Source organism: Massilia sp. S19_KUP03_FR1, assembly GCF_036688685.1.
GTDB lineage: Bacteria > Pseudomonadota > Gammaproteobacteria > Burkholderiales > Burkholderiaceae_D > JALYUM01.
Window position 1 is genome coordinate 1 of record NZ_JAQQPS010000020.1, and the last position, 56,683, is coordinate 56,683.

The window sequence follows — 56,683 nt, forward strand, 5'->3', positions numbered from 1 at the left end:
GGATGTTCACGTGGCGGCGGAAACGATACGCACGTTACGTGAAATGGGCGCACTAAAGAGTTGTGTATAACGAGGTGCCCTTAGCGGCCTTCCCGTTCTGTGCAACCAGTCCTACTCGCCCACTCTAAAGCGTCTTTGCCTGCCGCTTGCGGTGCAGATTTAGTTGGACAAAATAAAACAGACCTGCCAACAATACGAACGCAAATGATTCAATGTACAGAACGAAATTTCCGGTTTCTGCAGCGTTCCAGAACTTCATCGCTGATAGCAATAGCAAAGGGAGGGCAGCTATAAACCGCGCATTTTGCCGGAAAAATTTCACCATTTACAACTTTCGTTTTTAGTTTATTAAGTGGCCGCTTCTGACCCAGGCTGTGTGAAAACGTGAAGAAAATCCGAGAACAAACAAATCGGCCTCTCAAAATGGCCGCTATGCGATTTTCTTGGGGTCGGGAATGGTCACCCCGCCACGGAAATTTCCAGTTTTTGCGTTTTTTTACACCGCCTGGGCCGAAAGCGGAATTGCATCTCGGGCCAGTGTAAAAGCGCAGTTGTATATACTGCAAGTGCTGTTTTGTTCTTCTGGTGAGGGTTTTATTCAGCAACATATAAATTCAGCCTTCACACATGCGTCGTCGTCGGGCCTGGTCCGCGCCTGCCATGCATCGCCTGGGCGCAGGTCGCCATCGACTTCCTGCGTTCTGCCGGGACAGGTTCTACGGCCGGTCGGCCCTGAAATGCTTCTGGATGCCCGCCCAGCATGCCTGGTAATTGCCCTGCAACTGCGGCGAGGCCATTGCCTGCGCCGTCGGGCAAATCACGTGCCGGGTTTCGAACATGAAGGCCATCGTGTCGCTTACCTTGTCCGGCACGCTGGTGTCGGCCGCGCTGGCCTTGTCGAAGGTGGCTGCATCGGGGCCATGGCCGCTCATGCAGTTGTGCAGGCTGGCGCCGCCGGGTACGAAGCCTTCGGCCTTGGCGTCGTAGGCGCCGTGGATCAGTCCCATGAATTCGCTGGCGACATTGCGGTGGAACCAGGGCGGCCGGAAGCTGTGTTCGGCCACCAGCCAGCGCGGCGGGAAAATCACGAAGTCGAGCGTGTCGACCCCGGGCGTGTCGCTGGGCGACTGCAGCACCAGGAAGATCGACGGGTCGGGGTGGTCGTAGCTGATCGAACCGATGGTATTGAAATGACGCAGGTCATATTTATAGGGGGCGTAATTGCCATGCCAGGCGACCACATCAAGCGGCGAGTGGCCGAGCGTGGCACGCCACAGGCGGCCGCAGAACTTGGCCACCAGGGTGAAATCGCCCTCACGGTCCTCATAGCGGGCCACAGGCGTGAGGAAATCGCGTGGATTGGCCAGGCCGTTCGAGCCGATCGGCCCCAGGTCGGGCAGGCGCAGCAGGGCGCCGAAGTTCTCGCACAGGTAGCCGCGCGCTGCGCCATCGGGCAAGCTGACCTGAAAGCGGATGCCGCGCGGGATGACGGCGATCTCCTGGGGCGCCAGGTCGATCACACCGAGTTCGGTGGCAATGCGCAGGCGCCCCTGTTGTGGCACGACCAGCAATTCACCGTCTGCCGAATAGAAAAAACGCTCCACCATGTCGGCGTTGGCCGCATACAGGTGGATGGCGCAGCCGGTTTGCGCCTGCGCCGACCCGGTGCCGGCCATGGTGACCCAGCCGTCGATAAAGTCGGTCGGCTCGGTCGGCATCGGCAGCGGACTCCAGCGCAGCTGGTTCGGTGGCGGCGCGAGGTCGTCGAAACGCGCCACGATACGGCCTGCTTCCATTGGTGTGAAGTTGCCGTGCATCGCGGCGGGACGGATGCGGTACAGCCACGAACGCCGGTTGTGGCTGCGCGGCGCGGTAAAAGCGGTGCCGGATAGCTGCTCGGCGTACAAGCCGTAAGCCACTTTCTGGGGCGAATTGCGCTGCGCGGGCAGGGCGCCCCGCAATGCCTCGGTTGCGAATTCGTTGCCGAATCCGGATTGATAGCGGTGGTCCATCTTGTCTCCTTGTTATTAGCTGCGATAGTAGGTGATCTGTCGCCCGAATACAAACTGCCTGTGTACGCGGCTTAACGGACGGCGCCCGGGCGCCCATCTATGCTTGAGACCAACTTAGACAATCGGGGAGATACCAATGAGCCAACAACACACCGCGGCGGCCGCTTCAGGCGGCAAACCGATGGACCCGGACACCCTCGATTTCCTGCGCCAGATCTTTGGCCTGGTACGCGAAGGCGATAGCGACCGCCTGGCCGGACTGATCGAGCGCGGCATGCCGGTCAACTTCCGTAACGAGAAGGGCGACAGCCTGATCATGCTGGCCAGCTACCACGGCCACCTGGAAACGTCACGCCTGCTGCTTGCGGCCGGCGCCGATCCGAATGTGGCCAACGACCAGGGCCAGACCCCGCTGGCCGGCGTGGCCTACAAGGGCTACGACGCCATCGCGGCCTTGTTGCTCGCGCACGGCGCCAGCGTCGAGGGCAACAGCCCGGACGGCAAGACACCTTTCATGATGGCGGCGATGTTCAACCGCGTGACCATTCTGGCCATGCTCAGCGAACACGGCGCCCGTCGCGACGCCGTCGACAGCCGCGGCATGACCGCGGCATCGCTGGCAGAGACGATGGGCGCGAAGGACGCGGCGGCGTGGCTGGTGCAAACCCAGGCCACGCCGGTTGCGCAAGCATACTGATGCAGCAACAGGGCGCGTGGCGCCCTGTTGCTGCATCAGTATGGCCAACCTTGATCGCTCAGGCCTCGGCCGGTCTCTTGCTGCTGGCCACCGCCACTGCCAGCACTGCCCCTACTGCACCAACCACCCAAGTCGTGGTGTTGCCAGAGAGGCCCAGCGCCGTGTTCACGGCCACCTTGCCCGCTTGCGAGGCCTGCAGCGCGACGCGCCGCCTGCTCATCTGCGCACCAAGTTCACGGAGTATGTATTCCGACAGCTTTTGTTCCGCAATCGGCAGCAGCACCGTTTCTTCATCGGCGACATGGTGGATCACCTCGCGCATCAATTCCAGCAACACGCGGTCGTGGCGCGCGTCGTCGCCCGGGATGGCGCGCAATTCGCGGATCAGGCGCTTCATCTCGCCATGTTCGTGCGGCGCCCGTGCCAGCACAGGGTCATCGGGATCGACGGCGTGCATCGCCGGATAAAAAATCGCTTCTGCCAGCGTCACGTGGATTTCCAGCGCGGTGCAGATGGTATCCGCCAGAGCCTTCCTGACGCTGGGTTGTTTGTCCTGGTTGAACTGGTGGAAGGCAAGGAATACGTACGAGTGGTCGAAACGGATCATGTCCGTGATTGATGGGCTGAGTTTGGCAAGAGAGAACATGGCGCGGACTCCTGGAAGATGGTGACGTGTTGATCTCATCGTAACGGCCTCCGCGCGCCGCTGATTCAGTGCACGGCGCATGGCAACGTCGTCCCGCGCCCCCGCGGTATGTCGACTTTGGATTACAAGATGTCGAGCTGGAACGTAACCGTTGGTCTCACTCTCCCAATATCCGTTGCCAGTAGCCGACATCGACCCATTGCCCGAACTTGCGCCCCACCTCCTTGAAAAGCGCTACTTTTTCGAAGCCGAGTTTTTCGTGCAGCGCCACGCTGGCCGGATTCGGTTGGGCGATCCCGCCGATGGCGAGGTGATAGCCGCGTTCGGTCAGTTGCGCCAGCAACAAGCGGTACAGCGCCGTGCCGGTGCCGCGCGCGTGGGTGCCGGCAGCCAGGTAGACGCTGGTTTCGACCGAGTTGCGGTAGGCGGGACGCACGCGCCACGCTGTGGCGTAGGCGTAGCCGGTCACCTCCCCATGGTCTTCCGCGACCAGATACGGCAAGCCGGCGTCCCCGACACTGGCCATGCGGCGCGCGATCTCGCCGGCGTCAACCGTGGTTTCTTCGAAGGAGATGGAGGTGGTCAGGATGTAGTGGTTGTAAATTGCTGCGATGGCGGCGGCGTCGTCAGGCTGGGCAGGGCGCAGGTGCATGGTGTCGAATTGGCAAAATCACGTTCAAAAAAAACCCCGGACGAATCCGGGGTCATGGAAAGCAGGCGAGTGACTAGTCGCGGATTTCCAGTTTGCGGTTCAGGCTCAGCGCGGCCAGCGAAGCGAGTGCACCGGAGAGCAGGTACAGGCTGACGTAGCCGAGGCCGAAGTTGGCAGACAGGCCCAGCGCAACCAGCGGTGCGAATGCGGCGCCGACCAGCCAGGCCAGGTCCGACGTCAAGGCCGCGCCGGTGTAGCGGTATTTCGGCTGGAAGTTGGCGGTGACGGCGCCGGCAGCCTGGCCGTACGACAGGCCCAGCAGCGAGAAGCCCACCAGGATATAGATGTTCTGGCCGGCCTCGCCGCCGCCCATCAGGGTTGGCACGAAGGCGGAGAACACGGCGATCAGCACGGCCAGGGTGCCCAGCGTGGTGCGGCGGCCGAACTTGTCGGCGATCAGGCCCGACAGCAGCGTACCGATGATGGCAAGGCCCGCGCCCCACATTTGCAGATACAGGAAGTCGGCCGGGGTGCGGGTATCGTACAGCGAGACCCACGACAGCGGGAACACGGTCACCAGGTGGAACAGCGCGTAGCTGGCCAGTGCCGCCAAGGCGCCGATGACAATATTGCTGCCTTGGGTTTTTGACAGCTCGACCACGCCGGTTGGCTCCAGCTCGTTTTCGTCCAGCAGGCGCACATATTCAGGCGTCGAGACCAGGCGCAGGCGGGCGAACAGCGCCACCACGTTGATGGCGAAGGCGACAAAGAACGGATAGCGCCAGCCCCAGACCAGGAAGTCCTCGGAGGTCAGGCTGGTCATCATGAAGGCGAACAGGCCAGCAGCGATCAGGAAGCCCACCGGTGCGCCCAGCTGGCCAAGCATGGCGTACCATCCACGCTTGCCTTCGGGGGCGCTGAGCGCCAGCAGCGACGGTAAGCCATCCCACGAGCCGCCCTGCGCCACGCCCTGGCCGCAGCGCATCACGGCCAGCAGGATGATCGCCACGCTGCCCAATTGGGCGTAGCCCGGGAGGAAGGCGATGACACAGGTCGACAGGCCCATCAGGAACAGGGCGATGGTCAGTTTGGCTTCGCGCGAAAAGCGGCGCTGGATCGCCATGAACACCACGGTCCCGATCGGGCGTGCAATGAAGGCGAGGGCGAACACCGCAAAGGAGTAGAGTGTGCCTTCGAGGCGGTCGGCGAACGGAAAAAACAGCGCCGGGAACACCAGTACCGAGGCGATCGCATACACGAAGAAATCGAAGTATTCCGATGCGCGGCCAATGATCACGCCAACGGCGATTTCGCCGGGATGGATGTCATGCTCGCGCGCGTTGATGTTGCGAATGCCACTGGTAGGAGAGGACAGGGGGGCGACGCCAGGGTCTTTTATCGTATTGCTTTGCATGGTGCACCTATCAAAGTTTGAGTCTTATGGTTCCGCAGCACATCAAACTTCCTGTGGCCATCCTCGTCGTGCAATTGATATGGCACCAGGGTGGGACAATTCGTCCAATGTGCAAACAGCGTCCTATGGCATTACAGTAACATGTTATCAATCCAAAGTAGCGCACAACACCGCATGATTTCTAAGATCGCCCGTCGCGGAATTCCCCTCCTTTCCCTCGCTTCTCTCGCCGGTTGCAACACCGTCGTGTTTAACGCGGGTGGAGATATTGCCGCCCAGCAGGGACAACTCATTATTGTCTCAGTGCTGTTGATGCTGTTGATCGTTGTTCCGGTCATCGTTGCCACCTTGTATTTCGCGTGGCGCTATCGCCAGGGCAACACTACAGCGCCCTATTCACCTGATTGGGACCACTCTACCCGTCTGGAACTGCTGATCTGGGGCGCACCGCTCCTGATCATTATCGCGCTCGGCCTGATCACCTGGATCAGTACCCACCTGCTCGAACCATCGCGTCCGCTGACGCGTCTGTCCGAAGGCCGCCCGATCCCGGCCTCCACCAAGCCGATCATCGTGCAAGTGGTCGCACTCGACTGGAAATGGCTGTTCATCTATCCGGAGCAGGGTATCGCCACGGTCAATGAACTGGTCACGCCAATCGATGTGCCGGTGCGCTTCAAGATTACCGCGTCGACCGTGATGAACTCGTTCTACATTCCGACCCTGGCCGGCCAGATCTACGCCATGCCGGGTATGGAAACGACGATGAATGCGGTGATGAACAAGACCGGCACCTTCCGCGGCTTTTCGGCCAACTACAGCGGCGCGGGTTTCTCGCACATGCGCTTCGATTACAAGGCCACCTCGGCTGCGGACTTCGACGCCTGGGTCGCGAAGACCAAAGCTGGCGGCGGCGCACTGAACCGTACTAACTACGTCGAACTGGCCAAGCCGAGCGAAAAGCACCCGGTCGAGTTTTACGGCGCGATTGATCCTGAGCTCTACAGCAAGATCCTGAACATGTGCGTGGTAGAAGGCACCCCGTGCATGAACAAGACGATGGCTGCGGATGCCCAGCGCGCCAAAGGTGACATGGCAATGAAAGAATTGCCAAAAGAAGAAATTGCCCGTCGCGTGGCTGCTCAGGCAGCTGCCGAGGTTTGCACTACGCCAACCAAAACTGAAAAGAAGTAAAGATGCTAGACCACATTGATCTGACGAAGCTTATCTTCGGTCGGCTGAGCTGGGATGCCATTCCCTTCCATGAGCCGATCCTGCTCGCTACTTTCGCCATGGTTGGCGTCGGTGGCCTGGCCGTCCTCGCACTGTTGACGAAATTCAAGCTGTGGGGCCCGCTGTGGCGCAACTGGTTCACCAGTATCGACCACAAAAAAATCGGCATCATGTACATGATCCTGGGCCTGGTCATGTTCCTGCGCGGCTTTGCCGATGCACTGATGATGCGTGCGCAGCAGGCATTTTCCTTTGGTGACGCGAATGGCTTCCTGCCGCCGCACCACTACGACCAGGTCTTCACCGCCCACGGCGTGATCATGATCTTCTTCGTGGCGATGCCGATGGTAACGGGCCTGATGAACTACGTGGTGCCGCTGCAGATCGGCGCGCGCGACGTCGCCTTCCCGTTCCTGAACAATTTCTCGTTCTGGATGACGGCGTTCGGCGGCGTGCTGGTGATGGCCTCGCTGTTCGTGGGTGAATTTGCCCGCACCGGCTGGCTCGCCTATCCACCGCTGTCCGGCATTCTGGCCAGTCCCGATGTCGGCGTCGACTATTACATCTGGTCGCTGCAGGTGGCCGGGGTCGGTACGCTGCTCTCGGGCGTGAACCTGATCGCCACCATCGTCAAGATGCGCGCACCGGGCATGGACATGATGAAGATGCCTATCTTCGTCTGGACCGCACTGTGCACCAACATCCTGATCGTCGCTGCCTTCCCGGTGCTGACCGCCGTGCTGGCCATGCTGGGCATGGACCGCAGCATGGGTACCCACTTCTTCACCAGCGAACTGGGCGGCAACGCCATGATGTATGTGAACCTGATCTGGATCTGGGGTCACCCTGAGGTCTACATCCTGATTCTGCCAGCGTTTGGTATCTATTCGGAAGTCGTCTCCACCTTCTGCGGCAAGCGCCTGTTCGGCTACAGCTCGATGGTGTACGCAACCCTGGTCATCACGCTGCTGTCCTACCTGGTCTGGCTGCACCACTTCTTCACGATGGGCTCCGGCGCGTCGGTGAACTCGTTCTTCGGCATTACCACGATGATCATCTCGATTCCGACCGGCGCGAAGATCTTCAACTGGCTGTTCACGATGTACCACGGCAAAATTCGCTACGAATTGCCGATGATGTGGACCGTCGCCTTCATGGTGACCTTCACGGTCGGCGGCATGACCGGCGTGATGCTGGCCATTCCATCGGCTGACTTCGTGCTGCACAACTCGCTGTTCCTGATCGCCCACTTCCACAATGTGATCATCGGCGGCGTCCTGTTCGGCATGTTCGCCGGTATCAATTACTGGTTCCCGAAAGCGTTCGGCTACAAGCTTGACGACTTCTGGGGCAAGGTATCGTTCTGGCTGTGGGTGGTCGGTTTCTGGGTCGCGTTCACGCCGCCGTACATCCTGGGCTTCATGGGCGTTACCCGCCGCATGAGTCACTTCGAAGATACCTCGATCCAGTGGCTGTTCCAGATCTCGCTGGTCGGCACCCTGATGATTGCCGCTGGTATCGGCGCGATGTTCATCCAGTTCGGTGTCAGCTTCATGCGTCGCAAGCAATTGCGTGATGTGACGGGTGACCCATGGAATGGTCGTACGCTGGAGTGGGCCACCTCGTCGCCACCGCCGGACTACAACTTCGCCTTCACCCCGCGTGTGCATGACAACGATACCTGGGCCGACATGAAGAAGATGAAGTACACGCGTCCGCTGACCGGTTTCAAGGCGATCCACATGCCGAAGAACACCTGGGCCGGCTTCGTGATCGCTGCCTTGTCCGCCGTGGTGGGTTTCGCGATCATCTGGCACATGTGGCTGCTGGCCGTGGTTGGCATGGTCGCCCTGGTCGGCACCGTGATCGCCCACACCTTCAACTACAAGCGCGATTACTACATCCCTGCGGAAGAAGTCGCTGCAACGGAACTTGCTCACACTCGTTTGCTGGAAAGCCATGTCTGAATTTACTGCATCTAACCAAGCCGAAGCCGGCAATATGGTCGGCGACGCCTCGCGTTACTACGTGACCGAGCACCATCCGGAGAACGGCACCTTGCTGGGCTTCTGGATCTACCTGATGAGCGATTGCCTGATCTTCGCTTGCCTGTTTGCAACTTACGCCGTGCTGGGCCGCAATTATGCGGGCGGCCCGTCCGGCGCCGAGTTGTTCGACCTGCCGCTGGTGGCGATGAACACGGCATTCCTGCTGCTGTCGTCGATCACCTACGGCTTCGCCTTGCTGGCCGCAAATCGCAATGCCAAGTCGACCGCGCTGGTGTGGCTGGCCATCACGGGCGCCTTCGGCCTGTGCTTCCTGGGTGTTGAAATCTGGGAATTCGTGCACCTGATCCATGAAGGCGCAGGTCCGCAGCGCAGTGGTTTCCTGACCTCGTTCTTCGCACTGGTCGGTACCCACGGTCTGCACGTGACCTTTGGCGTGATCTGGCTGGTGACGCTCATGGTCCAGGTTGGCAAGCACGGCCTGACGCCGGAAAACATCCGTCGCCTGACCTGCCTGTCGATGTTCTGGCACTTCCTGGACGTGATCTGGATCGGCGTCTTTACCTTTGTTTACCTGATGGGGACCTTGCCATGAGCGACCATTCCACCCACGACCATGGTCACGGCGACCACGGTCACCACGGCCACGACAGCGGCAGCCACGGCACCATGAAGGATTACACGATCGGCTTCATCCTGTCGGTGATCCTGACCGCGATTCCGTTCTGGCTCGTCATGGCCAAGGTGCTGCCACCAGGCACCACCGGCATCGTGCTGCTGGCGTTTGCCGGCGTGCAAGTTGTCGTGCACATGATTTACTTCCTGCACATGACGTCGAAAGCCGAACATGGCTGGACCCTGATGTCGACCATCTTCACCGTCATCGTTCTGGTGATCATGCTGGCCGGTTCGATCTGGGTCATGTACCACATGAACGCCAACATGATGCCTGGAATGGAAGTCGACGCCGTCCACGGTGCGCACGACATGCCTTGATGTTGGAAAACAGCGCGCTCCCTGCCAATGGTTCAGCTGAACCGCAGCGCCGGCCTGCCAAGGCCCGGCGCCGCATCCTGAGCGGGATCGCGCTGTTGTTGTTATTGCTGTTTGCCGGTCTCGGCACATGGCAGGTTGTAAGATTGCAGTGGAAACTGGCCTTGATCGAACGGGTCGATGCCAGGGTCCACGCAACACCCACCGATGTTCCCCATTCCCAGGCATGGCCAGCAATCAGCGCGGCAAACGACGAATACCGTCATGTGCGCGTGCGCGGCCATTTCCTGTTCGACCTGACCACCCCGGTGCAAGCGGTCACGGTGCGTGGCAGCGGCTTCTGGCTGCTCACCCCCCTGTGCCAGCCTGACGGCACGACCGTGCTGGTTAACCGCGGCTTCATTCCCGGCGCGCTCGGCGGCGCCAGCGGGTACGAAGTCAGTCGCGCCGGCCCCGACGCCTGCGCCGCCGGTGGTGAATCCGTCACCGTGACCGGCCTGCTGCGCCTGACCGAGCCCAAAGGCGGCTTCCTGCGCCTCAACGACGCCGTCACCGGCCGCTGGTATTCGCGCGATGTCGCGGCCATTGCTGCCGCCCGCAACCTGGCGCGCGTCGCCCCATTCTTTATCGACGCCGATGCACGCCAGGCCGGCACTGCCGGTCCGCGCGATGCCGGGCCGCCCGTAGGCGGCCTGACCGTGATCTCGTTTCCAAACAGCCACCTGGTGTATGCACTGACCTGGTTCGCGCTGGCCGCGATGGTCGGCGCCGCCTGGTGGTGGGTGGCCCGGCGCGGCCCGGGCCGGCGCCATGATCACGCGGCCTGACGTGCCATTGCAAAAAGCTGCTCCCGCGATTGCCGTCGCGCGCGTTGAACACGCGGCTGGCCACAGGAACATGCTGCAGCTGATCGAGCTGCGCTGGATCGCCGTGATCGGCCAGATCACCACGATCGCCATCGCCACACTGGTGTACCACATCCGCCTGCCGCTGGTGGAAATGCTCGAAGTGCTGGTGTTCCTGATTTTCTTCAACGTGGCCAGCCACCTGCGCTGGCACGAACACCGCCTGATCACCAACCGGGAACTGTTCTTTGCCTTGCTGGTCGACGTCGGCATTCTCACCATGCAGCTCTACCTGGCCGGCGGCACCACCAATCCGTTCGCCTTCCTCTACCTGCTGCAGGTGATCCTGGCGGCGGTGCTGCTAGATTACTGGTCGACCTGGATCATCGTCGGCATCACGGCGCTGTGCATGGCGGGCCTGGCCATTTTCGCGCACCCGCTTGCGCTGCCATTCGACCACGCGCGCGGCATCGGCAGCCTGTACGTGCAGGGCATGCTGATCTGCTTTGCGCTGGACTTGGCCTTGCCGGTAATTTTCATTTCGCGCATCACGCGCACCTCGCGCCGCAAGGATTTGCAGTTGTCCGACATGCGCGCGCGGGCCACCGAAGAAGAACACATCGTGCGCATCGGTCTGCTGGCGTCGGGCGCCGCCCATGAACTGGGCACGCCGCTGGCCACGCTGTCCGTGATCCTGGGCGACTGGCGCCGCATTCCCGCCATGCGCGACAATCCGGAATTGCTGGAAGAAATCAGCGAAATGCAAACCCAGCTAGCGCGCTGCAAGGCGATCGTCAGCGGGATTTTGTTGTCGGCCGGCGAGACGCGCGGCGAATCGGCGGTGCCGACGACGATCAACAATTTTCTCGACGACCTGGTCGAAGACTGGGAGGCGAGCCGTCCCATGGCCGATTTCCAGTACGATAACCAGATCGACCCCGACGTCCCGATCGTGTTCGACCTGACCCTGAAACAGATGATCGATAACGTCCTCGACAATGCCCGCGAAGCGTCGCCCGACTGGGTCGCGCTGGCCGCCTCGTGCGACGACGGCCAGCTTGACGTGGTCGTGCGCGACCGCGGCCCCGGTTTCGCGCCGGCCATGCTGGCCAATTTTGGCAAGCCCTATAATTCGAGCAAGGGCCGCCCCGGTGGCGGCCTCGGCCTGTTCCTGGCCGTCAACGTGGCGCGCACGCTGGGCGGGTCGGTCACCGCCAGCAACCTGGCCGCGGGCGGCGCCGAAGTACGCCTGACGCTGCCGCTGGCCTCGATCGCCTTGCACAACAGGAGAGCACATGCCCGCTGACGGTTCCGACGAGATCCGGCTGTTGATCATCATCGAGGACGATGAAGCGTTTGCGCGCACGCTGTCGCGCTCGTTCGAGCGGCGCGGCTACCAGGTCATCCACGCCCACAGTCAGGAAGAAGCCGCGGCCCTGCTGAAAACCCATACGCCGGGCTATGCGGTGGTCGACCTGAAACTGAAGGGGACCTCGTCCGGGCTGTCATGCGTGCAAATGCTGCATCACCATGATCCGGACATGCTGATCGTCGTGCTGACCGGGTTCGCCAGCATCGGCACGGCGGTCGAAGCGATCAAGCTGGGCGCGTGCCAGTACCTGGCCAAGCCGTCCAATACCGACGATATCGAAGCCGCGTTCGGCCACGTCGCGGGCAATGCCGACGCCGACGTCACCGACCGCGCCACCACCTCGATCAAGACGCTGGAGTGGGAACGCATCCACGCCATGCTGGCGGAGACGGATTTTAATATTTCCGAGGCGGCGAGACGGCTGGGCATGCATCGCCGGACCCTGGCGCGCAAGCTGGAAAAGCAGCGGGTCAAGTAAACGCTGATCACCCCGAACAACCCGCGCAGAACACCGTCGAATCGTTTCCTGCTGAACAATTCTGCGCGGGGTTTGCGCGCTGTCAGCTATACTCGCCGCTTGACTTATTATTAAGCAGGCAAGCGCGACGTGGACGACCATCAACAGACAGAATCACCGCTGCGCGAGCGCGGCAAGCGGCTCGTCAGCAGCGCCTCGACGCAGGCCCGCGCAGGTTACAGCCGGACCCGGGGCTGGGCCCGCAGCTGGGCAATCGACCACCTGAACAATCGCCCGCCGTATCAGCGTGTGCTGCTGGTCGGCTTGATCGGGATGGCCGCCTTGCTGGCTATCCTGCTGGTCTACATGCTGATCCTGATTCCCCTGACGCCCGGCATTGCCGACCTGAAGCAGGCGAGAAGCGCGCGCGCGTCGATCATCCAGTCGGCCGACGGCAAGGAGCTGGCGACCTTCGACCAGGGCGTCCAGGAACGCGTGAAACTGGCGCAGATTTCGCCGCACGTCATCGCGGCCCTGATCGCCACCGAAGACCGCAGGTTTTATGACCACCACGGCGTCGATTTCAAGCGCATCGGCGGCGCCATGTTCGCCAGCCTGAAGGGCGACGCCCAGGGCGGCTCGACCATCACCCAGCAGCTGGCGCGCAATATGTTCCCGGAAGAAATCGGGCGCTCGCGCAACCTCAATCGCAAGCTCAAGGAACTGATTACGGCGCTGAAGATCGAAAGTACCTTCAGCAAGACCGAGATTCTCGAAGCGTATCTGAATACCGTGCCCTTTCTGTACAACGCGTTCGGCATCGAAATGGCGGCGCGCACCTATTTCGACAAACCGGCGGCGCAACTCGACGTGCTCGAGTCAGCCACACTGGTCGGCATGCTGAAGGGGACCAATTACTACAACCCGGTCAACAATCCCGACCGTTCGCTGCAGCGTCGCAACGTGGTGCTGGGCCAGATGTTCAAGCAGGGCGCGTTTCCCGAAGCGCGCTACCGCCAGCTGCTGAAACGCCCGCTGCGCCTGCACTTTGCGCGCCAGCCGGAACGGGCCGGCACCGACACCCATTTCACGGCCTACGTGCGCAAGTTCCTGATCGACTGGGCCGACGAAAACGATTACAACCTGCGTCTCGACGGCCTGGTGGTGCAGACCACGCTCGACTACGATTTGCAGCAGGATGCCTTGCAAGCGGTCGAGCGCCAGACCAATGCGCTGCAGGCAGTGGCCGACGTCGAATGGAGTGCGGCCAGCCCGCTGGTGACGTCCTCGATCGGCACCTACGCCGCCGTGCACAATTCCGTGAAACCGTTCGATTACCTGTGGCGCTCACGCCCGGAACTGCTCGACACCTTCATCCGCGAGTCGGCCGAGTACCGCAAGGCCGCCGCCGCCAAGGATGCCGAACCGGCCGAGCTGCTCAAGCGCTTCAAGGGTGACCGCGAATTCATGGCGGCGCTGCGGGCCGCCAAGACCCGCCTGGAGGCGGGCTTTGTCGCGCTCGATCCGGCCACGGGTGAAGTCAAGGCCTGGGTCGGCAGCCGCAACTTCCAGCGCGAACAGTTCGACCACGTGGCGCAGGCCGCGCGCCAGCCCGGCTCCACCTTCAAGCCGATTGTATACGGCGCCGCGCTGGAAAAAGGCATTTCTCCCGATCACGCTTACCTGGACGCCGTCACCAGCATCAAGGCCGGCGACGGCAGCACCTGGCGACCGACCGACATGGGCGGCTCGACCGGCCGCATGATGACCATGCGCGATGGCCTGGTGTACTCGAAAAACACCATCACCGCGCAGGTGATGCAGGACGTCGGCATTCCCACCATCGTGCAACTGGCGCAATCGCTCGGCATCAAGCAGAGCAAGCTGGCGGCGGTGCCGTCGCTGGCCTTGGGCACCAGCCCGGTGACGCTGCTGGAAATGGTGACGGCCTACTCGACCATCGCCGCGCAGGGCGCTTATCGCCGCCCGGTGTTCGTGAAACGCATCCTCGACCGCGACGGCAAGGTGCTGGCAACATTCGGCACCGAGCAACCGGCGCGCGGCATGAGTGCACCGTCCGCGATCACCCTGGTCGATATGATGCGCGGTGTGATCAACCGCGGCACGGGTACCGCGATCCGCTACAAATTCGGCATCAACGGCGACGTTGCCGGCAAATCGGGCACCACCCAGAACAATGCCGACGGCTGGTTCATCCTGATGCACCCGAACCTGGTCGGTGGCGCCTGGGTCGGCTTCAACGACACCCGCATCGCCATGCGTTCGAGCTACTGGGGGCAGGGCGGGCACAACGCGGTGCTGCTGGTGGGTGACTTTTTCAAGGCTGCGCTGGACGCGCGCAAGATCGATCCGGCCGCGCTGTTCGCGGGCGGGCGTCCACCGGCACCGGTCATCCGGCGTGAAGAGCCGGTTGAAGAAGAAGTCGAAGAGCCGGGCGACATGCAGCAGGAGGGGGCGCAACCGAACGAGCATCCGCTGGCACAGCCGCCCGAGCCGCAAGAGCAGGAAGACACGGCCCCGCGCTATCTGCCAGCGCCGCCGCAGGGCGAGCCGGGGCAGGGCTAGCTGGCACCATCAACGGCGTGCCAGTCCGATCATCGGGGCGGCCCGATCCTCCAGGCTCACTTGGGCGATATCGCCTTGCCGATCCTGGCCGAAGGTAATGCGCAGCGCTTGCGATGTCGCGACGAAGCTGCCCAACCCGTCCGGCTTGAGCAGCATTGCGCGCGCGCCGTTGAAGCGGGGATTGAGCGTTGGCGTGCGAAATGTGATGACGGCGCTCAGTTGGCCACCGTCTTCCTCGACGGTCAGAATGCGACCGTCCGCCAGCACGTAGCGTCCGACGTAGTCCCCCAACGCGGGTTGAGCAGCGGGCGCCGCAACGGCGGAGCCTGCCAGCAGAATGCCGAACAGCAGGGAGAAGGTCGATTTGCGCATGATGTTGCTCCTGTGAGTGGGTGGCGCCGTCTCTGTCTGGAAGGCGTACATGCACTGTAGGACGCCTTCCGTGTAAAATCGCGCAGGCTGCGACGGATTGCGCAATTCAGGGGATGAGTGGTGTTTACGCGGGAATGGTTGCATGATGCGCGACGTATGCATGTTTAAAGCGGCGCGGCAGATAGTTGCGCAGCGCCACCTGTGGCGTCCAGGCGGTCTCAATGGCTGGCGCGCAGCGCGCGGGAACCCGATTCCGTTACCGTGACCGCTGCGACATTGCCGTTGCGGCGCTGGTCGAATAGCAGTACCAGCTCACCGCCCGGCGAGGCGAAGGTTGCGGGGCCGACTGGCTTGAGCGCAACCAGGTCGCGCCCGTCGAGTTGTCCCGCCAGTGTGCGCTGCCGCTGCGTGACGGTAAGCACGCGACCGTCCTGGAGGACGTATTGGCCGGTAAAATCCTGCAAGGCTGCACTGTCCAGCCGGCGCTCTTCTGCGTGGGCGGACGCGCACGCGGCGCAGCCCAACAGTAATGCAATGATGAAATGACGCATCGTCTTCTCCTGTGAATAGCTTGCCCACGGCAAGCCTGGACTGTAACTTTAGGATATTTTTTTGCAGTGACTGATCTATTTCCGATCAAGGCGCGGCCAGCGCGAATGAACGGCGATTTTCGAGGCACCGACGGCTTGCGTCACGTTCACGTCGCGCCGGCGACATTTCGTCACTCGCCGTTTGCGCGACCTGGTTTGCATGCGATGATGTGCAGCTCTTTCATTCGAGCAAGTCACCATGCCAACTGTCCCGCACATCCTGCTGCTCGCGCCGCTGCTGTCGATCGCCGCGGGCGCATTTGCCCATGCCGCGCCTGAAGAAGGGCCGCTGCAGGTGGTGCAGGTGAAGGCCAGCGCCACGGCCTACGATCCGCGCCGCGACGATACGGCGGCGAAAATCGTGGTCACCCACGACGAGATCGTGAAACAAGGCGATACGAGCATCGGCGACGTGCTCAAGCGGCTGCCGGGCATTACCATCGGTGGTGTTCCGGGCCGCGGCGGCGACATCAAAATGCGCGGCATGGGCAGCGGCTACACGCAGATACTGCTCAACGGCGACCCTGCGCCACCCGGGTTCTCACTCGATGGGCTGGCGCCGGACCTGATCGAACGGATTGAAATCATGCGCGCGGCCAGCGCCGAATACAGCACCCAGGCCATCGCCGGCACCATCAACATCGTTCTCAGGCGCGCGGTGGTGGCGGCCCAGCGCGAACTGAAAACCACGCTCCAGTCGGAGCATGGCCGGCCAGGCGGCAATGCCAATTTCAGCGTGTCCGACAAAGCCGGCAACCTGTCCTACGCCGTCGTCAGCGGCCTGGCCTGGTCAACCCAGGACCGCCCGGCCACGGGTTTTACGACGTTCTCCGACCCGGCCGGCGCGCCACTGGGGCGGCGCGACCAGGCCAGCTTCATGCGCGGCACCTACCAGGGCGTGAACCTGGCGCCACGCGTGAACCTGACGCTGGGGCCGGACGACAGCCTGGCGTGGCAATCGTTCCTGGCCGCGAATGAATACGGCGGACCCGCCACCGAGCGCAGCATCACCACGCTCGGCGCACCGCCGGCGTTCAGCAGCGCTGTGACCAGCCTGGCGCAGCGTACCGTGCTGGCGCGCAGCGACCTGACATGGACCCACAAAATGGCCGACGGCGCCAGGTTCGATGCCAAAGCCGGCGTCAGTACCGGCACGCGCAGGGTCGAACGGGAGGCATTCGAATACGATCGCGCCGCTACCCTGGCGCTCGAGCGGCGCACCACGTCGCGTCCGCGCGACCAGGGTGTATCCGCGAGCGTCAAGTATGCGACGCCGGTGTTTGGCAAGCACGCGCTGACGGCCGGCTGGGACGGCGCCTGGAGCGCGCGCACGGAACACCGGATCGAGCGCGACATCGCCGCCGGCGACCCACCCGCCAACCTGAACCTGGCTTTTGACGCCAGCGTGGTGCGCCTGGCGCTGTTTGCGCAGGACGAATGGACCATCAGCAAACAGTGGTCGGCCTATCTGGGCTTGCGCTGGGAAGGCGTGCGCACGCGTAGCAGCGGCGTTGAGAATACCTCTGCAGTCTGGAGCCCATTGCTGCAAACGCTGTATAAACTGCCCGGTTCAAAACAGGACCAGGTCAGGCTGGCCCTGAGCCGTACCTACAAGGCGCCGTTCACCAACGAGTTGCTCCCGCGCCGCCTCCGCGCCATCGAGAACAGCGCCACCACGCCGGACGAGCAGGGCAACCCGCGCCTCAGACCCGAGCTGGCCTGGGGCCTGGACCTGGCCTTCGAGCATTACCTTCAAGGCGGCGGTTTGCTCAGTGCCAGCGCCTATCTGCGCCGCATCGAGGACAATGCGCGCAACAATATTTTTCTGATCGACGGCTTGTGGGTGTCGATGCCCATCAACACCGGCAAGGCGCAGGCGCACGGCATCGAGCTGGAGGCGAAATTTGCGCTGAAATCCGTGTTCAAGGCGGCGCCGGCGATCGACCTGCGCGCCAACCTCGCGCGCAACTGGTCGCGCCTGGACACGCTGCCCGGCCCGAACAACCGGCTCGTCAGCCAGACGCCGGTGTCGGCCAACCTGGGCGTCGACTACAAGATGGACCGGCTGCCGCTGACGCTGGGCGCCAGCTACAGCTATCAGAACGGCGGGCCAGTGCGTTTCAGCCTGAACGAATTCGACTACAGCACCCCGAAGCGCTTGCTGGACCTGTACGCGCTCGCCAGAATCAGTCCGAAAGTGCAGCTGCGGCTGTCGGTGGCCAATGCCTTGCACCAGTCGTATATGACAGCGCTGACCTGGGTCGACGCCGATGGGGCGCGCGCCGACGCGACGATTACCCCGACGGCGCCCGTGTTGCGCGCGGCGCTGGAACTGAAGCTGTAGCCTGGTCCGAGGCCGTTTTGAGCAAGGTAGGGCGCACCGGCGCCGCAGCCGTTGGGCCGGGCAGCACCTCCGCCGCCATCACCTGCACCGGCTGTGGACGCGGCGCCGTGGAGATGCCGAGGTCGTCCAGCAACTGCATCATCTCCAGGATGATGATTTGCTGCGTGTCCATAAACAGCGTGTAGTTCGGGTCGAGCACGAAATACACCACCTCGTAGCCGATCGATTCCGGCGCCAGCGTTTTCAGGTGGGCGCGGTCGAAGCGGACCTTGTCCTGGCGCTCGATGATGGCGCGCAGGGCGGCCGGGATCTGGCCAGCCAGGGCGGGCGGCGTATCGGGATTGACTTGCAGCGCGAACTGCACGCGGCGCGTGGTCATGCGCTTGAAGTTGCGCAGCGTGTCCTTCAGGATCTGGGCGTTCGAGATGACGATCTGCTCGCCGCTGTCGGCGCGCACGCGGGTGGTCTTCAGGCCCACGTGTTCCACCTTGCCGGAAAAACCCGCCACCGAGATCGAGTCGCCTACCTCGAACGGCTTGTCGACCGCGATCGACAGCGAGGCGAACAGGTCGCCCAGCACGTTCTGGACCGCCAGCGCGACGGCGATACCGCCAATGCCGAGGCTGGCCACCAGCGTGCTGACATTAACGCCCAGGTTGGACAAGGTGGCCAGCAGGAACACCACCCAGACGGCAATCTGCAGGATCCACGTGATGAACGTGTGGGCGACGGTGACTTGTTCGTCCTCGCCGCCGACCGGCGCGCGGCGCCGGAAGTAACGCTGCGCACTGACCGCAATGGCCCGGTGCGCATACAGCGCAAGCTGGATCCCAAGGGTGATGAACCACAAATTGCTGACGCGTCCTTCCCATTTCGGCGGCAGGTCGAGCACGGACAGGCCGATCAACAGCGCCGTGGCGATGACGGCGAGCTTGCTGGTGCGCGCCAGGGTCTGGCGCAGGACTTCGGCAACCGCGCTGTGGGCGCCGCTTTCCGACAAACTGTTGAGGCGCTTGCGGAAGAATGCGACGGCGCCGTGAATAACGATAAAACTGAGGACCGCGGCGCCGATGGCGAACAGGGTATTGGTGAGACTCAGGTCCAGCGAGGTGATGAAGACAGGGATATTCACTAACTCTCCTTGGGTGTCGGCACCAACGCGGTCGGGCGTTCGAAGGTGACGTTGGGGGGAGGAAAAACGGCGCGACAAGCAGGGCAGGCCACGCGCCTGTGCGCCCGCGCGGGAGCGGACGCGGCGAAGGTGCAACGAAGGTACAACAACATCTGCATCGTCAGCATGCCAGTTGCAGGCTTACCGTTCCGTTCGCTGCTGCACCGACGGCGAAATGTTGCCCGAACTATCATGATGGCTCGCCAAGGCGACAGCATATGTTGTACGCTTGGGTCGTCATACAAACCAGGAGACGACATGTTCACACCTTATTCGACCACGCAGCCGGAGCGCAGCGACGTCGACCACTACCAGGGCGCCGTGGCGCTCGATTTCGGCACCAACTGGTGCGGCATCTGCCAGGGCGCCGCCAGCGCAATTGAGGCGGCCATCGCAGCGGCGCCGTCGGTGCGCCACCTGAAGGTTGAGGACGGTCCCGGCCGGCCGCTGGGCCGCTCCTTCAAGGTCAAGCTGTGGCCGACCATCGTTGTGCTGAAAGACGGCCAGGAAGTCGCGCGCGTGGTGCGGCCCGCCAGTGCCCAGGACGTATCGGATGCACTGGCGGTGGCAGCATGACGGTCGCCACGCCCCTGCCGACCGTGACGGTGCCGGTCAACAAGGCTTCGACGGTCCTGTTCGCCAGTCTGATCGGCACGACCATCGAGTTTTTCGATTTCTATATTTACGCGAATGCCGCCGTGCTGGTGTTCCCGCGCCTGTTCTTCCCGAGCGGCGATGCATCGGCCGCGATGCTGCAGTCGCTCGCCACCTTCGCCATCGCCTTCATTGCGCGTCCGATCGGCTCGGCCGTGTTCGGCCACTTCGGCGACCGCATCGGGCGCAAGGCCACGCTGGTCGCGGCGCTGCTGACGATGGGCGTCTCGACGGTGCTGATCGGCTGCCTGCCGACCTACGCCAGCATCGGCACCTGGGCGCCGCTGTTGCTTGCCTTGTGCCGCTTCGGCCAGGGCCTGGGCCTGGGTGGCGAATGGGGCGGGGCGGTGCTGCTGGCAACCGAAAATGCGCCACCGGGCAAGCGCGCCTGGTACGGCATGTTCCCGCAACTGGGCGCACCGATCGGCTTTTTTCTCGCCGGCGGCTCGTTCCTGCTGCTCTCAACCTACCTGTCGGACGCCGAGTTTTTCTCGTACGGCTGGCGCATTCCGTTCCTGGCCTCGACCGTGCTGGTGGCGATCGGCCTGTACATCCGCTTGAAACTGACGGAGACGCCGGCCTTCCAGAACGTCATCGACCGCAACGAGCGCGTCAAGGTGCCGGTCGTCACCGTGCTGCGCGATCATGGCGGCATGCTGTTCATGGGCACCGTGGCGGCGATCGCCACCTTCGCCGTGTTCTATTTGATGACCGTGTTTGCGCTCAGCTGGGGCACCACGGCGCTGCATTACTCGCGCCCGGAATTTTTGAAGCTGCAACTGCTGTCGGTGGTGTTCTTCGGCCTGACCATTCCGCTGTCGGCGCTGCTGGCCGATAAATACGGCCAGCGCGGCACCATGATCGGCATTAACGCGGTCATCGCGCTGTACGGCTTCGCCCTGGCGCCGCTGTTCGGCTCCGGCGATATTGTGCAGGTAGGGCTGTTCATGTGCGTCGGCATGGGGCTGATGGGCATGACCTACGGGCCGCTTGGCACCTTGCTGTCGGAGCTGTTTCCGGCGGCGGTGCGCTACACCGGCGCGTCGCTGACGTTCAACCTGGCCGGCATTCTCGGGGCCTCGGTGGCGCCGCTGATTGCCACCTCGCTGGCCAAATCATACGGTCTGGGGGCGGTGGGGTGGTACTTGAGCGGGGTGTCGCTGCTGTCGCTGGTCGCGCTGATTTTTACGCGCTCGCACAAGGCTGCGTGATGAACCAGGTCATCCCCGCCGCGGCGGGGATGACCTCAGAATGAGTAGACCAGCGTTACCGAGGTCTGCGTATCGGTATTTTTTTTGTCGACCGGGACATTCGTGTCGCTGCGGGCACTGAACGCGGCCTTCATCTGCATGGTGTCGTTGATCTTGGTACTGAGCGACGACTCGGCCATCGAGTGCACATTCGAGGTGCCGCGTTCGACGCTGACGGTCTGCGCGAACTGCGCCGAATCGCTCAACTGCCAGCGCAGTGCGGCAGCGCCGTGCACGGTCACGCCTTTCTCGCCTTCGCCGGCGGCGCGCTGGCCACTGAAGTAGCCCGGCCCGATTTCCACGTCGAGCGCCTTGCCGTCCGCTTTGTACCATTGCGAACTGTGGCCGACGGCCAGCGTGGTGAAGCGCGTGTAGGCGCCGAACTTGTCGTCCACGTGCGAGCCGTAGACGAACAGCTTGCTGCCTTCCTTCATCAGTTTCAGGGCCGAGCGGGCCGACACGGCGTAGCGCTCGGCGGCGCGTTCGCGCTCACGGCTGCCGTCTGCTTGCGTGATTTCGTCTTCCTTGAAGTAGCCGGCGAAGGTGTAGCGGTTGCTCCAGTCTTCCAGTTCCTGCTGGGCGTCGACCCTGCCGGTGATCGAGGTGCCGGCGGTGTTGCCGGAGGTGGAGATGGCGCCCAGTTCGGCGGACGTCGACCAGCTGCCTTCCGGGATTTTTTTCAGTGGACCCGTTGGGACATCGCCGCGCAACCATGCGGATTCGGGGACGGGGGAGAAGTCGTCGGCGCTGGCAGCGCCGTGTGCGCTGGCAAGCACCAGCGCGGACAATGCGAAAAATTTCATGGGCTTTGACGAATAGCGCCAGGTCGGAATTGGCCCCTGGCTGGACCGCCATTGTAACTTACGCCCCAATCCAGGCGAATTTGAACAGGAACAGGGCCGCGATGACCCAGATGATCGGCGCCACCTGGCGCGCGCGCCCGGTCGTGAGTTTCAGCGCCGCGTAGGTGATGAAGCCAAAGGCGATGCCCTCGGCGATCGAATACGTGAACGGGATCACCAGCGCGGTGATGGCGGCGGGGATGCTTTCGGTGCTGTCGTCCCAGTCGATTTCGCCCAGTTCGCGCAGCATCAGGCAGGCCACGAACAGCAGCGCCGGCGCGGTGGCATAGGCCGGCACCACGCTCGCCAGCGGCGCGATGAACAGGCAGGCCAGAAACAGCACGGCGACGGTCACCGCGGTCAAGCCGGTGCGTCCGCCGGCTTGCACGCCGGCGGCGCTTTCGATATACGCGGTGGTGCTCGAGGTGCCCAGCACCGAGCCGGCGACGATGGCGGCGCTGTCGGCCAGCAGTGCGCGATTCAGGCGGTCCATCTTGCCTTCGACCAGCAAGCCGGCGCGGCTGGCCACGCCCATCAGCGTGCCGGTGGCGTCGAACAGTTCAACCAGGAAGAACACCAGCACCACGTTCAGGATGCCAGCGGTGCCGTGGCCAGTGAGCGCGCCGCGCAGATCGAGCTGCAGGAAGGTCGGCGCGAGCGAGGGCGGCAGCGCAAAGATGCCGACGAAATGGTTGCCACCGAAGAAAAAACTCAGGATGGTGACGGCCAGGATGCCGATCAGGATCGCACCGCGCACACGTAGTTTGTCGAGCGTGACAACCAGGATAAAACCGCAGATGGCCATCAGCGCGGGCGGCTGGTGCAAGTCGCCGGCGCTGACCATGGTGTCCTTGTTGGCCACCACCAGGCCTGCGCCCTTGAGCGCAATGAGCGCCAGGAACAGGCCGATGCCCACCGTGATGGCGGTGCGCAGGGAGGCAGGAATGCCATTCACAATCAGTGCACGCAGGCCGCACAGGGTGACGATGATAAACAGGCAGCCGGAAATGAACACGGCGCCGAGCGCCTGCTGCCACGGCACCCCCATGCCCAGCACCACGGCAAAGGCGAAATAGGCGTTCAGGCCCATGCCTGGCGCCATCGCAATCGGGTAGTTGGCGTACAGGCCCATGATGCCGCTGCCGAGCGCGGCGACCAGGCAGGTGGCGACGAACACGGCGTCCTTCGGCATGCCCGCCGCGCCCAGGATGGTTGGATTGACGAACAGGATGTAGGCCATCGTCAGAAAGGTCGTCAGGCCCGCCACCAGTTCGGTGCGGACCGTGGTGCCGTGCTGGGGCAGCTGAAAAAAGTTGGCGAGCATGGCGTTCCACCTGGTTGAGTAGCCGAAGAATACCATTCCAGCGCCACGATTTGTTACCATGGCGACCTAATCCATCACCCGTGCCGCCCATGCCTAAAAGTAAACCGCCCGTCCCGCGCAAATCACACACCGTTGCCGAGCCGGACATCGATGCGCTGGCCCAGGCGCTGGCCGACCTGGCACTGGCTGCCTTGAACGGCGCGACGGCGCCACTCGACGAGATGACCAAGTCGCTGCGCCAGGCGCTGCGCAAGAAGCAGGATGAAGTGCTGTATGGCGCCATCGAGCTGGCGCGCTTCACCGATCCGGATGCCTGCCGCCTGCTGCGCGGTGCCATCGAAGAAGCGGCGGCCACGCTGCAGGTGCGCAAGGAAGGCGCGCCCGAGCGCGAGGTGGACGCCTTCATGGTGCCGCTGTTCGTGCGCAGCCAGGGCGGCCTGGTCGAAAGCGAAGGCTTCCAGGACGATGCCGCATTTGGCGCCCTGATCGACAGTTTTGCCCAGGCCGGGCTGGAGAGCGCGCAAGCCAAAGTGGTGCTGATGCGGCACGCCTACGATCTCGACGAAATCGACCGTATCGCGTTCGGTGACCTGCATGACATGCTGCGCGAAGCGGCCGCGTCGATGCTGGACAAGAAGATCGCGCCCACGCCGGCCCTCGAGCGCAGCATGCATGGCTGGACCGGCCGCACTTTCGCCGCGCAGGACGATGCGATGGAACTGCGCTTCCTGCTGGGCTTTTCGCTGAAGCGCGCGGACGACCCGTTTTATGTGCCGCCGGCGGACGAGGCGGGCGCGGACGATTTCTTTGCCCAGCGCGCGGCGCGCTACCAGGCCTGGACGGCCAGCGCGGCGCCGCTGGTGGCGCGTTGCCTGGCCAGCGCGCCGGACCGTTTGTCACTCGATTTTCTGTACCAGGATCTGTTTTTTGGCGCCAAGGAGCAGGGCGCGGCGGAACTGGCGATGCTCTCGACGCTGAGCGCGATCGATGCCGCGCTGGAAGGCGCCGGGCACGCTGCGGCGAGCGTGTCGGCGGTCACCGCGCCAATCGATGGCGGCGACGCCATCGTGCTGCGGGTGTGCTTGTATGCCGGTACCGGGGCGCCGTTCGCGACCGTCGACAAGGACGTGGACCTGTCGGCCGACCTGAGTGCCGAGATGGACGAGTTGTGCGATGCGCTCGCAGGGTTGGGACTGGCGCACTTGGCGCTGGCCGACGGGTTTGCCGAAGACGGCAGTGCGGTGGGGGCGGTGGCGTTCGAGCCGCCCGCGTAACGCTGTGCAGCGCGGCGGCGCGGCATACCCGCATGGCGCCGCGCCGTCAGCCTATTTTTTACTCGGTTGGCCGCTCATGTTTCCCTGGCCCATGCCGCTCTGCTCGTTGCCATCGTTCTTGTGGCTCATCTTGCCGGCTGCGCGCGCCTCTTGCGAAGTGAATTCGTGCGCGGTGCCGGCGGCGTGCGCGGCGCGGCCACCTTCTGCGGCAATCTCGCGCTGCTTGTCAGGGTCCATCGACGCAAAACCGCGCGCGCTGGTGTCGCTCTGGCTGCTGGCGGCGGGTTTGTCGCCCTGACTGCCGCGCTGATTGCCGCTCTGGTTACCGGGTTGGTTGGCGCTCTGGTTGCTGCCTTGATTGCTGCCCTGGCGCGGGTCCTGATTGCTGCCCTGATTGCCCTTGTTCAGGTCCTGGTTCTTGTCCTGGTTGGTACCCTGCTTCGGTGCCTGTTTATCGTTGCCAGCCATGATGCTCTCCTTGTATCGTTCATGAAATGTCTGCCAGCCGAAACCGGAAGAAGTTCATCCATCTTAGGTCGCGCACAGCCGGTGGGGGATAGGACAAAGTTGAGGGCCAATGTAGGAATAGTCCGTCAAACTTTATTTGCATAAACAGAGAAATCACCATCTATTGCTCAGTAAACTGAGCTTTAGTGCACGCAATCATTGGCCTGATTGTATTTTGTTCAAACAAACTTTGGGTATCGATTTCGCGGTGCGCACAATTGACACCAGGAAGTACCGGGCATACATTGGTCATTTGAAATCGAACTTGTCAGCATGCGCGCCAAATCCCCTGTCAGACAAAGCGTTTCGTGCGGCACCCTGGTGGTCAACCCCGCGCGCGAGCTGCTGATCTGCCACGTCACCCACACCGCGCACTGGGACATCCCGAAAGGCATGCAGGACCCCGGCGAAACGACGCTCGAGGCCGCTATGCGCGAATTGCGCGAAGAGGCCGGTGCTGCGTTTCCGGCCCGCCGCTTCATCGACCTGGGCGGCTTCGAGTACCGCCGCGACAAGCGCTTGCACCTGTACCGCGTCGACGCCGGCCCTGACCTGGTGACGCTCGAGTCGCTGGTCTGCACCAGCTTTTTTCCGCATCACATTACCGGCAAGATGATTCCGGAGACCGACGGCTTTCGCTGGGCCAACCGGGCCGACGTGGCCCGACTGTGCTGGCCGCGCATGGCGGCACTGCTGGGGACGCTGGACTGGTAGCGCACCCGCCGCTCGGCTGACACGCGCAAGCGCGCTCCAGGCACGCTGCGAAGCCGCTAGAATCGCCTGACCGCGTTGCGCAAGGAGATCCGATGCACACCGACTACGACGTTGCCACCATCATGGGTGGCCTGTACGGCGACGGTTTTATTGCCTGCAAGGGCGCGTTCGCGCGCGAGTGGGTCGCGCAGGTCGGTGCCGATATTGCCGTGCTGTTCGACGAAGCGCAGCGCCAGCCGGGCGGGGCGCTGGCACGCGGGCCGGCACGCTACTACGTCGAGATTCACCCCGAACGCCTGCAGGGCTTTGCCGATATCCTGGTTCACCCATGGTTCACGGCGGTGTGCCGCGCCATCCTCGGCCCGCATTACAAGGTGGTCGAAGTCGGCTTCGACGTGCCCGGCCCCGGCGCCATGCTGCAGCCCTGGCACCGCGATTTTGCGGCGCCGCCGGCCACCCTGGTCGGGCGCCGCCTCGATTCGCTGGCGTTCAACCTGACCACCGTCGATGTCACCGACCAGATGGGACCGCTCGAAATTGCCCCCGGCACGCAATGGGACGATTTCGCCGCCATGCAGGCGGGCAGCGACCCGATGTTTCCTGGCCGGTCGGCATGGCCGCGCTACGAAGCACGCAAGCAGCGCAAGATGCCGCAGATGGGGGATTTCTCGGCCCGCTCCGCCCTGACGGTGCACCGCGGCACGGCCAATCTGTCGAGCCAGTCGCGCCCGGTTCTGGTGGTCGGGGTGGATGCGCCAGACGGCGCCAATGCCGCGAAACACGACCTGCAACTGACGCGCGCCTGCCGAGATGCGCTGCCGCACGCGCTGCTGCAGCATCTGCACTACCGCGTGGTCGATCGCTTGGAGCCAATCGTGCAGGCGCACACGATCGAAGGATTGCTGATGGGTGCTTAAATTCCCGTCTGCGTCTTCTCTTCGATGCTCTGCGCCAGCGCCTCTGCCGCTGCCAGGTCGCTCACCTGGCCGACCTTGCGATTGCTGTTGGTTTGCTGGTCGAGGCTGACTTCTTCGGCGATCTCGAAGCGGCCGTCGTCGCCGCTGGTGTCGCCATCGGTCGCAAACAGATTCTCGGAACGGGTTTCCGGCGGCACTGCCGGCGCGCTGGTCTGGTCGATTGTCATGCTGCACTCCTGATGGTTGATGATGGGCCGATTATGGCGTTGCAGCTGTCCGGACGTGCGCACGCTTGGCCATGTAGGCCTGCGCCGACTGTCGCATTGGCACCTGTCCGACGACAATATTTACGGAAGTCAATGGTGTGCACGACGTCAATTATTAGGCGTATGGTGATTGGCATCGCAGTGGTCAGCCCTTTGCCTACGCGACCCCACTATCATTATCAGGAGATCGATCATGCAACACACTCTCGTAGCCGTTTTTGACAACCGTAACGACGCGCAACAGGCCATGGACGAACTGCTGGCATCTAGCTTTACCAGCACCAACGTTCGTCTCTCGCAAGGCGATACCACCGGCGCCATTGGCGACACGACGGCCGCGCCGGTGGCCACCCCTGACGATGATTCGTTCGCCACCAGCATCCGCAATTTTTTCAGCGACATTTTCGGATCCGACGACAGTGTCAATGCCAAGCGCTATGCCAGCGCCGTGACCAGCGGCCAGTACGTGTTGACGGTCGGTCCGGTCAGCGAGCCTGAGGTCGAGCGTGCCGCCGACATCGTTGAGCGCTTCGGCCCGGTCGACATCGATGAAGAAAGCAGCGGCGCCGAATATGGCAGCGTGGCCGGCGGCCTTGGTGCCGACCAGATCATGCGCCGCGACAGCGCCTCCATGCAGGGCGGCCAGTCGCAATCGCTGTCGTTCCAGAGCGACGACCGCGCCCCGTTCCAGCAAGGGAACCTGAACGATCCGGTGCCAATGGGCGGCACCTACCAGGAACCGATGGAGAGCGGTCAGCGCCTGTCGTCGACTGGCGGCATGAGCATGCAAGATGGAACCCAGCAAGGCTCCATGCAGCGTGCCGACCTGAACAGCGGCAGCGGGTTGGCGCCAACCGAAATCAAGCGTCCTGGCGTGCGCGTGTTCGCGCGCGATCCAGGCGACCTGGGCAACACGGGCATTCGCACCAGCGGCGGCATCGGCAGCCTGGGTGCCGATGCGCTGCAGCAGAGCGACAACGACAGCGCCTTCCGCTCGCACTGGAGTAGCAACTACGACACCGCCGGCGGCAGTTACGATGAGTATGCGCCGGCCTACGGCTATGGATCGCAACTGGCTTCCGACGACAAATATCGCGGCCGCTCGTGGGATGACGCCGAGTCCGACATCCGTTCAGATTGGGAAAGCCGGAATGCCGGCACCACCTCGACATGGGACAAAATGAAAGCGGCCGTGCGTCATGGCTGGGAGCGCATGACGGCGTAATCTGGTGCCCCGCAGTCCTCGAAACGCCCGTTCCGACGGGCGTTTTGTGGTTTATGTGGGCATGCTGATCCGGTTGCGTCCCAGGTGCTTGGCGCGGTACAGGGCCGCATCGGCAATCGCGACCAGTTCGCTCGCGCTGTGCTCGTTCGAGACCAGGGCGGTGGCCGCGCCGATGCTGACCGTCACCCTGCGCGAGGGCAACTCTGCTGTACTGGTACCGGCCTGCCGGTGCCGGCCGTAGGCATCCGGCGCCACCGCCGGCACTTGCAATCCTTCCACCCGGCAGCGGATCCGTTCGGCGACGATGGCCGCCCCCTTGAGCGACTGGTTGGGCAGGATCACGGCGAATTCTTCGCCACCGTAGCGCGCCACCAGGTCATTCGCGCGCATTTCCGCAGCCACGGCTTCGGCAATGCGTTTCAGGCACTCGTCGCCGCCCAGATGGCCATTCGCATCGTTGTAGGCTTTGAAATTGTCGACGTCGACCATCAGCAGCGACAAGGGCTGCTTGGCGCGCATGGCGCGGGTCCATTCGGCGTGCAGGGTGTCATCGAAACAGCGCCGGTTGGCCAGGCCGGTCAAGCCGTCGCGCGTGGCCAGTTGCTGCAAGGCGACCTGGGCCTCCTTCTCCTCGGTCAGGTCGCGCAGGGTTTCCACCACCGCTGTCAGGCGGCCATCGTCGTCGAAAATGGGGCTGGCGTCGGCCGCCAGGTAACGCCGTTTGCCGATGCGCGGCATGTCGCACCAGCTTTCGGCGGTCAGGTTGGCACTCGACGGACAGGCCGTGTGGCAGGTGTACAGCTTGTCCAGTTCGCTTGCGCTGTTGGCCAGCATCACGTCCGCCAGGGTAGGTCGCTGCTCTTCGTAAAAACAACGCCAGTGCTCGCTGGTGCCGATCATGTCGTCGGCGCTGACGCCGGTGAGACGTTCGCAAGCCTGGTTCCAGATGATGACGCGGGCGTTGCGGTCGAGTACGAATATCGGGACCGCGAGTGTCGCCATCATCTGGTAGGCGAAGGCGCGGTCGGGACCGCCTTTGACATCGATATGGCGGCTTGGGCTTGTCATTATTATCCTCAAGAGGCGGGCGACCTGCTGCGTGTCAGTCAGCAAGAAATTGATTTGGAACAAGATCAATTTTGCGCCGCGTCAGGAAATGCACGTTTGATCTAGAACAAATGTCTAAGCCCAGCGGTGGAATCTAGGTGGATTGTTGTAACTGCGCAATACATGCGTGCACGGCGTGCATGTGCAGCGTGACGTGGCGCACATCGCCTTCGGTCAGACAGGCTTCGAGGCGCTGCCATTCGTCTGCCAGCAACTGCATGCCCTGGCGCGTGGCGCTGATCTGCGCGGCGCGGGCATCGCGCTCGAACACGACATCCGTTTCAAGCTGTGCCAGCCGGTCTTCGGCCGCCAGTCGGTGGCGCAGCATGGCGTGAAAGCCCCAGCCCAGTCCGGCCAGCCACAGCAGTACCGCAGCCACGCTGGCCGGATGCGCGATGCCGGGCGGCGCGGCCGCCACGGCGCCGGCCGGTGCCGCCAGGATGAACATCAGGATGACGGGGCGGTAGTTGAGGAGGCGCATGGGAATCTCTCCGCGTAAAAAGTTGTTTGCTGTCAGAAACACTAACGCGGCATTTCCTGCTGGAATTGGCAAAACGCAAGCCCTACGATGCTGACCACCGGCTTCTTGTTCCCGAACAAGAAAACTGCGCCCGCGTTGTTGCTGTGATGCTGCGGCCGCACCCACGGTATAATGGAAGGTTGACGAAGAGGCTAGAACGTGACTTACAGCATCAAAGAAATTTTTTATACCTTGCAGGGCGAGGGCGCCCATGCCGGCCGTCCGGCCGTGTTTTGCCGGTTTTCGGGCTGCAATCTGTGGACCGGGCGCGAGCAGGACCGGGCCACAGCCACTTGCCAGTTCTGCGACACCGATTTTGTCGGCACCGACGGCGAGCGGGGCGGCAAGTTCCGCGACGCCGACAGTCTCGCCGCCGAGATCGACAACCTGTGGCCGGCGTCTTACCCGGCCAGTAAATACGTCGTCTTTACCGGCGGCGAGCCGCTGCTGCAACTGGATGCGGCCCTGATCGACGCGATGCATGCGGTCGGCTTCATGATTGCCATCGAAACCAACGGCACCTTGCCGGTGCCGGGCGGGGTCGACTGGATCTGCGTCAGCCCGAAGGTGGGCGCCACGCTGGTGGTGCACAAGGGCGACGAAATCAAGGTGGTCATTCCCCAGGCGGGGCAGGACCTGATCGACTACCAGCAGCTCGACTTCGCCAATTATTTCGTCCAGCCGATGGACGGCCCGCTGGCCGCATTCAACACCCAGCTGGCGATCGACACCTGCAGGCGCAATCCGCAATGGAAGCTGAGCCTGCAAACCCATAAACTTTTACAGATTCCCTGAAGACCGCATGTTGACGATTACCCGCAAGCTCGAGTTCGATGCAGGACACCGCATTCCCGACCACAAAAGCCAGTGCCGCAACTTGCACGGCCACCGCTACACCCTCGAAATAACGTTGCAGGGCGCCGTGATCCAGGCCGAAGGCAATTCCGATAACGGCATGATCATGGATTTTTCCGATATCAAGGCGCTGGCCAAGGAACACCTGGTCGACGTCTGGGATCACGCCTTCATCGTGTATGAACGCGACGACAAGGTGCGCGAATTCCTGGCCTCGCTGCCGGGCCATAAAACCGTTGTCATCGACCGCATTCCCACGGTCGAGAACCTGGCGCAGGTCGCGTTCGATATCCTCAAGGCGGCCTACACCGACCGCTTCGGCACCGGCCTGCATTTGCATAAACTTGTGTTGCACGAAACGCCGAATTGCTGGGCAGAGATCAGCGGTGACTGAGTCGGCCGACGAACGCTATATGGCGCTTGCCCTTGAGCAAGCGCAGCTGGCGTGGGAGCACGGCGAGGTGCCGGTTGGCGCCGTCGTCGTCTGCGATGGTGCAGTCATTGCCACCGGCTTCAATCAGCCGATCGGCATGCACGATCCCACCGCGCACGCGGAAATCGTGGCCCTGCGCGCGGCCGCTGCCAGGGTCGGCAACTACCGCTTGCCGGGCTGCACCTTGTACGTCACGCTGGAACCCTGCGTGATGTGTTCGGGCGCAATGATGCATGCGCGCCTGGCGCGCGTGGTGTACGCGGCCAGCGACCCGAAAACCGGCGCCTGCGGCTCGGTGCTGGACCTGTTCGCGCACGGCCAGTTGAATCACCACGCCGAGGTGGCTGGTGGCGTGCTGGCCGGTGCGGCGAGCAGCATGCTGAAGGCGTTTTTCGCCGAACGGCGCGCCGCAGCGCGCGCCTGACGCGCCGGCGTGACCAGCGCGCCAGCATGATGGTATGCTGGCAGCACTGCCGCCATCACGGCCTCCCGGCCCATTCGCGCACCATGCCTACCCTCAACGCTAACGGAATCCGCATCGCCTTCGAGACAGCCGGCGACGCCAGGGGCGTGCCGTTGCTGCTCATCCACGGCCTCGGCATGCAACTGAGCGCCTGGCCCGACCAACTGGTCGACGGCCTGGCCGAGCAGGGTTTCTATGTGATTCGCTTCGACAACCGCGACAGCGGCCTGTCCACCAAGTTCGACGCTGCCGGCACGCCCAATCTGGCGCTGGCCTGGCTCAAGTCGCGCCTGGGCCTGAAGCTGCGCCCACCGTACACACTGGACGACATGGCCAACGATGCGCTTGGCGTGCTCAGTGCGCTGGGCGTGGCGCGGGCGCACGTGGTGGGCGTATCAATGGGCGGCATGGTGGCCCAGTTGCTGGCCGCACACCATGGTCATCGGGTGCTGAGCCTGACCTCGATCATGTCGAGCAGCGGCCGGCGCAAGCTGCCGGGGCCCACCCGCGCCGTGCGCGCCGCGATGCTGCGCCGGCCGCTTGATCCGCAAAACGTGGACAGCGTACTCGACAATGCCGTCGCGCTGTGGAAGGCGATCGGCAGTCCGGCCTATCCCACCGCCGAACCGGTCCTGCGCCAGCGCGTGTTGCGCGCCCTGCGGCGCAGCAATTGCCCGTCCGGGGTGGCGCGCCAGACGCTGGCCATTCTGGCCGCCCCCGACCGCAGCGCGCTGCTGGCGCAACTGGCGCTGCCGACGCTGGTGATTCACGGCGCCGCCGATCCGCTGGTGCCGTGCGCCTGCGGCGTCGACGTCGCCAGCAAGGTGCCGGGTGCGCAGCTGGAACTGATCGAAGGCATGGGTCACGATTTGCCGGCCCAGCTCATCGAGCGCCTGCTCGCCTTGATCGACCTCCACGCCCACGGTAAGATGGTCCCCGACTCCACCACGCGCCTGTTCGCCAAACAATGATCACTCCTGTACTCGGCGTCGCCATCGTGGCGCCTGGCGGTTATTCGTCCGACACCGCCGCGCTGCCACGCGCCATCGCCATGCTGGAAGCGCGCGGCTGCATCGTCCACAATTATTATGACCACGGCCTGCTGTACCAGCGCTTCGGCGGCAGCGACGACGGCCGCCTGGGGCAGCTGCACGCGGCCATCGCCGACCCCGACGTGCAGGTGATCCTGGCCCTGCGTGGCCAGTACGGCACCACGCGCCTGCTCGAGCGCATCGACTACCGGGCGCTGGCCGACAGCGGCAAGATCGTGGTCGGGTTTTCCGACATTACGGCGCTGCACATGGCGCTGTACGCGAAAACCGGTGCGCGCAGTTATGCCGGGCCGATGGCGGCGGGCGACTTCGGTGCGCCAGAACCGGTGCCGTTTACCCTCGACGACTTCTGGGGCTGCCTGGCCGGCCCCACCCACCTGGTCACGGGCGAGGGCGCGGGCAACCCCGCCGTGGACCTGTGCGGAACGGTCTGGGGCGGCAATCTGGCCATGTTCATGTCGCTGGTCGGCACGCCGTATTTTCCGGCTATCGACGGCGGCATCCTGTTTTTTGAGGATATCGGCGAGCACCCGTACCGGGTCGAGCGCATGCTGCTGCAGCTGATGCAGACCGGCGTGCTGGCGCGCCAGAAGGCCATCGTGCTGGGCGATTTTTCCGGCTACCGGCTGGCGCCGGCGGACAATGGCTATGACTTCGAGGTCATGCTGGCGCACCTGCGCGAAGTGCTGCCGGTGCCGGTGTTGACCGGGCTGGCGTTCGGGCACATCGCGCACCGGGTGACCATTCCGTTCGGGGCGCAGGGGCATCTGGTGTCGGAGCATGGCCGGTTTACGTTGACGCTCTCTGATTATCCGACGGTGCGCGTGGCGTAGTGGCTTCGGTAAGGTGGTATGGGCCCCGACCTTCGCCGGGGTGACGGCCTTGAGAATGTTGGCTTATAAACCGTCATGCTCGCCACTGGCGAACCTGCGTCCCGGCCCCGGCCGCGATCCATAACCCGCCAACCGAAACCACGATACTAAAAATACCACCACAAGACGACGATACCACGCCAAGCTGTTAAAATGCCCGGTTAATCCGCAACGCAATTTAAGGCTGAAACCGTGCTCTCTACCGCAAACATCACCATGCAATTCGGCGCCAAGCCGCTGTTCGAGAATATCTCCGTCAAGTTCGGCGATGGCAACCGCTATGGCCTGATCGGCGCGAATGGTTGCGGCAAATCGACCTTTATGAAGATCCTCGGCTCCGACCTGGAACCGTCCGGCGGCAACGTCATGCTCGATACCAACGAGCGCCTGGGCAAACTGCGCCAGGACCAGTTCGCGTTTGAAGACATGCGCGTGCTCGACGTCGTCATGATGGGCCACACCGAGCTGTGGAACGCCATCACCGAGCGCGACGCCATCTACGCCAACCTCGAAGCGACCGACGAAGACTATATGCACGCCGCCGAACTCGAGTCAAAAGTGGCCGAATACGATGGCTACTCGGCCGAAGCGCGCGCCGGCGAACTGCTGCTGGGCGCGGGCGTGTCGATCGAGCAGCACCAGGGCCCGATGAGCGCGGTGGCGCCAGGCTGGAAGCTGCGCGTGCTGCTGGCGCAGGCACTGTTCTCGAATCCGGACATCCTGCTGCTCGACGAACCGACCAACAACCTCGACATCAACACGATTCGCTGGCTGGAAGATGTGCTCAACGAGCGCAACTCCACCATGATCATCATTTCCCACGATCGCCACTTTTTGAACCAGGTCTGCACCCACGTGGCCGACATGGACTACGGCACCTTGAAGGTCTACCCGGGCAACTACGACGAGTACATGTTCGCCTCGACCCAGGCGCGCAACCAGCAACTGTCGAACAATGCCAAGGCCAAGGAAAAGGTCGCGGAACTGCAGGACTTCGTGCGCCGCTTCGCCGCCAACAAATCGAAGGCGCGCCAGGCCACCTCGCGCGCCAAGCAAATCGAGAAGATCAAGGTCGACGACATCAAGCCGTCGTCGCGCGCTTATCCGTTCGTGCGCTTCGAAGCCGAGAAAAAGCTGCATCGCCTTGCGGTGGAAGTCGAGGGCATTTCGAAGAAATACGATGTCCAGCTGTTCAAGAATTTCAGCATCATGGTCGAAGCAGGCGAACGCGTGGCCATCATTGGCGCCAACGGCGCCGGCAAGACCACCCTGCTCAAATCGATCGGGATGGACCTGACCGGCCTGCAGCCCGATACCGGCCGCGTGAAATGGGCGGAAAACGCCAACGTCGGCTACATGCCGCAGGATCCGACCGAAGAGTTCGCCAGCGACATGGTGCTGACCGACTGGATCAACCGCTGGACCAAAGAAGGCGATGACGACCAGGCCGTGCGTTCGATCCTCGGCCGTTTGCTGTTCGGTGGCGACGACGTCAAAAAATCCGTGCGCGTGCTGTCCGGTGGTGAGAAGGGCCGCATGATGTACGGCAAGCTGATGCTGGGCCGTCACAATGTCATGCTGCTCGACGAACCGACCAACCACATGGACATGGAGTCGATCGAGTCGCTCAACATCGCGCTGGAAAAATACACCGGTACGCTCATTTTCGTGTCGCACGACCGCGAGTTCGTCTCATCGCTGGCCACCCGCGTGCTGGAAATCAAGGAAGACGGTATCGTCGACTTCCAGGGCACGTATGAGCAGTATCTGAGCAGCCAGGGTATCGAATAAGGAAGCCAGCAATGATGGAAGCACCGGTACAAATCTACGATTACGACCACCCTGTCGAAGGCGCCAGCTGCACCGCGCAGGCGTGGGCGCGTGCGCCTGCAGTGCCATCGGCCGAACGCAAGATCGAACTGAAGGAAAAGATCAAGCGGCTGCTCAAGGAACGCGGCGCCGTGCTGGTCGCGCATTACTACGTCGATGCCGACCTGCAGATTCTCGCCGAAGAAACCGGCGGCTGCGTGTCCGACTCGCTCGAGATGGCGCGCTTCGGCCGCGACCACGCGGCGCAGACCCTGGTCGTGGCCGGCGTGCGCTTCATGGGCGAGACGGCAAAAATCCTCAGTCCTGAAAAAACCATTTTGATGCCGGACCTGGACGCCACCTGCTCTTTGGATCTTGGCTGTCCTGCCGACGAATTCGCGGCCTTCTGCGACCAGCATCCGGACCGCACGGTGGTCGTCTATGCCAACACCAGCGCCGCCGTGAAAGCGCGCGCCGACTGGATGGTAACCTCGTCGATTGGCCTCGATATCGTCGCCCACCTGCACGCGCAGGGCAAAAAAATCCTGTGGGCGCCGGACCGCCACCTGGGGTCCTACATCCAGAACAAGACCGGCGCCGACATGCTGTTGTGGCAGGGCTCGTGCATCGTCCACGACGAATTCAAGGGCATTGAACTGGACCTGCTGCGCGCCGAATACCCGGATGCGAAGGTGCTGGTGCACCCGGAGTCCCCAAGCAACGTGGTGGCCCAGGCCGACGTGGTCGGTTCCACGACGCAGCTGATCGATGCCGCCCGCAACATGGACGCGAGCACCTTCATCGTCGCCACCGACAACGGCATCCTGCACAAAATGCGCCTGGACGCGCCCGGCAAGCATTTCATCGCTGCGCCCACCGCTGGCAATAGCGCCACCTGTAAAAGCTGTGCGCACTGCCCGTGGATGGCGATGAACGGCCTGGAAAACCTGGCCGCGGTGCTGGAAAATCTGTCGAATGAAATCCAGGTCGACCCGGTGACCGGCAAAGAGGCCGTGCGCGCGATCGACCGCATGCTCGATTTCGCTGCCGCCAAAAAAGCCAAAGCGCTGCCGACCGGCGCGCTGGAACAAGAAGCTAAACTGTTTACCGGAATTGGTCCTGCATGAGTAATTTGAGAAACCCCTTCGCCGTCTTCGACACCCGACTGCAAACCGCCTTCGAAACCAATCTGCTGGCCGCGCTGATGGAAGACGTCGGCGGCGGCGACCACACGGCGCAGCTGGTGCCGGATGAAGAGCGCGTGCACGCGCAAGTGATCGTGCGCGAGCAGGCGGTGCTGTGCGGTGCGCCGTGGTTCGAAGGCATCATGACGGCCATCGATCCGAATACCGACATCAACTGGATGTACGGCGAAGGCGAGTTGATGAGCGCCGGCAGCGTGGTCTGCACAATGCAAGGTTTTCCGCGCTCGCTGCTGACCGGCGAGCGTGCCGCGCTCAATTTCATGCAGCTGTTGTCGGCCGTGGCAACCGCCACGCGCCGCTATGTCGACGTGGTGGCCGGTACCAATGCCGCCATCCTCGACACCCGCAAAACCCTGCCGGGCCTGCGCCAGGCGCAGAAGTACGCAGTGCGCGTCGGTGGTGGCCAGAACCAGCGCATGGCGCTGTACGACGGCATCCTGATCAAGGAAAACCATATCGCGGCGGCCGGTGGCGTGACGGCAGCATTAACAGCTGCTTCGGCGCTCGATGCGGGCGTGCCGATCCAGGTGGAAGTTGAAACGCTCGACCAGCTGGCCGAAGCGCTGGCTGCCGGGGCGAGCTCGGTATTGCTGGATAATTTTGATCTGGCGCGGCTGCGCGCTGCCGTGGCCTTGAACGCGGGCAGGGCGCTGCTGGAAGCGTCGGGCGGCATCAATCTCGATACCGTGCGCGACATTGCGGAGACGGGTGTCGACCGCATCTCCGTCGGCAGTTTGACGAAGGATATTCGGGCCACCGATTACTCGATGCGGATCGTCGAATCGCATTGAGCGCCATCGCCGCCCGGCGTCCCGCTATTCTGCCGCGACGTTGGGCGCATCAAACGTTCCACGAATTGCATCTTCTGCTCCGGCGCCGTCGAGGCCCTGTCGCGACACCGCGGTATTGATCCACGTCCAGGCGCCGGGCGCATCCCCAGTCGGCCATGCGCGACGTCGACAGCAAAAATTCATCTAATCAATAGCGCATCGAACGCGCACGCGCCCCCGTGTGCTGCTTGCACTTCTGCGTGGCGTAAATCGTACACGCTTCCATCAAATGCGTTTCAACCCGGCAGGTGTTTGCTCTTCCGCAGACTCGTCATGCGCGCCGGCGCAATAATTTCCAATCGGAAAAACGCCGGTAGGCTGCGGCATCTCGATGCATGCCGCATGCCCCGCAACCAACCGCGAGACGAAATGGGAGCGCTTGACGATGGCCATGTTTACTTCCAGCGTGTGGGACCGCCTGATCGCGCCAGTCCCCGCATCTGCCGCCGGGCGGCGGCCGCTTCAACTGACCCTGCCGCAGTACAAGCGCGCCATCGCGCGCGACCTTGAATCTCTGCTCAACACCCGCGTTGCGATTTCTCCGGAAGAGTTGGCGACCTACCCCGCCTGCAGAGAATCCATCGTCAATTTCGGCCTGGCCGATTTCGCCCAGCTGTGTCTCACCAGTAGTACCGACCGCAAGAAAATTTGCGACCTGCTGACCGCGGCCATCGTTCGCCACGAACCGCGCCTGGCGCAGGTGCGGGCCCGCCTGGTGGAAGAAACCGGCAGGGTGAACCGGCTCAGTTTTGCCATCTCCGGCCAGCTGCGCGCGCTGGCCATTGATGACCGCGTGCAGTTCGACATCATGCTCGAGCCGTCGAGTCTGCAGTACGCCATTCGCTGATCACTCGAGTGCCCGATGAAAAAATTCCTGAAAGCGATCCGCCATTATTACGAGCGCGAACTGGCCACCATGCAGGCCTTCAATGCCGAGTTCGCCGCCGAGTTTCCCGCCCAGGCCGGTCAGCTGGGCATGGAAGGCGGGCAAGGGGACGATCCCCATATCGAGCGTTTTATCCAGGCCACGGCACTGTCGAACGCCCGCATCGCCAAGCTGATCGAGGACAATGATCAGAAGGTCACCGAAGCACTACTACAGATCAATTACCCCCACTATTTGCAGCCGTTCCCGTCGACCGCCATCGTGCGGGTCGACCTGAGCGCCGGTCTCGCGAGGATGACGGCGCCCGGGCTGATTGCCCGTGGCGCCACGCTGGTGGCCCGTTCTGCCGACGCGCCCGCGTGCCGGTTGCGCACCGTGTACGACGTGCAACTTACACCCTTCGTCGTGGCAAGGGTGACGTTTCAAGCGCACGTCAACTTGCCGCCGACCATACCGCGACCGGCCGCTGTCACCACCATGCTTTCCATCGACATCGAATCGAAGGCTGCCAACCTGGGCCTGGGGCAAGTGCAGCTGGACAGACTGCGCGTTTTCATCGATGCCGAACCATCGCTGTGCGCGACCACGCGCGACGTGCTGTTCATGCACGCCAGGGTGGCCTGGCTGGAAGTCGACGGCGCCTGTCTCGCATTGGACGCCGTGCCGCTCAAAGCGGTGGGATTCGACCCGCACGAGGCGGTGCTGCCAACCAGTAACTTGTCGCACCCTGCCTACCTGTTGCTGACCGAGTACTTTGTCAATCCGGAGAAATTCAATTTTTTCGACATTGACTGGCCGGCGCTGGCGCCCCACCTGCCGGCCACGTGCCGGCGCCTGACCCTCCACTTGGGGCTGGCTGGCGTGGCCGGCGATGCGCACATTGGACGCGCCCTGAGCCAGCTCTCGAGCGAGAATTTTATACTCTGCTGCACACCGGTGGTGAACCTGTTCAGGCACCCGGCCTGCCCGATCGAACTGACGCACATGACGCCTGATTATGCATTGATCGCCGACGGCAACTACGCCGACGCCTGCGACATTTATAGTGTCGACAAGGTGACCACGGTGCAGAAATCGCGCCACGGCCAGACCTTGACAGAATTCCGCCCCTATTACTCGCTGCGCCATGGCGAGGCTGGCGGGCGCCACGGCCGCTACTACGTGGTCCGCCGCGACGAGCTGGCGGCGCTGTGCCACCCCGGTCACGCCATGCGCATCGCGCTGGTCGACCTGGACCTCGATCCACTGGCCGTCCTCGATGCCAGCGTGTCGATCGAGCTTACCTGCACCAACCGCGATCTGCCCAGGCGCCTCAGCTACGGCGCCGCGGGCGGTGACCTCAAGCTCGAGCAGGCGACCGACGGTTATCCACTGCGTTTCCTGCGCCGCCCGACGCCCCAATACCGTTTCAGTGCGCACGACCACTGGCGCCTGATTGCGCACCTGTCGCTCAGTCATTGTTCGCTCTCTGCCGACGGCCTGCATCTTCTGCAAGAAACGCTGATGCTGTACGACTTGCCACAGTCGTCGGTTTCGCAGCGGCAGATCGCCGGCATCGTCGCCCTTGAACAGCGCGCGACGAGCCTCTGGCTGCACGACGACGGTCACAGCAGCCTGATGCATGGGGTGGCGGTGCGCGTCACGCTCGATGAGGATGCCTTCGCCGGCACCGGCATCGACTTGTTCGTCTCGGTGCTCGACCGTTTTTTTGGCCTCTACGTGCACTGCCAGAGCTTCACGCAGTTGACGGTTTATTCGCAAACAAGCGGAAAGGAGCTGATCCGATGCCATCCACGCAGCGGCGCACGCAAGCTGGTCTGATCGACCGGTTGATCAAGCAACCATTCCGCTTTCATTTTTTTCAGGCCGTGCGCCTGATCGATCTATGGCTGGGGCGCGACGCGGCTTCGCACGGCAAGAAGCTCGAAGCGGTACTGCGTTGTAAAAACAGCGTCGCGCTGGGTTTTCCGCCCAGCCAGATCGAGGCGCTCGCCATCGACGCCGACGCCCCTGCAACGCCGACGACACCAGGCGGGCCGCTTGCACCGGCCATGGGCCGGCTGCGCCATATCCGCCTCACGCCCGCCTTCATGGGTTTTCTGGGCGTGAATGGCGTGCTGCCCTACGACTACACCGCCACGATCGCCGCGCAAGTTGCCTTCGACAAAAACCACGCCGGGCGCGCCTTCTTCGACACCTTTTCGCACCGCATGATGGTCTTGTTCTACCGGGCCTGGGCCGCCTGCCATATCGAATCCGGCGCCGACGCTGACGGCCGCGACCGGTTTCTGGAGGCCCAACTGGCTCTGGCGGGCAGGCCCCGCCGTCCGCAGCCTGCGCCAGCGGGCCTGGCCACCACCGGCATCCCCGCCGAAGCCGTAGCCCACTACGCTGCCTTGATTCGCCATCGTCCCGTACAGTCTGACGTGATCGCCGGCGTGCTGACCGACTTTTTTCGCGTGCCCGTTCGCTGCGAGCCGCTGGTCGGTTGCTGGGCCAATATTGGCCAGGACAATTGCACTGCCCTCGGTGTGCAAAACAATCTGCTTGGCTTTGGCAATATGCTCGGCGACCGCTACTGGCGCCGCGACGCCCTGGTGCGCCTTTGGGTGGGCCCGCTCAGCCACGTCGACTTCGACCGTTTTCTGGCTGGCGGCAGCGCCGGCACGGCGCTCAGGGAACTGCTGGCTCTGTTCGCCCTGCCTGCCGTCGCATTCGAGGTGCGCCCCATTTTACGGGCGGCCGACGTTCGCCCGGCCGCCCTGGACAACCTTACCCGGCTGGGTTGCGCCTCGCTTGTGCTCAGCGCACCGCAAGCGACAGACCATGCCGACACCCGCTACCTGATTTCCTTTTGACTGTAACCAGGATGGAGCTACCCCGTGGACTATGACAACGATTTCGACGGCGCCGACCAACTCGGTAACATCCTCACCGCCAGCAACCGGCCGCTGCGCATGCAGTTGGGTTTTCCGGATGGTGTGGCCAGCGACGTTCTGCTGCCCCAGCGGATCGAAGGCGTTGAGGCGATCTGTGACGGCATTGAGATGCGCATCTACTGCCTGGCGCTGGACGCGCAACTGCCCCTTAAAACGCTGATCGGGCTGCCCGTGGAAGTGCAAATCGTGACCGATCAGGGGCAACTGCGCAGCATCTGCGGCATCGTCGCCGAAGCGAGCGCCGGCGAAAGCGACGGCGGCCTGGCCAGCTACCAGCTGGTGATGCGCGATGCGCTGGCCATCCTCGACCTCGATGTCGGGACACGCATATTCCGCGACCAAAGCGAGCTCGATGTTGTCAAAACTGTGCTCAGCGAGGCGCGCCGCGCCAATCCGGGCCTGGCCGCGATGTTCGAATTCGAGGTCGAGACGGCGCTGAGCCTGCGCGATTTTCCGGTGCGCAGCCAGATCGTCCAGTACAACGAGGGCACGGGCGCCTTCCTGCGCCGCCTGCTCCGGCGCTGCGGCGTCTCTTGGTTTTTCCGGCCGGGCCGCGCCGGGGATGCGCGCGCAACCGATGCGACCGGTGGCGCGCCCTTGGCTCCAGCGCACACCATGGTGCTGTTCCAGGACGCCAGGCGGCTCAAGCCAAGCAGCGCCGGCACCATCCGTTTTCATCGCGACAGCGCCACCGAAGAGCGCGACGCGATCACCGCCTTCGGCGCGGTGCGCACCTTGCGCCCGGGCCGGGTGACCCGCCACAGCTGGGATTACGCCAACCCGCGCGGCACCGACTTCATGAGCGCCAGTGTCGCCAGCGCCGACCACCAGGGCGTCAAGGGAAACAAGCTGGCCGCCACGCTGGACCAGTATCTCACCGAGGCGCCGCATGTGCGCGACACCTACGAGGACCTCGAGGCGCTGGCCCGCCAGGCGCTGGACCGCTCGGATTTCGAGGCCAAGTGCTTCCACGCCGAGGGCGGCGTACGCGATTGCACCGCCGGCGAATATTTTAGTTTGACCGGCCATCCCGAGATCGATCGCCATACTGATTGCGAGCGCCAGTTCGTCGTGCTGTCCTCGCACATCACCGCGCAGAACAACTTGCCCAAGGACTTCGACGCCCGCGTCGCGCGCCTGTTTGCGCGCAACCGCTGGCAGACCGATGCCGCCGACTTGCCGCTGGCCGCCGAGAACTGGTTCGATTCGGGCCAGTTCCGCTTCCAGTGCCGCCTCACGTGCGTGCGGCGCGACATTGCCTTCGTGCCGGCCTGGGACGCGCGCGTCGACGTGCCGCAGGCGCAATTGCAAAGCGCCGTCGTCGTCGGCGCGCCGGGCGAAGCCGTCCACTGCGACGCCCAGGGCCGCGTCAAGGTGCAATTTACCGCCATGCGGGCTGCCGACCATGCGCACGCCGAGGGCGCCGGCGCCTCGGGAACCGATCGCGACTCGGCCTGGGTACGCGTGGCCACCAGCTGGGCCGGCACGGGCAGCGGCATGCATTTTGGCGCCCTGGCGCTGCCGCGCCCCGGTACCGAAGTGCTGATCGGTTTTCTGGGCGGCGACCCTGACAAGCCGATCATCATCGGCCAGCTATACAACATGCTGGCCCGGCCGCCTTACCTGGGCGCGGGCGCTTTGCCGGGCAATAAATATTTGTCGGGTATCAGAACCCTGGAAATCAAGGGGAGCCGGGGCAATCAGCTGCGTTTTGACGACACCACCGGCAAGATCAACGCGCAGCTGGCGAGTGACCATGCGGCGTCCCAGCTGAACCTGGGCTACCTGGTCCAGCCGCTGCAAGATGGCCATGGCGCGCCCCGTGGTGAAGGGGCTGAACTGCGCAGCGACGCTGCTGTTGCCGTGCGCGGTGCCAGGGGCGTGCTGCTCAGCGCGGCGCCCAGCCTTGGAGCGGCCGGTGGTCAGCTTGACCGGGAAGGGCTGGTGGGCGTGGCCGACGTGTTGCAGAGCGTCGCGGAACAGCTGGCCAAATTCGCCAGCCTGCACGCAAAGGACGCCGCCAGCGGCACGGAACTGCCGCAGTTGCTCGACAAGCTGCGCGAATGGACCGCCACTGGCACGGCAGGCGGCGCGCCCATCCTTGCTGCTGCAGCGCCAGCCGGCATCGTCGTGGCCAGCGAGGCCAACCTGGCGTTGGGGGCCGTATCGAAGATCGACCTCATCAGCGCCGGCAATACTGACATCGCCACCGGCGGCGCGCTGGCCCTGCGCGCTGCGCGCGGGGTCAGCATGTTTGCCCACCAGGACGGCATGAAGTTCGTCGCCGCCACCGGCGACCTGCGCAGCGAAGCGCAGCACGGCGACATCAAACTGAGCGCCAGCGGCGAGATTACGCTGTCGGCCGGCGTGCGCATCACCCTCTCGGCGCCCGACATTCGGCTTGTTGCCACCGGTGTCCAGGTCGACTACGGCAGCGACACCATCAGCGCGCAGGCGAAGGGCAAGCACCTGATCAAGGCGGCAAGCTACATCTTTGCCAAGGGCGGTGGCGGCGCGCCGCTCGCGCTCGCGTTCCCTGCATCGACGCTGGAGACGGACGAGCGCGTGATCCTCCAGCACCAGTCGACCGGCGAGCCCTTGCCGCGCCGGCGCTATGAATTGACGTTGGAGGACGGCAAAATCATCCGCGGCGTGACCGATGAACTCGGCCGTACCGCGCTGGCCACCAGCAAGGCCTACGGCAAGATCGACATTTGCATTTTCCCCGAGGACGCGCCTGCATGAGTGCGCGCCACTATCCCTTTGCCAGATCATCGATCAAGAAAGGTCCGTCACCATGTCCGCGCAAGCTGAACCCACCCGTCCTTTGCCCGCCGCGCAACCCGATTGCGACGGCAACTTTCGTGCGACTGCGCACTTGTCGTCGGTCGATTGCAAGACCCGTGCGCTTTTGAAGATTCCGTCGTCGAAGGTGATTCCCGTCATCGTTGTTCCGGGCATCATGGGGAGCAACCTGTGCGCCACCACCGATCCGACCAAGCCTGCCAACAAGGCTTTGAAACCAGGAGAAGCAGCCTGGCGGCCGCCGAATGGCAGTGCGGAGGGCCTCAAGGAGGCGAGTAAATGGGAGAAGCGGCTTCCGCCTGAACGTCAGCAAATCCTCGATGCGAAAACGCTCGACGTCGACAACACGGGTTTATTGATCCGGTCGCCCGATGAACGGGTGCCGTTCGATGCTGCCGTACTGAGAGAGCGTGGCTGGGGCCAGATCCATGCCAGCAGCTACGGTGTTCTGCTGGGAAAACTTGAGTTGCACCTCAATTCGGTATTCAGCGAGTTTAGGGGGAATTCGATACTCGAAGCAAAGTGGATCAATTTGGGAATGTGGGACCGCGAGATGTGGAATGTGAGCAAAGACACAGGCGTCACGGCCAAACTGACTGAAGTGCAATTGAAGCAATTCGCGCAGTACCACTATCCGGTCTACGCATTGGGCTACAACTGGCTGCAGTCAAATGCTCTGTCGGCGGATCGGCTGGAAAAGCGCATCAACGAGATCATCAAGTTCTGGGTCGACAGGAAGCAGCAGTGCAGTCAAGTCATCCTGGTCACGCACTCGATGGGTGGACTGGTCGCACGAGCGTGCGCCAAACGCATTCCTGACAAGATTCTGGGCATCGTGCACGGCGTCATGCCCGCGCTTGGTGCGCCCGTGTGCTACCGGCGTATCGCCTGCGGCACCGAGGCTAGCACCTACGTTGCCGGTAAATTCGCCGACATCGCTGGGCGCAGGGAAGACGACACGACCCCCGTTATGGCTACCGCCCCCGGGCCGCTCGAGCTCTTGCCGAACAACCAGTATCCGAAGCCCTGGCTGCACGCAACGTTCGAGACTAGCGATGGAAAACGCCAGGCTCACTTGAGCCTGCCAAGTGGCAATGTCTATGATATGTACCGCGACACGGCCTCTTGGTATCGCATGATTGATCCGGCGCTGGCAGATCCGGCGAAAAAATTCTCCGGTCCGGCCGAAGTCGCTAATCAGATCAAGAAAGCAGTTACTCAAGCTGAACGTTTCCACACAACGGTGCTCGGCGACTACTACCATCCCAACAGCTATGCCTTTTATAGCGACGACCCGTGCCATTTGTCGTATGGAAGTTGCCGCTGGCACGCGGTCAAGACAGCCGCCGCGCCCGAAAAAGGGGTGCTGGATTCCGGCACGATCATCAGCCGCACCGCCGAGACCGGTGGCCGCACGGTGAAATTTTCCAATGGCAGCACCGTCCAGTTTACGCATTCGATCCAGGACGGCCCGGGCGACGGCACTGTGCCGCAGCAATCGGGAATGGGACCGGCGCAAGGCGTTAGGCAACTGTTTCGCACCAGAGGGTATGACCACCAGGGCAGTTACACCGATGAATCGATGCTGACCTTGACCTTACAACTGATTGCCAGAATCGCGCTGGAGGCCAAATGAACAAAGTGTTCTCGCGTAAACATGGCGCATGGCTCGCCAAATTCATCATCTCTGCCTCCCTCATCCTCGCATGCGTCGCGCTCACGCGCAAGGTGCAGGCGGCCTTTCTCAACTACCAGGTGAAAACCATGACGGCTGAAATGAAGGACCTCAAAATGAAACCCATGTGCGTTGGGCGCTTCCTGATCGACATACCAGCTGACGCCGAAGTGTCGTACCGGGGGGCTATGATCGCCGGCTGGAGTATCTCGACCTATGACGAAACGGACGAACAATTCGCCGCACGCGTAGAGAAGAAAGAAGCTCAGCTTTCAGGCGAGAAAAATGAACGTGGAAAGCCAAGTCTGGAAAGTACGCATGAAGTCGATAAAAATGGCGTGCACGGCAAAATACACGTGTTTGGCAGGGAATGGATTCGTGGACTGCCAACTGAGCCGGTCTCGGAGAGCGTCCGGGTCGAGGCGATGATCCGCGTGCAAAAGCACAGTTTTATTCTTACCAGAGAATTCGGCAACGACGGTTACCTAAAAAAACTCGCCGAACTGGTTGCACAGTTCAGATCGCGCGAAGAAAACGAGATTCCAACCGAGGCGGGTTTCTGTTTCGAAGGAGGCTTTATCACAGAACCGATAATGGTAGAGCAGACCGAACGCACCACCATGTTCGTCGGCCTGAATGGTCACCCCGATGTGTCGATAGCGCTCAGCATGATAGCGGGTATCACCATACCAAGGACCTTGCTTCAACGCGATGCCGAATCATCAACTATCAACGAAAATCGCTCCCGTTTTCATACCTTCCGGCGTGGCCCGCGTCCGCTCAATGGCGAACCTGGCGAAGAAGTGCTTGAACGCGTCCACGAGTTCAATGGGAACTAGGGCCACTCGTTCATGTGGGAGCTCATCCATAACAAGACCGACAGCGTTTTCACACCGCTCATGTCATTCGAGTTGAGCACCGGCCACAGTCAACCCGGCACCACCGTCGATTCCAGCCTGACGGACGCCCAGGCGCTGGTGCTCTGGGACAAGATGCTGTCCTCGCTGCGCGTGCGCCCCGTTGTGGCTGTCAAACCGGTCGCCGTCGCGCCCCCGCAAGTCGCTTTGGGCACCTGGGCGAAAGCCAACGAAGTCTGTCCGCAGACTGGCTGGTGGGAATGCACGGACGGCGACAAGGGCATTGCCATCCTTGGCGGGCGCCAGCAGTATTACCGCGCGGGAGAAGCGATGGCACAGGCGATCCAGCTGATGCCGACGACGCCGTGGCAGCGGATGACCGGTCAACAGCCTACCTTCACCAGCAAGATTCCATCATCGTGGAAGCTCGTCAGCCGGCGCCAATCGCCACGCAGTGCATCGGCAGCAGCGCCACGGCAAGCGTCGATCGTGCCAATTGATGAGGGTGCCGGCGTGCCCGATGCACAGCACGATGTAGCGCTACTGCCTGGTGCGATCGCCGGGAGCGGCATGACCTGTCCCGCCAGCGGCTGGTGGCGTTGCGTCGACGCACTCGCACTCGACAGTACGCGCTGGTTTGAACGTGGCCAGATATTGCCGATGGCGACCATCCGACAACAATTGTCACTGCTGGAGCGGCTCAACGGCATGCCGGACGTCAGAAACCAACCAGCCGCCTGGGAATTCGTCCGCCATGCCGATGCTGCGAAGGACAGCCAGGAACAATAGACAGGGAGCGACAGCGCAGATAAGCTGGCTTAACAGGCGTCGCGTGAAACCGTATTCTCGCCACCAACACGAAAGGACCACCATGCCCAACGTCATTCGACTCGGCGATCCAACCTCCCACGGCGGCAAGGTCATCTCCGCCGGTGCCAGCGACTACCTGGTGGACGGCATCGCCGTCGTGCGCGTGGACGACTTGTGCAGTTGTCCAATTCCGGGACATGGCGTCACCAAGGTGGTGGAAGGCGATGCCGACTACATCGTCGAGGGGAAACCGGTTGCGCTGGCGGGACACAAGACTGGCTGTGGCGCGCAGCTGATCTCGACGATCGGCGACTACGACATCGCCTGACCATGCGTCGTGACAGCGCCAACGCAGAGCGCGACTCGATCCCCCGTTGTGCGCCGCGCACTGCATTTACCTCGGCCGTCGCAGCAGCAGGGCGCCAGCAAGCCCCAGCACGATCAGCGTCACCGCAATCATCTGCGCCTGCGTCGCCATCACGCCCATCACATCGAGCACCGGATTGACCCGGATCTGCTCGACCAGCAAGCGCTCCACACCCGACAGGAGCATGTACACCGAGAACAGCCAGCCCATTTTGAAGGAATGGCGGCGCAAGGCCCACAGGATCGCAAAGCAGACCAGCGCCATCATGGTTTCGTACATTGGGGTCGGATACACGCCGGGCAGGGCGATGACTTCGCCGACGATATTGTTGTCGTAGGTCTGCGCCCAGAACCAGGTCGGCAGCCAGGCCGGCTTCAAGGCCATATTCGCCGCAATGCCCCAGTCGCCGTCACCGGCCACCTGGCAGCCGATGCGCCCGACCGCGTAACCAATCATCATGGCCGGCGCGGTTGCGTCGAGCAGCGGGCGCACCGGCAGCTGCCAGCGGCGCACGCAGTAGATGCCCGCCAGCGTGCCGAAAATCAGGCCACCGAAAATCGATAGTCCCGAGCGCGTAAAAATCAGCGATGCAGGATCGAGGATGAACTGCTCGCTGTGCTCGAGGATGTGGAAGATGCGCGCGCCCACGATGCCAGCAAACAGCACCACCATCGCGAAATCGGACACCACGTCCTGCGGCGGCACCGCCTTGTCGACCACGACACCCTGCGCATTTTTCTCGCGCACGCGCGCGGGACCAACCAGGCCCAGTTCATACATGCGTTTCAGTTCACGCTTCATGCAGTACGCCGCCACCACGACCGCGAGCGCGACGAACAGGCCGAACATCGGCATTGGCAGCGGGATGTCGACGCCGGTCAGGTCGCGCAGGAGATCACTTACAAACGGGTACGACATCGGCATGGCCTCGGTGGTGAAAGGGAGGCAGAGTATAACAGTTGCTACTCTTGCAGCAGCTGCGCCACGCGCGGCAAAATCAGTTCTGCCGACGCTTCCACCTTCAGGTCGATCAGGTCGTCCGCGCGGGTGATTCCATGGTTGATGGCGGCGATCGGCTTGCCGCTGGCGGCAGCCAGGCGCGCGAAGCGAAAGCCCGAATACACCATCAGCGAGGACCCCACCACCAGCAGCGCGTCGGCATGGTCCATGCGCGCCAGCGCCTCGATGGTGCGCGGCGCCGGGATATTATCGCCAAAGAAAATCACGTCGGGCGTCAGCGTGCCGCCGCAGTGCAGGCAAAACGGTGCATGAAAATCGTCGAGCGCGTCCGGCTCGATGTGGGCGTCGCCATCCGGCGCAGGCTGGGCAAGGGCCGCAATCAGCGATGGATTCGCTTCGCTCATCACGGTCTGGATGAAGGCGCGCGAAAACGTCGACGCGCACGCCAGGCAGCGCACGGTGCGGATATTCCCGTGCAGTTCCAGAACAGACAGGCTGCCGGCGCGCTGGTGCAGGCCGTCGACGTTTTGCGTCAGCACGCTGCCGATGCGCTGGCCTTGCTCCAGCGCCGCCAGCGCAACGTGGCCGGGGTTCGGCCGCGCCTGCGCCATGGTTGACCAGCCCACCATGCTGCGCGCCCAGTAGCGCCGCTGGACAGCGGCGGACTTGCGGAATTCGGGACCCTGAATCGGTTCGCGGCCGCGCCGCACGCCGTCACGGCCGCGGTAGTCGGGAATGCCGGAGGCGGTCGACAGGCCTGCGCCGGTAAGAACAAGGGTGTGTGGGTGGCGCGCTAAAAACTCAGCCAGCGCGGGCGCGCAATCGGGTTCGGAAGACATGGCTTATCCTAGCACTCAGCGCGCCGACACGCCGATCCCGCCCACAATCAGCGCGAACGCCAGCAGGTGGTACAGGTGCGGCGGCTCGCCCAGAAACGCGGCCGACAGCAGGGCGGCGAACAGCGGCGTCAGGTTGACAAAAAACGCGCCGACGGCCGGACCGGCTTTGGCGACGCCCGCACCCCAGCAGCGAAACGCCAGCACGGCCGGACCGAGCGCGACAAACGCCAGCGCCGCCCACACCGCCGGGCTCCACGAGATCGGCCGCGGCGCGCCGACGCTCCACTCGACGGCCGTGAATGCGCCTGAGAACAGCACGCCGTACAGCACCTGAACCAGCAGGAACGCGGCCCAGTCGGCGCGCAGCGCGGGCACGTCTTTTTTTTGCATCAGCAGCCAGCTGTAGAACGACCAGGCAATCGTCGCCAGGATCATGTACAGGTCGCCTATCACGAGGCGCAGGGCGGCCAGCTGCTGCCAGTCGCCGCGGCTCAGCACCACCAGCACGCCAAAGATCGACAGCGCGGCGCCGGCCGCTTGCCAGGCGCGCAGCGGCACCCCGAAGAACAGGCGCCCGACCAGCATCATCCAGACCGGCAGCCCGGCCGCCACCAGTGTCACATTGATCGGCGTCGAGCTTTGCAGCGCCAGGTACTGGAAGGAGTTATACAGGCCGATGCCAAACAGGCCGAGCAGGGCGTAGCGGCGCCAGTGCAGCAGCGCACCGCTGCCGGCAGCAAATGCCGCGCGTCCCAGTGGCAGCAGGATCAGCAGGGCCAGCGACCAGCGCAGCAAATTGAGGGTCATCGGCGGCACGGCGTCCTTCACCAGGCGCCCGACTACCGCGTTCCCGGCCCACATCAACGGCGGGACAGTCAGCAGCAGCGCCGTGGGAAAAGTCAGGCGGCGCTGCATGTGCTAACGACACCCGTAAAACTGTCACACGTAAAACCGTCACCCCGATGAAAATCGGGGCCCATGCTGACGTCGTATTCGCGCGGCTCAGGCGGCTTCGGCGACGCAGCATGGGTCCCGGCGTGCGCCGGGATGACGGTTTCAGGGGCAGCGCTGAACGCAGGCACCATTTAACGCCGCGGCGGCGTCAGCACGCTCGGTAACGCCTTCGGCAGCGTCTCCGGATAGTCGCGCGAATAATGCAGGCCGCGGCTCTCGTTGCGCGACAGCGCGCTGGTGACAATCAGCGCGGCCACGTCGACCAGGTTACGCAACTCCAGCAAATCGTGCGTGATGCGGAAGTTGCGGTAGTACTCGTCGATCTCTTCCTTGAGCAATTTGATGCGGTGCTGCGCGCGTTCCAGCCGTTTCGTGGTGCGCACGATGCCGACGTAGTTCCACATGAAGCGGCGCAGCTCGTCCCAGTTGTGGGCGATCACCACTTCTTCGTCGGCATTGGTGACGCGGCTCTCGTCCCAAGCCGGCAAAGCAGGCGTACCCTGCGCCGGCGTCGCTTCGATCTGGTAGGCGCACGCGCGCCCGATCACCAGGCACTCGAGCAGCGAATTGCTGGCCAGGCGGTTGGCGCCGTGCAGGCCGGTGCAGGCTGTCTCGCCCACCGCGTACAGCCCGGGAATATCGGTCCGCCCGGTCAGGTCGGTCACCACGCCGCCGCAGGTGAAGTGCACGGCTGGCACGACCGGAATCGGTTCGCGGCTGATGTCGATGCCCAGTTCGAGGCACTTGGCGTAGATGGTCGGGAAGTGCTCCATCAGGAATTCCAGGCTCTTGTGGCTGATGTCGAGGTGGACGTAATCGAGGCCGCGCTTTTTCATTTCGAAGTCGATGGCGCGCGCAACCACGTCGCGCGGCGCCAGTTCGCCGCGCGCGTCGTGGGCCGGCATGAAGCGCGTGCCGCCAGCGGCGCCGGCTTCCGGCGGCAGTTTCAACAGGCCGCCTTCGCCGCGGATCGCTTCCGTGATCAGGAACGATTTCGCATACGGGTGATACAGGCAGGTCGGGTGGAACTGCATGAATTCCATGTTCGAGACGCGGCAGCCGGCGCGCCACGCCATGGCGATGCCGTCGCCGGTGGCCGTGTCCGGATTGGTGGTGTACAGATAGACCTTGCCGGCGCCACCGGTGGCGAGCACCGTGTGCTCGGCCTCGAAGGTCAGGACGTTGCCGGTCTTTTCATCCTGAACGTACAGGCCGTAGCAGCGCGGCTGGCCGACCAGGGGCGCCGTGTGGCCATGCACGGCTGTGGCGCCCAGTTTGTCGGAGGTGATGACGTCGATCGCGCAGTGATGTTCGAACACCGTGATGTTCGGATGCGCGCGCACCTTTTGTTCGAGTGTGACCTGGACCGCGTGGCCGGTGGCGTCGGCGGCGTGGATGATACGGCGCTGGCTATGGCCGCCTTCGCGGGTCAGGTGAAAACCCAGTTCCGCGGTGGCATCGCGCGTAAACGGCACGCCCTGGTCGATCAGCCAGTCGATTGCCTCGCGCCCGTGTTCGACAATGTAGCGGGTGGCCGCTTCGTCGCACAGGCCACCGCCGGCGACCAGCGTGTCGGCGATGTGCTGGTCGTGGCTGTCGCCGGAATCGAGCACGGCGGCGATGCCGCCCTGCGCCCAGTTGCTGGCGCCATCCTGCAGCGCGCGTTTCGAAATGATGGCGACCTTGCGGGTCTCGGCCAGGTGCAGTGCAACCGACAGGCCGGCCAGGCCACTGCCGACGATAGCGACGTCAAATTTCATGGGTCATGTTCAATTGATACGGGTAGCGCCACTATAGACCATTTGCCCGCCGCTGTCGTATTGGCCCCGGTTCAACAAACCAATTGACGCGCATCAATGAGTTGGGGCCGCTTGTCCTGAATCATGCACCTTTACGCAACGTGCGGGAGTCGAACATGGCGCAAGCGGTGAAGCGAGCAATTCTCAGGACCAGCGCGGCGACGCCATGGCAGGCGCGCTCATGAGCGGCTTATGCGGCTGGTTTGCCGCGCAGCCCGCCCCGATTGCCATCGAACGCATGGCGTCCCCCATCGGCCGCTTCGAACGCACCCCCTTGAAAAGTGCGGCGAGCGGTCGCGCGGCCGTGGCGCTGTCGGGCAGCATCGACCACACCAGCCTGTTTCATGAAGATGGCCTGATCGTGGCCCTGTGGGGCAGCCCCGGCCAGCAGGCCAGTTTGCTGGCGCAGCGCTGGCGCAGCCACGGGGCGCATGCCTGTGCGGCGCTGGCCGGCCACTTCGCCTTTGCCATTCTCGACGAGTGCGCCGGCGAAGCGCTGCTGGCAGTCGACCGGTTCGCCACCCGGCCTCTGTATTTCCATGCCTGCAGCGGATCCGGCGACCTGCTGTTCGCCAGTTCGCAGGATGCGCTGCTGCGCCATCCGCTGGCCGGACGCACGGCGTCTGCGCCAAGTCTGTACACCTACCTGGTGCTGGGCAGCATGGGCGGCAGCGCCTGGGAGGGGCAGCAACAGCTCGGCCCCGGCGAATGCCTGCACCTGCGCGGCGGGCGCGCCGTGCGCCATACGTGGTGGCGCATGCGCTTTCACGAACACGGCACTGGCAGCCGCCAGGACCTCGAGGCCGCGCTGCAGGCGGGCGCGCGCCAGGCCCAGGGCGAGCCACGTGCGGGCGTCATGCTCAGTGGCGGCGCGGGCAGTGCCGCCCTGGCCGCGCAGCTGCAGGCACCGGGCACGGCGCCGCCGGCGACGTTCTCCGTGGTGTATGCGAACGGGCCGCACGCACCCGCCGCGAATCCGGCGCGCCAGGCGGCGCAACTGCTGGCCAGCCGCCACCACGAACAAGTGGTGCGCCCGGCCGACGTGGTCGACGCGATCCCGAAACTGGCGGCCCTGTCCGATACGCCGTGCGGCGCCACCAGCGCGGTGGCGCATCATTATTGCGGTGCGCTGGCACGCGCCCAGGGCGTGCTGCGCCTGGCCAACGGCGCCGGGGTGCGCGAGCTGTTCGGCGCCGGCCCCTTGTCCGTGCAACAGCGCCACTGGGCCCGCTACGCCGCCTTGCCGGCAGCGCTGCGCGAACTGGTGCTCGAGCCCTTGCTGGTGCACCTGCACGCGACGGCGCTGGCCGACCAGGCGCGGCGCGACGTGCCGGCGCGGATCGTACACGCCAGTGCGTTCGGCGCGGCCCACGCGGCGCCCATGCTGGCCCCTGAGTTTCGCGCGCAGATCGATCCGGGCGCGCCGCTGGCGGCCTTGCGCCAGCTCTGGTGGGGCGCCCAGTGCCGCAGCGACACCAACCGCACGATCGCGCTCGACCTGCGTTTGAGCTTGCCGGCGCGGCTGGCGGCCAGCCAGCTGGGGTGCGCGCTGGCTGGCGTCGACGTGGCCTATCCGTGGCTGGAGGAAACCGTGGTCGCCGCCGCCGCCCAGCTGGCACCGCACGGGAAGCTTCCTGGCCGGGCGGCGCCCCATGCCCGTGCCCTTCGCGCGCTGTTGCCCGGCCCCCTGGCGCGGCGCACCGCGCGCGCCACGCTGCCGCTGGTCGCCTGGCTGCAGGCCGACCCTGACCTGCGCGCGTTGGCCTTCGACAGCTTGCACGACCTGCGACGACGTCATATCGTTGCCGACAGTGTCATCGATGGCCTGTTGTCGACCTCGATGGCGGCGCCCGGACCCGGCTTCGGCAATATGGTGTGGCGCCTGATGATGCTGGAGCAGTGGTTCCTGTACCGGGCGCCGCACGTGCTGCTTGGCACCTCGGCCCCGCTGACTGCGTCGACCGCGCCAGTGCAGGCCTGTCCCGCCGATGAACCGGCGCCGGCAGGGCAGGCAATATAAGTCGCTACGGCATGGCGCATTCTGTTCGGCCCCGCACAAAGCGCGCGCCGCTTGTCGGTTACGCTGGCGTTATTCATCCATCAATAAGGACGCCATCATGACAAGCACCAATTCCACCCAGGTCGCCGCCCTCAAGGACAAGATCGACGCGCTGCGTTTCGCCATGTTCACCACCACCAGTGCCGACGGCCATCTGCTGAGCCATCCAATGACCAAGCAGGAAATCGATGCCGAAGGCGGTATCTGGTTTTATACCTCGACCAATGCGGAGCTGTGGGAAAACATCGGCGCGCAGCCGGAAGTGAACATCAGCTTTGCCCAGCCCGATGACAGCCTGTATGTATCAGTCAGTGGCGTCGCCCAGCGCGTCGTGGACCGGGCCCGGATCAAGGAAATGTGGAATCCGATGGTGCAGGCATGGTTCCCGGCCGGGCCGGACGACCCGCATGTCGTGCTGGTGCGCGTCGACCCGCACGGCGCCGAATTCTGGGATTCGAACGACAGTAAGATGGTGCGCTTCTTTGCCATGGCGAAAGCCGCCGTCACCGGCAGCACGCCGGACATGGATAACCAGCACGGCACCATCGCGCTGTAATCTGTTGCACTGACGCGGCGGCCTGGCGTACATTGCTACTTTCTACAGAATGGGCAGGGCGCAGATGCAGATCGATGGTCTCGAGATAGCCGCGAATGTGTTTACTGCCGGGGCCATCTTCCTGGCCGGGCGCAACAGCGTGCACACGTGGTGGACCGGTATCATCGGCTGCACCTTGTTTGCGCTGTTGTTCTACCAGGCCTCGCTGTTCGCCGACGTGGTGTTGCAAGTGTTTTTCGTCTGCACCAGCATGTTTGGCTGGTGGAAGTGGGTACGCGGCGCCAGCGGCGCAGTGCTGCCGGTGACGCACATGCGTCCCGCCAGCCTGCTGTGGATGGTGCCGGCCGGCCTGGCCGCGACTGCCGCCTACGGCACACTCCTGTATCTCTACACGCGCGCCTTCGCGCCCTTTTTTGACTCGGCCGTGCTGGTATTTTCCGTCATCGCCCAATTTCTCATGATGCAGCGCCGGATCGAGAACTGGGGCTTCTGGCTGATCGTCAACACGATCGCCGTTCCCTTGTACGCCAGCCGTGGCCTGACCATGACGGCGTGCCTGTACGCGTTTTTCTGGATCAATGCGGTGGCATCCTGGCTGTGGTGGAAGAAGCTGGCGGCGCATGAAGCGGCTGCCCGCGCGGCGGACATGACGCCAGCACCGGCCGCTTAAATGCCTTTCTGCATCTCGATCACGAAGCGGTGATGCACGTCACCTTGTTCGAGTCGTGCAAATGGGTGGTTGAGCGCAATCACCTCGACGTCGGCCACGATGTTGTGAAGAGAATCAATGGACCAAAAAGAAACGCGCATCCTCGACGCCGCCTTGGCCCTGTTCTGCCAGCATGGCTACCGCAAGGTCACCATGAGCGAGATCGCTGCGGCCAGCCAGATGTCGCGCCCGACCCTGTACGCGGCCTTCGCTGGCAAGGAGGATATATTTGGCGGGCTGGTGTTGCGCCAGCGCGCCCGCTGTGAGGACGCGACACGTCAGCGTCTGCCGGCCGCCACGGGGCTGGCGGCGCAACTGGCGTGCCTGTTCGAGATCTGGGTGGTGGAGCCGGCCGCGTCGGTGATCGATTCGCCGAACGGCATCGACATGATGGCCAATTGCGGCGTGTATGCGCCGCAAGCGCTGGCGGCGATCTACGCTGCGCTGGAGGCCCGCCTGACAGCGGTTCTGGCCGCCGCAATGTGCGGCGAGCACGTCATGAGCGCCGCCGATATCGCGTACATCCTGCGGGTGGCCACCACCGCCACCAAGGCGTCCGCCGATAACCTGCCGGCGCTGCGCCACGTGGTGGCCGGCATGATCACGATGGCAGTCGCAACGGTCGAAGCGTCCTAAGCGGCGGGCGTGCGCGACGCCGGCGCCATGTCGTCCGGCGCCTGGTTGGCGCCCGTTTCCGCACTGCCCAGTCCGGTTTTCCGGTGCGCGTCGGCCTGCCCGGCGCGCGTATCTTGCGCACCCAGCGCGCCCGACTGCGTGGATGGGTGCAGCACTTTGGCAGGCGCGTCCGCGCTGCCCGCCGGGTCATCGCCCTCATGCCGGGTCAGGCCCGCGCCGCCACTGCCGCCCGTTTCCGCCTGGCTCTGGGTCGGGTCGGGCTGGCCGTCCTGGTCGATGTCGTCGTCGCCGATGCCGGTGGTGCCGCTGTCTTGCTGTGTCAT

The 56,683-nt window shown here is 63.7% G+C and carries 53 protein-coding genes and 1 pseudogene; 35 read left to right on the forward strand and 19 right to left on the reverse strand.

Annotated features, from left to right (window positions below; all coding sequences use genetic code 11):
• Positions 1-716: 716 nt before the first annotated feature.
• Positions 717-2,012, reverse strand: coding sequence for a homogentisate 1,2-dioxygenase (gene hmgA / locus V6M87_RS20415; RefSeq protein WP_332878503.1), 1,296 nt, complete (start codon positions 2,010-2,012; stop codon positions 717-719).
• 136 nt (positions 2,013-2,148) lie between these two features.
• Between hmgA and V6M87_RS20420 the strand changes: the two genes are divergently transcribed.
• A complete protein-coding gene (locus V6M87_RS20420; protein WP_332878504.1) occupies positions 2,149-2,709 on the forward strand; it encodes an ankyrin repeat domain-containing protein in 561 nt (186 codons plus the stop codon).
• Between the two features lie 58 nt (positions 2,710-2,767).
• Here V6M87_RS20420 and V6M87_RS20425 read toward each other — a convergent pair whose 3' ends face one another.
• From V6M87_RS20425 to V6M87_RS20435, 3 genes are all read right to left on the reverse strand, one after another.
• Positions 2,768-3,355, reverse strand: coding sequence for a hemerythrin domain-containing protein (locus V6M87_RS20425; RefSeq protein WP_332878505.1), 588 nt, complete (start codon positions 3,353-3,355; stop codon positions 2,768-2,770).
• A 157-nt stretch (positions 3,356-3,512) separates the two neighbouring features.
• A complete protein-coding gene (locus V6M87_RS20430) occupies positions 3,513-4,007 on the reverse strand; it encodes an arsinothricin resistance N-acetyltransferase ArsN1 family B (protein ID WP_332878506.1) in 495 nt (164 codons plus the stop codon).
• A 73-nt stretch (positions 4,008-4,080) separates the two neighbouring features.
• Positions 4,081-5,421, reverse strand: a complete 1,341-nt coding sequence (locus V6M87_RS20435) for an MFS transporter (protein ID WP_332878507.1) — start codon at positions 5,419-5,421, stop codon at positions 4,081-4,083.
• Between the two features lie 174 nt (positions 5,422-5,595).
• On the opposite strand from V6M87_RS20435, the gene cyoA reads away from it, so the two are divergent.
• The 8 genes from cyoA (at position 5,596) to V6M87_RS20475 (ending at position 14,913) form a co-directional block, all read left to right on the forward strand.
• The gene (gene cyoA / locus V6M87_RS20440) at positions 5,596-6,615 is read left to right on the forward strand and encodes a ubiquinol oxidase subunit II (RefSeq protein WP_332878508.1); all 1,020 of its coding nucleotides are present in this window, start codon (positions 5,596-5,598) and stop codon (positions 6,613-6,615) included.
• 2 nt (positions 6,616-6,617) lie between these two features.
• Positions 6,618-8,621, forward strand: coding sequence for a cytochrome o ubiquinol oxidase subunit I (gene cyoB, locus V6M87_RS20445; RefSeq protein ID WP_332878509.1), 2,004 nt, complete (start codon positions 6,618-6,620; stop codon positions 8,619-8,621).
• Complete coding sequence (gene cyoC / locus V6M87_RS20450; protein ID WP_332878510.1) at positions 8,614-9,255, forward strand: cytochrome o ubiquinol oxidase subunit III; 642 nt, start codon at positions 8,614-8,616, stop codon at positions 9,253-9,255. Before cyoB ends, cyoC begins: the two co-directional genes overlap by 8 nt.
• Positions 9,252-9,656, forward strand: coding sequence for a cytochrome o ubiquinol oxidase subunit IV (gene cyoD, locus V6M87_RS20455; protein WP_332878511.1), 405 nt, complete (start codon positions 9,252-9,254; stop codon positions 9,654-9,656). The genes cyoC and cyoD overlap by 4 nt, the downstream gene beginning before the upstream one ends.
• Positions 9,656-10,480, forward strand: coding sequence for an SURF1 family protein (locus V6M87_RS20460; protein ID WP_332878512.1), 825 nt, complete (start codon positions 9,656-9,658; stop codon positions 10,478-10,480). The genes cyoD and V6M87_RS20460 overlap by 1 nt, the downstream gene beginning before the upstream one ends.
• Positions 10,464-11,804 (forward strand): ATP-binding protein, encoded by a 1,341-nt coding sequence (locus V6M87_RS20465; protein ID WP_332878513.1) that lies wholly within the window; start codon positions 10,464-10,466, stop codon positions 11,802-11,804. Before V6M87_RS20460 ends, V6M87_RS20465 begins: the two co-directional genes overlap by 17 nt.
• Positions 11,794-12,348: a response regulator transcription factor gene (locus V6M87_RS20470; RefSeq protein ID WP_332878514.1), complete on the forward strand. Its 555-nt coding sequence runs from the start codon at positions 11,794-11,796 to the stop codon at positions 12,346-12,348. The genes V6M87_RS20465 and V6M87_RS20470 overlap by 11 nt, the downstream gene beginning before the upstream one ends.
• A gap of 129 nt (positions 12,349-12,477) precedes the next feature.
• Positions 12,478-14,913: a penicillin-binding protein 1A gene (locus tag V6M87_RS20475; protein WP_332878515.1), complete on the forward strand. Its 2,436-nt coding sequence runs from the start codon at positions 12,478-12,480 to the stop codon at positions 14,911-14,913.
• A 9-nt stretch (positions 14,914-14,922) separates the two neighbouring features.
• Here V6M87_RS20475 and V6M87_RS20480 read toward each other — a convergent pair whose 3' ends face one another.
• A complete protein-coding gene (locus tag V6M87_RS20480; RefSeq protein WP_332878516.1) occupies positions 14,923-15,285 on the reverse strand; it encodes a hypothetical protein in 363 nt (120 codons plus the stop codon).
• A 218-nt stretch (positions 15,286-15,503) separates the two neighbouring features.
• Positions 15,504-15,836: a hypothetical protein gene (locus tag V6M87_RS20485; RefSeq protein WP_332878517.1), complete on the reverse strand. Its 333-nt coding sequence runs from the start codon at positions 15,834-15,836 to the stop codon at positions 15,504-15,506.
• 238 nt (positions 15,837-16,074) lie between these two features.
• On the opposite strand from V6M87_RS20485, the gene V6M87_RS20490 reads away from it, so the two are divergent.
• Entirely contained in the window at positions 16,075-18,219 is a 2,145-nt protein-coding gene (locus V6M87_RS20490) for a TonB-dependent receptor plug domain-containing protein (RefSeq protein WP_332878518.1), read from the forward strand.
• Here the strand turns inward: V6M87_RS20490 and V6M87_RS20495 are convergent.
• A complete protein-coding gene (locus V6M87_RS20495; protein WP_332878519.1) occupies positions 18,170-19,351 on the reverse strand; it encodes a mechanosensitive ion channel family protein in 1,182 nt (393 codons plus the stop codon). The two genes, V6M87_RS20490 and V6M87_RS20495, sit on opposite strands and share 50 nt — an antisense overlap.
• 297 nt (positions 19,352-19,648) lie before the next feature.
• Between V6M87_RS20495 and V6M87_RS20500 the strand changes: the two genes are divergently transcribed.
• Together V6M87_RS20500 and V6M87_RS20505 are read left to right on the forward strand one after the other, a co-directional pair.
• Positions 19,649-19,966: a thioredoxin family protein gene (locus V6M87_RS20500; protein WP_332878520.1), complete on the forward strand. Its 318-nt coding sequence runs from the start codon at positions 19,649-19,651 to the stop codon at positions 19,964-19,966.
• Positions 19,963-21,255: an MFS transporter gene (locus V6M87_RS20505; protein ID WP_332878521.1), complete on the forward strand. Its 1,293-nt coding sequence runs from the start codon at positions 19,963-19,965 to the stop codon at positions 21,253-21,255. The genes V6M87_RS20500 and V6M87_RS20505 overlap by 4 nt, the downstream gene beginning before the upstream one ends.
• A 35-nt stretch (positions 21,256-21,290) precedes the next feature.
• On the opposite strand, the gene V6M87_RS20510 is transcribed toward V6M87_RS20505, so the two are convergent.
• Positions 21,291-22,097, reverse strand: coding sequence for a DUF481 domain-containing protein (locus tag V6M87_RS20510; RefSeq protein ID WP_332878522.1), 807 nt, complete (start codon positions 22,095-22,097; stop codon positions 21,291-21,293).
• A 58-nt stretch (positions 22,098-22,155) separates the two neighbouring features.
• Positions 22,156-23,460: an NCS2 family permease gene (locus V6M87_RS20515; protein WP_332878523.1), complete on the reverse strand. Its 1,305-nt coding sequence runs from the start codon at positions 23,458-23,460 to the stop codon at positions 22,156-22,158.
• 89 nt (positions 23,461-23,549) lie between these two features.
• Between V6M87_RS20515 and V6M87_RS20520 the strand changes: the two genes are divergently transcribed.
• Positions 23,550-24,734: a hypothetical protein gene (locus V6M87_RS20520; protein ID WP_332878524.1), complete on the forward strand. Its 1,185-nt coding sequence runs from the start codon at positions 23,550-23,552 to the stop codon at positions 24,732-24,734.
• 51 nt (positions 24,735-24,785) lie between these two features.
• Here the strand turns inward: V6M87_RS20520 and V6M87_RS20525 are convergent, their stop codons facing one another.
• Entirely contained in the window at positions 24,786-25,202 is a 417-nt protein-coding gene (locus tag V6M87_RS20525; protein WP_442920622.1) for a KGG domain-containing protein, read from the reverse strand.
• A gap of 312 nt (positions 25,203-25,514) precedes the next feature.
• Here V6M87_RS20525 and V6M87_RS20530 point away from each other — a divergent pair, with 312 nt between their 5' ends.
• Together V6M87_RS20530 and V6M87_RS20535 are read left to right on the forward strand one after the other, a co-directional pair.
• The gene (locus V6M87_RS20530; RefSeq protein WP_332878525.1) at positions 25,515-25,955 is read left to right on the forward strand and encodes an NUDIX domain-containing protein; all 441 of its coding nucleotides are present in this window, start codon (positions 25,515-25,517) and stop codon (positions 25,953-25,955) included.
• Between the two features lie 92 nt (positions 25,956-26,047).
• Complete coding sequence (locus V6M87_RS20535; protein WP_332878526.1) at positions 26,048-26,872, forward strand: phytanoyl-CoA dioxygenase family protein; 825 nt, start codon at positions 26,048-26,050, stop codon at positions 26,870-26,872.
• Here V6M87_RS20535 and V6M87_RS20540 read toward each other — a convergent pair.
• Entirely contained in the window at positions 26,869-27,099 is a 231-nt protein-coding gene (locus tag V6M87_RS20540) for a hypothetical protein (protein ID WP_332878527.1), read from the reverse strand. The two genes, V6M87_RS20535 and V6M87_RS20540, sit on opposite strands and share 4 nt — an antisense overlap.
• Positions 27,100-27,331: 232 nt before the next feature.
• Here V6M87_RS20540 and V6M87_RS20545 point away from each other — a divergent pair, with 232 nt between their 5' ends.
• On the forward strand, positions 27,332-28,363 hold the full coding sequence (locus tag V6M87_RS20545) for a hypothetical protein (RefSeq protein WP_332878528.1): 1,032 nt from the start codon (positions 27,332-27,334) through the stop codon (positions 28,361-28,363).
• A 51-nt stretch (positions 28,364-28,414) separates the two neighbouring features.
• On the opposite strand, the gene V6M87_RS20550 is transcribed toward V6M87_RS20545, so the two are convergent.
• The gene (locus tag V6M87_RS20550) at positions 28,415-29,431 is read right to left on the reverse strand and encodes a sensor domain-containing diguanylate cyclase (RefSeq protein WP_332878529.1); all 1,017 of its coding nucleotides are present in this window, start codon (positions 29,429-29,431) and stop codon (positions 28,415-28,417) included.
• Positions 29,432-29,564: 133 nt separating this feature from the next.
• On the reverse strand, positions 29,565-29,951 hold the full coding sequence (locus tag V6M87_RS20555; RefSeq protein ID WP_332878530.1) for a hypothetical protein: 387 nt from the start codon (positions 29,949-29,951) through the stop codon (positions 29,565-29,567).
• Positions 29,952-30,149: 198 nt separating this feature from the next.
• On the opposite strand from V6M87_RS20555, the gene queE reads away from it, so the two are divergent.
• The 8 genes from queE (at position 30,150) to nadC (ending at position 37,470) form a co-directional block, all read left to right on the forward strand.
• Positions 30,150-30,785 (forward strand): 7-carboxy-7-deazaguanine synthase, encoded by a 636-nt coding sequence (queE, locus tag V6M87_RS20560; RefSeq protein ID WP_332878531.1) that lies wholly within the window; start codon positions 30,150-30,152, stop codon positions 30,783-30,785.
• A gap of 7 nt (positions 30,786-30,792) precedes the next feature.
• A complete protein-coding gene (queD, locus tag V6M87_RS20565) occupies positions 30,793-31,239 on the forward strand; it encodes a 6-carboxytetrahydropterin synthase QueD (protein WP_332878532.1) in 447 nt (148 codons plus the stop codon).
• Positions 31,211-31,702 (forward strand): tRNA adenosine(34) deaminase TadA, encoded by a 492-nt coding sequence (gene tadA / locus V6M87_RS20570; RefSeq protein ID WP_442920623.1) that lies wholly within the window; start codon positions 31,211-31,213, stop codon positions 31,700-31,702. Before queD ends, tadA begins: the two co-directional genes overlap by 29 nt.
• Positions 31,703-31,785: 83 nt before the next feature.
• Complete coding sequence (locus tag V6M87_RS20575) at positions 31,786-32,712, forward strand: alpha/beta fold hydrolase (RefSeq protein ID WP_332878534.1); 927 nt, start codon at positions 31,786-31,788, stop codon at positions 32,710-32,712.
• The gene (locus tag V6M87_RS20580; protein ID WP_332878535.1) at positions 32,709-33,626 is read left to right on the forward strand and encodes an LD-carboxypeptidase; all 918 of its coding nucleotides are present in this window, start codon (positions 32,709-32,711) and stop codon (positions 33,624-33,626) included. Before V6M87_RS20575 ends, V6M87_RS20580 begins: the two co-directional genes overlap by 4 nt.
• 231 nt (positions 33,627-33,857) lie before the next feature.
• Positions 33,858-35,456 (forward strand): ABC-F family ATPase, encoded by a 1,599-nt coding sequence (locus V6M87_RS20585; RefSeq protein WP_332878536.1) that lies wholly within the window; start codon positions 33,858-33,860, stop codon positions 35,454-35,456.
• An 11-nt stretch (positions 35,457-35,467) separates the two neighbouring features.
• Positions 35,468-36,601: a quinolinate synthase NadA gene (nadA, locus tag V6M87_RS20590; RefSeq protein WP_332878537.1), complete on the forward strand. Its 1,134-nt coding sequence runs from the start codon at positions 35,468-35,470 to the stop codon at positions 36,599-36,601.
• Entirely contained in the window at positions 36,598-37,470 is an 873-nt protein-coding gene (gene nadC, locus V6M87_RS20595) for a carboxylating nicotinate-nucleotide diphosphorylase (RefSeq protein ID WP_332878538.1), read from the forward strand. Before nadA ends, nadC begins: the two co-directional genes overlap by 4 nt.
• Before the next feature lie 264 nt (positions 37,471-37,734).
• Here the strand turns inward: nadC and V6M87_RS20600 are convergent, their stop codons facing one another.
• A complete protein-coding gene (locus tag V6M87_RS20600) occupies positions 37,735-37,902 on the reverse strand; it encodes a hypothetical protein (RefSeq protein WP_332878539.1) in 168 nt (55 codons plus the stop codon).
• Between V6M87_RS20600 and tssE the strand changes: the two genes are divergently transcribed.
• The 7 genes and pseudogenes from tssE (at position 37,901) to V6M87_RS20635 (ending at position 47,809) form a co-directional block, all read left to right on the forward strand.
• Positions 37,901-38,356 carry a type VI secretion system baseplate subunit TssE gene (gene tssE, locus V6M87_RS20605; protein ID WP_332878540.1) on the forward strand — a complete coding sequence of 152 codons (456 nt, stop codon included), beginning with the start codon at positions 37,901-37,903 and terminating at the stop codon, positions 38,354-38,356. The genes V6M87_RS20600 and tssE overlap by 2 nt on opposite strands.
• Positions 38,357-38,371: 15 nt before the next feature.
• Positions 38,372-40,216 (forward strand): type VI secretion system baseplate subunit TssF, encoded by a 1,845-nt coding sequence (gene tssF, locus V6M87_RS20610; RefSeq protein ID WP_332878541.1) that lies wholly within the window; start codon positions 38,372-38,374, stop codon positions 40,214-40,216.
• A complete protein-coding gene (gene tssG / locus V6M87_RS20615) occupies positions 40,180-41,253 on the forward strand; it encodes a type VI secretion system baseplate subunit TssG (protein WP_332878542.1) in 1,074 nt (357 codons plus the stop codon). Before tssF ends, tssG begins: the two co-directional genes overlap by 37 nt.
• Positions 41,254-41,277: 24 nt before the next feature.
• Positions 41,278-44,079, forward strand: coding sequence for a type VI secretion system Vgr family protein (locus V6M87_RS20620; RefSeq protein ID WP_332878543.1), 2,802 nt, complete (start codon positions 41,278-41,280; stop codon positions 44,077-44,079).
• Positions 44,080-44,131: 52 nt separating this feature from the next.
• Positions 44,132-45,775 (forward strand): lipase family alpha/beta hydrolase, encoded by a 1,644-nt coding sequence (locus V6M87_RS20625; protein WP_332878544.1) that lies wholly within the window; start codon positions 44,132-44,134, stop codon positions 45,773-45,775.
• Positions 45,776-45,939: 164 nt separating this feature from the next.
• Positions 45,940-47,460 (forward strand): annotated as a pseudogene (locus V6M87_RS20630) (T6SS immunity protein Tli4 family protein).
• 82 nt (positions 47,461-47,542) lie between these two features.
• Positions 47,543-47,809, forward strand: a complete 267-nt coding sequence (locus V6M87_RS20635; RefSeq protein ID WP_332878545.1) for a PAAR domain-containing protein — start codon at positions 47,543-47,545, stop codon at positions 47,807-47,809.
• Positions 47,810-47,875: 66 nt separating this feature from the next.
• On the opposite strand, the gene V6M87_RS20640 is transcribed toward V6M87_RS20635, so the two are convergent.
• The 4 genes from V6M87_RS20640 to nadB all read right to left on the reverse strand — a co-directional run bounded on the left by V6M87_RS20640 (position 47,876) and on the right by nadB (position 52,361).
• Positions 47,876-48,766: a prolipoprotein diacylglyceryl transferase gene (locus V6M87_RS20640; RefSeq protein WP_332878546.1), complete on the reverse strand. Its 891-nt coding sequence runs from the start codon at positions 48,764-48,766 to the stop codon at positions 47,876-47,878.
• Positions 48,767-48,810: 44 nt separating this feature from the next.
• Complete coding sequence (locus V6M87_RS20645) at positions 48,811-49,647, reverse strand: NAD-dependent protein deacetylase (RefSeq protein WP_332878547.1); 837 nt, start codon at positions 49,645-49,647, stop codon at positions 48,811-48,813.
• Positions 49,648-49,662: 15 nt separating this feature from the next.
• Complete coding sequence (locus V6M87_RS20650; RefSeq protein ID WP_332878548.1) at positions 49,663-50,562, reverse strand: DMT family transporter; 900 nt, start codon at positions 50,560-50,562, stop codon at positions 49,663-49,665.
• A gap of 170 nt (positions 50,563-50,732) precedes the next feature.
• On the reverse strand, positions 50,733-52,361 hold the full coding sequence (gene nadB / locus V6M87_RS20655) for an L-aspartate oxidase (protein ID WP_332878549.1): 1,629 nt from the start codon (positions 52,359-52,361) through the stop codon (positions 50,733-50,735).
• A gap of 220 nt (positions 52,362-52,581) precedes the next feature.
• Here nadB and V6M87_RS20660 point away from each other — a divergent pair, with 220 nt between their 5' ends.
• From V6M87_RS20660 to V6M87_RS20675, 4 genes are all read left to right on the forward strand, one after another.
• Entirely contained in the window at positions 52,582-54,420 is a 1,839-nt protein-coding gene (locus V6M87_RS20660; RefSeq protein ID WP_332878550.1) for an asparagine synthase-related protein, read from the forward strand.
• Positions 54,421-54,517: 97 nt separating this feature from the next.
• Positions 54,518-55,015, forward strand: a complete 498-nt coding sequence (locus tag V6M87_RS20665) for a pyridoxamine 5'-phosphate oxidase family protein (protein ID WP_332878551.1) — start codon at positions 54,518-54,520, stop codon at positions 55,013-55,015.
• 64 nt (positions 55,016-55,079) lie between these two features.
• Positions 55,080-55,685: a nicotinamide riboside transporter PnuC gene (gene pnuC / locus V6M87_RS20670; RefSeq protein ID WP_332878552.1), complete on the forward strand. Its 606-nt coding sequence runs from the start codon at positions 55,080-55,082 to the stop codon at positions 55,683-55,685.
• A gap of 117 nt (positions 55,686-55,802) precedes the next feature.
• Positions 55,803-56,360 carry a TetR/AcrR family transcriptional regulator gene (locus tag V6M87_RS20675; RefSeq protein ID WP_332878553.1) on the forward strand — a complete coding sequence of 186 codons (558 nt, stop codon included), beginning with the start codon at positions 55,803-55,805 and terminating at the stop codon, positions 56,358-56,360.
• Here V6M87_RS20675 and V6M87_RS20680 read toward each other — a convergent pair.
• Positions 56,357-56,683: a hypothetical protein gene (locus V6M87_RS20680; protein WP_332878554.1), complete on the reverse strand. Its 327-nt coding sequence runs from the start codon at positions 56,681-56,683 to the stop codon at positions 56,357-56,359. The genes V6M87_RS20675 and V6M87_RS20680 overlap by 4 nt on opposite strands.

Excerpts from the sequence above, each read along its gene's own strand:
- hmgA (WP_332878503.1), bottom strand. The coding sequence starts at position 2,012 with ATGGACCACCGCTATCAATCCGGATTCGGCAACGAATTCGCAACCGAG.
- V6M87_RS20420 (WP_332878504.1), top strand. The coding sequence starts at position 2,149 with ATGAGCCAACAACACACCGCGGCGGCCGCTTCAGGCGGCAAACCGATG.
- V6M87_RS20425 (WP_332878505.1), bottom strand. The coding sequence starts at position 3,355 with ATGTTCTCTCTTGCCAAACTCAGCCCATCAATCACGGACATGATCCGT.
- V6M87_RS20430 (WP_332878506.1), bottom strand. The coding sequence starts at position 4,007 with ATGCACCTGCGCCCTGCCCAGCCTGACGACGCCGCCGCCATCGCAGCA.
- V6M87_RS20435 (WP_332878507.1), bottom strand. The coding sequence starts at position 5,421 with ATGCAAAGCAATACGATAAAAGACCCTGGCGTCGCCCCCCTGTCCTCT.
- cyoA (WP_332878508.1), top strand. The coding sequence starts at position 5,596 with ATGATTTCTAAGATCGCCCGTCGCGGAATTCCCCTCCTTTCCCTCGCT.
- cyoB (WP_332878509.1), top strand. The coding sequence starts at position 6,618 with ATGCTAGACCACATTGATCTGACGAAGCTTATCTTCGGTCGGCTGAGC.
- cyoC (WP_332878510.1), top strand. The coding sequence starts at position 8,614 with ATGTCTGAATTTACTGCATCTAACCAAGCCGAAGCCGGCAATATGGTC.
- cyoD (WP_332878511.1), top strand. The coding sequence starts at position 9,252 with ATGAGCGACCATTCCACCCACGACCATGGTCACGGCGACCACGGTCAC.
- V6M87_RS20460 (WP_332878512.1), top strand. The coding sequence starts at position 9,656 with ATGTTGGAAAACAGCGCGCTCCCTGCCAATGGTTCAGCTGAACCGCAG.
- V6M87_RS20465 (WP_332878513.1), top strand. The coding sequence starts at position 10,464 with ATGATCACGCGGCCTGACGTGCCATTGCAAAAAGCTGCTCCCGCGATT.
- V6M87_RS20470 (WP_332878514.1), top strand. The coding sequence starts at position 11,794 with ATGCCCGCTGACGGTTCCGACGAGATCCGGCTGTTGATCATCATCGAG.
- V6M87_RS20480 (WP_332878516.1), bottom strand. The coding sequence starts at position 15,285 with ATGCGCAAATCGACCTTCTCCCTGCTGTTCGGCATTCTGCTGGCAGGC.
- V6M87_RS20485 (WP_332878517.1), bottom strand. The coding sequence starts at position 15,836 with ATGCGTCATTTCATCATTGCATTACTGTTGGGCTGCGCCGCGTGCGCG.
- V6M87_RS20490 (WP_332878518.1), top strand. The coding sequence starts at position 16,075 with ATGCCAACTGTCCCGCACATCCTGCTGCTCGCGCCGCTGCTGTCGATC.
- V6M87_RS20500 (WP_332878520.1), top strand. The coding sequence starts at position 19,649 with ATGTTCACACCTTATTCGACCACGCAGCCGGAGCGCAGCGACGTCGAC.
- V6M87_RS20505 (WP_332878521.1), top strand. The coding sequence starts at position 19,963 with ATGACGGTCGCCACGCCCCTGCCGACCGTGACGGTGCCGGTCAACAAG.
- V6M87_RS20510 (WP_332878522.1), bottom strand. The coding sequence starts at position 22,097 with ATGAAATTTTTCGCATTGTCCGCGCTGGTGCTTGCCAGCGCACACGGC.
- V6M87_RS20515 (WP_332878523.1), bottom strand. The coding sequence starts at position 23,460 with ATGCTCGCCAACTTTTTTCAGCTGCCCCAGCACGGCACCACGGTCCGC.
- V6M87_RS20520 (WP_332878524.1), top strand. The coding sequence starts at position 23,550 with ATGCCTAAAAGTAAACCGCCCGTCCCGCGCAAATCACACACCGTTGCC.
- V6M87_RS20525 (WP_442920622.1), bottom strand. The coding sequence starts at position 25,202 with ATGGCTGGCAACGATAAACAGGCACCGAAGCAGGGTACCAACCAGGAC.
- V6M87_RS20530 (WP_332878525.1), top strand. The coding sequence starts at position 25,515 with ATGCGCGCCAAATCCCCTGTCAGACAAAGCGTTTCGTGCGGCACCCTG.
- V6M87_RS20535 (WP_332878526.1), top strand. The coding sequence starts at position 26,048 with ATGCACACCGACTACGACGTTGCCACCATCATGGGTGGCCTGTACGGC.
- V6M87_RS20540 (WP_332878527.1), bottom strand. The coding sequence starts at position 27,099 with ATGACAATCGACCAGACCAGCGCGCCGGCAGTGCCGCCGGAAACCCGT.
- V6M87_RS20545 (WP_332878528.1), top strand. The coding sequence starts at position 27,332 with ATGCAACACACTCTCGTAGCCGTTTTTGACAACCGTAACGACGCGCAA.
- V6M87_RS20550 (WP_332878529.1), bottom strand. The coding sequence starts at position 29,431 with ATGACAAGCCCAAGCCGCCATATCGATGTCAAAGGCGGTCCCGACCGC.
- V6M87_RS20555 (WP_332878530.1), bottom strand. The coding sequence starts at position 29,951 with ATGCGCCTCCTCAACTACCGCCCCGTCATCCTGATGTTCATCCTGGCG.
- queD (WP_332878532.1), top strand. The coding sequence starts at position 30,793 with ATGTTGACGATTACCCGCAAGCTCGAGTTCGATGCAGGACACCGCATT.
- V6M87_RS20575 (WP_332878534.1), top strand. The coding sequence starts at position 31,786 with ATGCCTACCCTCAACGCTAACGGAATCCGCATCGCCTTCGAGACAGCC.
- V6M87_RS20580 (WP_332878535.1), top strand. The coding sequence starts at position 32,709 with ATGATCACTCCTGTACTCGGCGTCGCCATCGTGGCGCCTGGCGGTTAT.
- nadA (WP_332878537.1), top strand. The coding sequence starts at position 35,468 with ATGATGGAAGCACCGGTACAAATCTACGATTACGACCACCCTGTCGAA.
- nadC (WP_332878538.1), top strand. The coding sequence starts at position 36,598 with ATGAGTAATTTGAGAAACCCCTTCGCCGTCTTCGACACCCGACTGCAA.
- tssE (WP_332878540.1), top strand. The coding sequence starts at position 37,901 with ATGTTTACTTCCAGCGTGTGGGACCGCCTGATCGCGCCAGTCCCCGCA.
- V6M87_RS20600 (WP_332878539.1), bottom strand. The coding sequence starts at position 37,902 with ATGGCCATCGTCAAGCGCTCCCATTTCGTCTCGCGGTTGGTTGCGGGG.
- tssF (WP_332878541.1), top strand. The coding sequence starts at position 38,372 with ATGAAAAAATTCCTGAAAGCGATCCGCCATTATTACGAGCGCGAACTG.
- tssG (WP_332878542.1), top strand. The coding sequence starts at position 40,180 with ATGCCATCCACGCAGCGGCGCACGCAAGCTGGTCTGATCGACCGGTTG.
- V6M87_RS20625 (WP_332878544.1), top strand. The coding sequence starts at position 44,132 with ATGTCCGCGCAAGCTGAACCCACCCGTCCTTTGCCCGCCGCGCAACCC.
- V6M87_RS20635 (WP_332878545.1), top strand. The coding sequence starts at position 47,543 with ATGCCCAACGTCATTCGACTCGGCGATCCAACCTCCCACGGCGGCAAG.
- V6M87_RS20640 (WP_332878546.1), bottom strand. The coding sequence starts at position 48,766 with ATGTCGTACCCGTTTGTAAGTGATCTCCTGCGCGACCTGACCGGCGTC.
- V6M87_RS20645 (WP_332878547.1), bottom strand. The coding sequence starts at position 49,647 with ATGTCTTCCGAACCCGATTGCGCGCCCGCGCTGGCTGAGTTTTTAGCG.
- V6M87_RS20650 (WP_332878548.1), bottom strand. The coding sequence starts at position 50,562 with ATGCAGCGCCGCCTGACTTTTCCCACGGCGCTGCTGCTGACTGTCCCG.
- nadB (WP_332878549.1), bottom strand. The coding sequence starts at position 52,361 with ATGAAATTTGACGTCGCTATCGTCGGCAGTGGCCTGGCCGGCCTGTCG.
- V6M87_RS20660 (WP_332878550.1), top strand. The coding sequence starts at position 52,582 with ATGAGCGGCTTATGCGGCTGGTTTGCCGCGCAGCCCGCCCCGATTGCC.
- V6M87_RS20665 (WP_332878551.1), top strand. The coding sequence starts at position 54,518 with ATGACAAGCACCAATTCCACCCAGGTCGCCGCCCTCAAGGACAAGATC.
- pnuC (WP_332878552.1), top strand. The coding sequence starts at position 55,080 with ATGCAGATCGATGGTCTCGAGATAGCCGCGAATGTGTTTACTGCCGGG.
- V6M87_RS20675 (WP_332878553.1), top strand. The coding sequence starts at position 55,803 with ATGGACCAAAAAGAAACGCGCATCCTCGACGCCGCCTTGGCCCTGTTC.
- V6M87_RS20680 (WP_332878554.1), bottom strand. The coding sequence starts at position 56,683 with ATGACACAGCAAGACAGCGGCACCACCGGCATCGGCGACGACGACATC.